Source organism: Rhizobacter sp. P2_D12, from assembly GCF_056404395.1.
The window spans coordinates 1-55,728 of the sequence record NZ_JBFUEB010000015.1; the positions used below are offsets into that span (position 1 = coordinate 1).

Sequence of the window (55,728 nt, forward strand, 5' to 3'; positions counted from 1 at the left end):
ATCGATGACGGCCGGCGGCAGATCCGCTTCTATGGCCAGTTGCTGGAGCTGTCGCGCTACGAGTACGGCCTGCTGAAGACGCTGGTGTCGCGGCCGGGCCATGTGTTCTCGCGCGACACGCTGCTCGAGCGCGTGTGGGACGACGCCACCGAGAGCCTGGACCGCACCGTCGATGCGCACGTGAAGACGCTGCGCGCGAAGATGAAGCTCGTCGCGCCGGGGCTGGAGCCGATCAAGACGCACCGCGGCACCGGCTACGCGCTGGCCGAGGACCTGCCGGCCAGCAAGCCGGAGAGCTGACATCTCGAAGCGAACCCGGATCTTCGTCGGCATCCTGCTCGCCTACGCCTTCGGTGTCGGCGTGCTGATGTACCGCCTGCTCGGCGACATCGACCCGCGCTACCGCGAGTCGGCCGAGGAGTCGCTGGTCGAGACCGCGCACCTGATCGCCGCGACGCTGGAGGCGTCGTCGAGCGACGGCACGCTGCGCGCCCAGACGCTGGCGCCGGTGTTCGAGTCGCTGTATGCGCGGCGCTTCAAGGCCGACATCTTCGGCTTCGAGAAGACGCGCGTCGAGCTGCGGCTGATCGTCACCGACCGCGTCGGCAAGGTGGTGTTCGACTCGACGCAGCGCCACCTCGGCGAGGACTATGCGCAGTGGCACGACGTCTGGCGCGCGCTGCAGGGCGAGTACGGCGCGCGCACCACGCCCGACATCGACAACGACAACCGCACCGCGGTGATGTACGTGGCCGCGCCGGTGCGCGCGCGCAACGGGATCATCGGCGCCGTCAGCGTCGGCAAGCCGGTGCAGAGCTTCGGCCAGTTCGTCGACGCGGCGCGGCGCAAGACGCTGCTGGTCGGCGCGACCTCGGTGGTGGCGGTGCTGCTGCTGGTGGTGATCGTCTCGGTGTGGCTGGTGCGGCCGTTCGGGCTGATCGCCGACTACGTGCGCTACGTGCGCGCGCAGCGCAGCTTCAGCCTGCCGCGGCTCGGTCGGCGCGCGCTGGGCGCGATCGGCGCGGCCTACGACGAGATGCGCGATGCGCTGGCCGGGCGCAACTACGTGGCCGACTACGTGCAGACGCTGACGCACGAGGTGAAGAGCCCGCTGTCGGCGATCCGCGGCGCGGCCGAGCTGCTGCAGGAGCCGATGCCGGACGCCGACCGCGCGCGCTTCGTCGCCAATATCGCGCGCGAGACGCACCGCATCCAGGAGCTGGTCGACCGCATGATGGAGCTGACGGCGCTCGAATCGCGGCGCAGCCTGGAGCGGCGCGCGCCGGTGGCGCTGCGGCCGCTGATGAACGAGCTGGCAGCCAGCGCGCAGGGCGCGGCGGCGGCGCGCAAGCAGGCCATCGTCGTCGAGGACGGGCCGGATGCGAGCGTCGACGGCGATGCCTTCCTGCTGCAGCGGGCGCTGTCGAACCTGCTCGACAACGCGCTCGATTTCTCGCCGGACGGCGGCACGGTGCGGTTGTCGCTGCGGCCGAACCGCCGCACGGTGGACCTGTGCGTGCACGACGACGGCCCCGGCATTCCGGACTACGCCGAGTCGAAGGTGTTCGAGAAGTTCTATTCGCTCGCGCGGCCGCATTCGCGCAAGAAGAGCACCGGGCTGGGCCTGGCTTTCGTCAGCGAGATCGCCGAGTTGCACGAGGGGCGCATCACGCTGAAGAACGCCGCGGCCGGCGGCGCGATCGCCACCCTCTCGCTGCCGTTGAACGCGTAGCCCGGCTTCACGCGCACTTCACACAGCAGCGCGTCAGCCTTCGAACCCGCTTCGCATGCGGGCCCGATTCTCCGGTCCACGCGCCCGCCCCGTGGCGCGCCCAGGAGAACACCCCATGCCCCCGCTGCGCCGCGTCCCGTTCCACCCGCTGCGTCCTCTCACCCACGTCGGTCGCGTGCTGTTGTGCATCGCGCTGTCGCTGTTCGCCGCGATCCTCACGCTGGCCTGGTCGCCGGCCCGCGCCGACGACTCCGAGGCCCCGAAGGCCGAGAGCCCCTACTTCTTCATCGACAGCGACGACCCCGGCACCGACCGCCTGCCGCTCAAGTCGACCCAGGTCGACGTGCGCATCAGCGGCGTGATCGCCGACGTCAGCGTCACCCAGCACTACCGCAACGAAGGCCAGCGCCCGATCGAGGCGCGCTACGTGTTCCCCGGCTCGACGCAGGCCGCCGTGTACGGCATGACCGTGCGCCTGGGCAACCGGCTGCTGACCGCACGCATCCGCGAGAAGCAGCAGGCGCGCATCGAGTACGACGCCGCGAAGCGCGAGGGCAAGACCAGCGCGCTGCTCGAACAGCATCGGCCCAACGTGTTCGAGATGAACGTCGCCAACATCCTGCCCGGCGACGACGTCGCGGTGGAGCTGCGCTACACCGAGCTGCTGGTGCCGACCGACGCGCAATACGGCTTCGTCTTCCCCACCGTCGTCGGGCCGCGCTACAACAGCCCGAGCGGCGCCGCGGCGCGCGAGACCTGGGCTGCCACGCCCTACCTGCGCGCCGGCGTCGAACCGAAGAGCGCGTTCGACCTGAAGCTGCGCGTCGACGCGCCGGTCGCGGTGAAGGACCTGGCCTCGCCGTCGCACGACATCCGCGTGCAGGGCGCCGACACCGCCCACGCGATGGTCACGCTGGCCGAGACCACCCGGCCCTCGAACAACCGCGACTTTCTGCTGAACTACCGCCTGGCCGGCGACCGCATCGAATCGGGCCTGATGCTCTACCGCGGCGACGACAGCAGCGGCGGCGAGAACTTCTTCCTCGCGATGGTCGAGCCGCCGAAGGCCGTGCCGCTGCAGCAGATCAATCCGCGCGACTACATCTTCGTCGTCGACATCTCGGGCTCGATGCGCGGCTACCCGCTGGACACCGCCAAGGTGCTGCTGCAGAACCTGATCGGCAGCCTGCGCCCGAGCGACACCTTCAACGTGATGCTGTTCTCCGGCAGCAACCGCATGCTGTCGCCGGAATCCGTGCCGGCCACGCGCGCCAACATCGAGCGCGCGCTGCAGACGCTGCAATCCACCACCGGCGGCGGCAGCACCGAGATCGTGCCGGCCTTGAAGCGCATCGCGGCGCTGACCAAGGCCGACGACGTCTCGCGCAGCGTGATCGTCGTGACCGACGGCTACGTCACCGTCGAGTCCGAGGTGTTCCAGCTGGTGCGCCGCAACCTGAACCAGTCGAACGTGTTCGCGTTCGGCATCGGCAGCAGCGTCAACCGCAACCTGATCGAAGGCATCGCGCGCGCCGGCCAGGGCGAAGCTTTCATCGTCACCAAGCCGGCCGAGGCTGCGGCCCAGGCCGAGCGGCTGCGCCGCCTGATCGATGCGCCGGTGCTGACGCAGGTGAAGGCGCGCTTCGAGGGCCTGGACGTGTACGACGTCGAACCGGCACAGCTGCCCGACGTGCTGGGCGGCCGACCGGTGCTGTTGCATGGCAAGTGGCGCGCCCAAGCTGGCGTGCCGGCGGCCGGCAAGCTGGTGCTGGAAGGCCGCGCGGCCGACGGCCCGTGGCGCCAGGAGCTGCTGGTCGCCGGGCATGAAGAGCAGGCCTCTGCCGCCCTGCGCCACCTGTGGGCGCGCCGGCGCATCGCGATGCTGGGCGACCAGGAGGCGCTGATGGGCGGCAATGCCGAGAAGGACGCCATCACGACGCTGGGCCTCAAGTACAGCCTGCTGACGCAGTACACCAGCTTCATCGCCGTCGACCAGGTGGTGCGCAACCCGACCCCGGAGCTCGCGCCCACCGTCGACCAGCCGTCGCCGCTGCCCGAAGGCGTGGCCGAGACGGCCCTGGGCGCCGAGGTGCCGAGCACGCCGGAGCCGGCCGCCTGGCTCGCGCTCCTGGTGGTGATCGCCGTCGCCGGCGTCGCGTTGCAGCGCCGCCGCGCGGCATGAGGCCTGCCCATGGCCACCGTGTTGTCCACCTCGCCCATCGGCCGCTGGCTGGGGCGCTTCGAGGCCATGCCGCCGGTGGCGTGGCTCGGCTTGCAGGCACTCGCGCTGTGGCCGCATGGACGCTGGGCCGCACAGCGGCTGGCCGATGGATCGGACGATCCGCTCGGGCTGGTGGCCGCCGCGGTGCTGCTGGCCTGGCTGGCCTGGCATGCCGGCGAGATGCGCGGTTCGCCGCGGCCGGCGTGGTGGATCGCGTCGGGCGTGCTGACGGCGCTGGCGACGCTGTCGCTCGCCGTCGCGCCGCCCTTGGCCGGCGCGCTGCTGGCCGTCGCGGCGTTGGCGTGCAGCTGGCGCGCGTTCGGGCCCTCGGGCCGCGCGACGCTGCCGCTCGCCGGTCTCGCAGTGCTGTCGCTGCCGGTCATCTCGTCGCTGCAGTTCTACGCCGGCTTTCCGCTGCGGCTGGTGACCGCGCAGTGCAGCACCTGGCTGCTGCAGCTGGCCGGCCTGGCGGCCGGGCGCAGCGGCACCGCGATGCAGGTCGAGGGGCGGTTGATCATCGTCGACGCGCCCTGCTCGGGCGTGCAGATGGTGTGGATGGCCTACTTCTGCGCCTGTGCGGTGGCCGCCTTCGCCGGCTTGCGCGAGCGCAGCTTCGTCCGGCGCCTGCCGTGGGTGGGCGCGGCGGTGCTGGGCGGCAACGTGCTGCGCAACACCGCGCTGGTGGCGCTGGAGGCACGCGGGCCGGTCGCCGAATGGCTGCACCAAGGCATCGGCCTGGGTGTGCTGGCGCTGGTGTGCGCCGGGGTCGTGATGCTGATGCGGGAGGCCGATGATGCTGAAGCGAAATGACCGCGACGGCCTGCGGCACAAGCTGGCGTTCGCGCTGCTGCTCATCGTCTGCGCGACGGTGCCGGCCTGGACCGCGCCGCGCGAGCGCTCGAACGACTCCGCCGCCGCCGCCGAGTGGCCGCGCGACTGGGACGGCCGCACGCTGCGCCCGCTGGCGCTCAGCCCGGTCGAGCAGCGCTTCGCCGCGCACTTCCCGGGCCGCATCGCGCGGCTGACCGACGGCACCCAGGTGCTGGTGCTGCGCGACGTGCAGGCCCCGACCCGCATGCTGCACCCGGCCGCCGACTGCTACCGCGGGCTCGGCTACCGCATCGAGAACGCGCAGCTGGAGCGCGACAACGCCGCGCGCCTGTGGCGCTGCTTCGTCGCCGAGCGCGACGGCCGGCGCACCCGCGTCTGCGAGCGCATCGTCGACGCGCAGGGCCGGGCGTTCACCGATGCGTCGAGCTGGTTCTGGGCCGCACAGCTCGGGCAGAGCACCGGGCCGTGGCAGGCCGTGACGCTGGCGAGGTCGCTGTGAGGCGCTGGGGTTTGACGCTGGGGCTCGTGCTGGCGGGACTGCTGCTCGCGGCCTTGGGCAGCGCGTTCGCCATGCTGCGGCTGCTGCGGCCGGTCGACGGCGAGTGGGCCGAGACGTTGCACCTCGGCCCGTGGCAGCGCCAGGTCAGCGTGCCGGCGCTGATCCGGCTCGCGACCCACCCGGTGATGCTGCGCGTGCTCGAGGACCGCGCGCTGCGCACGCCGTTCGGTCGCGTGCGACTCGCGGCGGACGGGCCCGACGGGTGGCGCGGCGAATGCGCGCCGTGCGCGCTGCGCGGCATCGGCGTGCCGGGCGATCCGGTGCGGCTGAAGCGCATCGGCTTCACGCTGTCGCGCGACGCCGACATGAACCTGCACGGCCGGTTCGCGCTCGGCGAAGAAGCACGCGCCGTGCGGGGCCGCTGGCGCGCGGTGCTGACACCGCAGCAGCTGCTGATCGAGGCGAGCGCGGACGACACGCCGGTCGCCGACGCCTTTGCGCTGTTCGCCGCGTCCATCCCCGAGCTGCCCCGGGCGCAGATCGACGGCCGCCTGCGCTTCGACCTGGACCTGCGGCTGCCGGCGCGCACGCTGCGCTTTCGCCCGCAGGTCGACGGCTTGCGCGTTGCCGGGCTCGGCACCGAGGTGCTGATGAATGCCGTGCCCAGCTGCGCCGGCAGCGTACCGGTGCCGGCGAGCGGTTTCGGCACCTGGCTGCCGCGCGCGGTGATCGCGGCCGAGGACCAGCGCTTCTTCGAGCACACCGGCTACGACGCCGACGAGATCGCGAGCGCGATGTCGTTCGAGCCGCAGCGCGGTGCCAGCACGCTGTCGCAGCAGGTCGCGCGCCTGGTCTACACCGGCGGGGCACACGGCCACGTGCGCAAGCTGCGCGAGCTGCTGTACGCGGTCGAGCTCGACCGCACGCTGGGCAAGGCGCGCGTGATGCACCTCTACCTGTCGCTGGTGCCGTGGGGCGAAGGCCGCTGCGGCGCGCATGCCGCGGCCTGGCACCTGCTGCACAAGCGCGCCGACCGGCTGACGCCGGCCGAGGCGGCCTGGCTCGCGAGCCTGCTGCACAACCCGGATCTCGAACTGGCGCGCTGGTCGGCCAGCGGTGCGGTCAACGGGCCGCGGCTGCGCTGGGTGATGTCGCAGCTGCGCCCGCTGCCGAAGCCGCCGGCGCGGGCGGCTGCCAACACCGCGGCCGGGGCTACAGCCGGCCCGGTGCAGCAGGCGTTGACGCTGGCGCTGGCCCGTTGAGCCACGCCCGGGCGAGGCCGGCGACGTCGTCGGTCTGCGCCGCTTGCCACACCATCTCCGGAGGCACGACGCGCGTGCCCGGTGGGCTGTGCGGCAGCTGGGCCGCGATCTGCGCGGCCAGTTGCGCCACCTTCTGCGCGCGCACCGGCCGGTCGCGCTGCGGCACCATCAGTTGCAGTTGCGACAGCATCCAATGCGCCAGCCGCTGCGCCGGGTGGGCGGCGCGCTCGTGGGCCGGGGCCTGCGCCGAGCGGATGAACACCAGGTGCTCGAAGCCGAGCGCCGCCACCGCATGCTCGTCCAGGTTGGCGAGGCCGCGCTTCAACGCATCGGGCAGGCTGGCCATCGTGTGCGGCATCACCACCAGCAGGTGGCGCACGCCGCGCGCATGCCATTGCGTGGCCAGCGTGGCCAGTTGTCCGGGCTCCGGGCGGTAGAACGAGACCTCGCGGCCGTTCGCGTGGCGCTCGCGGTCGAACACGATCACGCCGACCGCATCGTCGCCCGCCGGCAGGGCATCGCTGCCGTTCCACAGCAGGGTCTGCAGGCCGCGCAGCGCGGTGCGCGTGGGCTGCGTCACCAGCACGTTGACGGGGGCGAAGGTGCGCGCGGCCAGCAGCTGTTCGAGCAGCGCCGAGCCGAGCGGCCCGCCACCCCCGGCGACCAGCACGCGGTGCAGGCGGGCGTTCGAGCGCGGCACGGATGCATGGCCGGCGCGCAGGGCTTCATCGATCAGCGACATGGCTTGCAGTATCGCGCCCGCATGCCATCATGCGGCTCATCCCTGCCTTCAGGAGACTGCCATGCGCCCCACCCGCCTCGTGCCGCTGTCGCCCCTGTTGCTGCTGGCCTGCCTCGGCCCGGCCGTGCAGGCGCAGACCGCGCCGCCGATCAAGCCCGGTCTGTGGCAGGTGCAGAGCGAGCGCCTGGTCAACGGCCAGAAGGCGCCGGATCCGTCGCAGCGCATGAAGGACATGCCGCCCGAGGTGCGCGCCCGGCTGGAGGCCGCCATGAAGGAACGCGGCGTCGACGCCTCGATGGGTGCCGGCGGCGCGATGAAGATCTGCCTGAGCCGCGAGTCGCTCGACCAGGGCCAGTGGCAGGGCCAGCAGCAGCGCTGCAAGACCGATTTCGGCACGCGCAGCGCGAGCAGCTGGAAGTGGCATTCGGTGTGCACCGAGCCGGCCTCGGAAACCGACGGCGAGGCGATCTTCGCGACACCCGAGAGCTACAGCGTCAAGACCTCGACGACGATGGCGATCAAGGGGCAGACGCGCACCTCGCAGATGACGATCAATGCGAAGTGGCTGGGGGCGGATTGCGGCACCTTGAAGCCGGTGACGGCACCGGCCAAGCCATGAACGAAAAACCCGCCGGGCTTGCGCCGGGCGGGTTCTTGTCGGGACGGCCGACGCTTATTTCTTGCGGTACTTGCGGAGTGCGGCGATCTGGGCAGCCAGCGCCACCAGCTCGTTCTGCGCCTTCGCCAGGTCGAGGTCGCTCTTCGCGTTCTTCAGCGCTTCCTCGGCGATCTTCTTCGCCTCGGTGGCCTTGGCCTCGTCCAGGTCCTTGCCGCGGATCGCGGTGTYGGCCAGCACGGTGACCACGCCCGGCTGCACCTCGAGGATGCCGCCGGCCACGAACACGAACTCTTCCTCGCCGGTGTCGGCGCGCTGGATGCGCACCGCGCCCGGCTTGATGCGGGTGATCAGCGGCGTGTGCCGGGGCAGGATGCCCAGCTCGCCGTTCTCACCCGGCAGCGCCACGAACTTCGCCTCGCCGGAGAAGATGGCTTCCTCGGCAGAGACGACGTCGACATGCAGGGTTGCCATGCTGTTTCCTCAGGTCACTGGATGGTCTTGGCCTTGGCGATCGCTTCGTCGATCGTGCCGACCATGTAGAAGGCCTGTTCCGGCAGGCTGTCGCACTCGCCGTTGACGATCATCTTGAAGCCGCGGATCGTTTCCTTCAGCGGCACGTACTTGCCCGGCGAGCCGGTGAAGACCTCGGCCACGTGGAACGGCTGGCTCAGGAAACGCTGGATCTTGCGCGCGCGCGCCACGGCCAGCTTGTCTTCCGGCGCCAGTTCGTCCATGCCCAGGATCGCGATGATGTCGCGCAGTTCCTTGTAGCGCTGCAGCGTGCCCTGCACCTGGCGGGCCACGGTGTAGTGCTCTTCGCCGACCACGTTCGGGTCGAGCTGGCGGCTGGTCGAGTCCAGCGGGTCGACCGCGGGGTAGATGCCGAGCGACGCGATGTCGCGCGACAGCACCACGGTGGAGTCCAGGTGGGCGAAGGTGGTGGCCGGCGACGGGTCGGTCAGGTCGTCCGCAGGGACGTACACGGCCTGGATCGACGTGATCGAGCCGACCTTGGTCGACGTGATGCGCTCTTGCAGGCGGCCCATTTCCTCGGCCAGCGTCGGCTGGTAGCCCACGGCGGACGGCATGCGGCCCAGCAGTGCCGACACCTCGGTACCGGCCAGCGTGTAGCGGTAGATGTTGTCGACGAAGAACAGCACGTCGCGGCCTTCGTCGCGGAACGACTCGGCGATCGTGAGGCCGGTCAGCGCGACGCGCAGGCGGTTGCCCGGCGGCTCGTTCATCTGGCCGTAGACCATCGCGACCTTCGACTCGGGCAGGTTCTCCAGGTTCACGACGCCGGAGTCGGCCATCTCGTGATAGAAGTCGTTGCCCTCGCGGGTGCGCTCGCCGACACCGGCGAACACCGACAGGCCCGAGTGCGCCTTCGCGATGTTGTTGATCAGCTCCATCATGTTGACGGTCTTGCCGACGCCGGCGCCGCCGAACAGGCCGACCTTGCCGCCCTTGGCGAACGGGCACACCAGGTCGATCACCTTGATGCCGGTCTCGAGCAGGTCCTGCGACGGGCTCAGCTCGTCATAGGCCGGCGGCTTGCGGTGGATGGAGGCGGTCAGTTCCTGGCTGACTTCGCCGCGCTCGTCGATCGGCGCGCCCAGCACGTCCATGATGCGGCCGAGCGTCGCACGGCCCACCGGCACCGAGATCGCCTTGCCGGTGTTGCGCACGGTCAGGCCGCGGCGCAGGCCGTCGGACGAACCCAGCGCAATCGTGCGCACCACGCCGTCGCCCAGCTGCTGCTGCACTTCGAGCGTCAGGGCCGAGCCCTCCATCTTCAGCGCGTCGTAGATCTTGGGCATGGCATTGCGGGGGAACTCCACGTCCACCACCGCACCGATGCACTGAACAATCTTGCCGTCAGCCATGTTTCTTCCTTTGAATCAATTCAGGGGTCAGACCGCCGCCGCACCGGCGACGATCTCGGACAGTTCTTTGGTGATCGCCGCCTGGCGGGTCTTGTTGTAGACCAGCTTCAGCTCGCCGATGACGCTGCCGGCGTTGTCGGTGGCGGACTTCATCGCCACCATGCGCGCCGATTGCTCGGAGGCCATGTTCTCGGCCACCGCCTGGTACACCAGCGCTTCGGTGTAGCGCACCAGCAGCTCGTTGATGACCGTCGGCGCATCCGGCTCGTACAGGTAGTCCCAGCCATGGGTGCCCTTGTCGACCACCAGGCTGTCGGCCGCGAGCGGCAGCAGCTGCTGCACCACCGGCTCCTGCTTCATCGTGTTGATGAAGCGGGTGTAGCAGAGGTACACCGCCTTCAGCTTGCCTTCGGCATAGGCGTCGAACAGCACCTTGACCGGCCCGATCAGCTTGTCGAGATGCGGCTTGTCGCCCAGCTGCGTGGCCTGCGACACCACCTTGACGCCGACGCGGTTCAGGAAGCCCAGGCCCTTGTTGCCGATGGCGACCGCCTCGGACTTCAGGCCCTGCGTTTCCAGCTCGCGCAGCTTGCCGGTGACGGCGCGCAGCACGTTGGTGTTCAGGCCGCCGCACAGGCCCTTGTCGGTGGTCACGACGACGAAGCCGACCGTCTTCGCATCGTCGTTGCCGACCATGAACGGGTGCTTGTACTCGGGCGTGGCCGTCGACAGGTTGGCCGCCAGGTTGCGGATCTTCTCGGCGTACGGACGCGCATGGCGCATGCGGTCCTGCGCCTTGCGCATCTTGGAGGCGGCGACCATCTCCATGGCCTTGGTGATCTTCTTGGTGTTCTCCACCGATTTGATCTTGCCGCGTATTTCCTTGCCTGCTGCCATGACGGAGCTCCTTCTGGCGGCGGATTAGGCGAACGACTTCTTGAAGGCGGCGACGGCAGTGGACAGCTCGGCTTCGGCTTCCTTGTCCAGTTGCTTGCTGTCTTCGATCTTCTTCAGCAGCGCAGCGTGGCTCGACTTCAGGAACTGGTGCAGGCCCGACTCGAATGCCAGGATCTTCTTGACGTCGACGTCGTCCATGAAGCCCTTGTTCACCGCGAACAGCGTCGCGCCCATCAGGCTGATCGGCAGCGGCGAGTACTGGGCCTGCTTCAGCAGTTCGGTGACGCGGGCACCGCGGTCGAGCTGCTTGCGGGTGGMKTCGTCCAGGTCSGAKGCGAACTGCGCGAACGCAGCCAGCTCRCGGTACTGSGCCAGGTCGGTACGGATGCCGCCCGACTGGCCCTTGATCACCTTGGTCTGGGCGGCCGAGCCGACGCGCGACACCGAGATACCGGCGTTGATCGCGGGGCGGATGCCGGCGTTGAACAGCGAGGTCTCGAGGAAGATCTGGCCGTCGGTGATCGAGATCACGTTGGTCGGAACGAAGGCGGACACGTCGCCGGCTTGCGTCTCGATGATCGGCAGCGCGGTCAGCGAGCCGGTCTTGCCCTTGACTTCACCCTTGGTGAAGGCTTCGACGTAGTCGGCGTTGACGCGGGCAGCGCGCTCGAGCAGGCGGCTGTGCAGGTAGAACACGTCGCCCGGGTAGGCTTCGCGGCCCGGCGGGCGGCGCAGCAGCAGCGAGACCTGGCGGTACGCGACGGCCTGCTTCGACAGGTCGTCATAGACGATCAGCGCATCCTGGCCGCGGTCGCGGAAGTACTCGCCCATCGTGCAGCCCGAGTAGGCCGACACGTACTGCATCGCGGCCGATTCGGCGGCCGACGCGGCGACGACGATGGTGTAGTCCATCGCGCCGGCGGCCTCGAGCGAGCGCACCACGTTCTTGATCGACGAAGCCTTCTGGCCGATCGCGACGTAGATGCAGGTCATGTTCTGACCCTTCTGGTTGATGATCGCGTCGATCGCCACCGCGGTCTTGCCGGTCTGGCGGTCGCCGATGATCAGCTCGCGCTGGCCACGGCCGATCGGCACCATCGAGTCGATCGACTTCAGGCCGGTCTGCATCGGCTGGTCGACCGACTTGCGGGCGATCACGCCCGGGGCGATCTTCTCGATCGGCGCCGACAGCTTGGCGTTGACCGGGCCCTTGCCGTCGATCGGCTGGCCCAGCGCGTTGACGACGCGGCCGATGAGCTCGGGGCCCACCGGCACTTCCAGGATGCGGCCGGTGCACTTGACCGTGTCGCCTTCGGAGATGTGCTCGTACTCGCCCAGGATCACCGAGCCGACCGAGTCGCGCTCGAGGTTCAGCGCGAGGCCGAAGGTCGGCTGGCCGTCCTTGGCGGCCGGGAATTCGAGCATTTCGCCCTGCATCACGTCCGACAGGCCGTGGATGCGGCAGATGCCGTCGGTCACCGAGACCACGGTGCCCTGGTTGCGGATGTCGGTCGAACCGGCCAGGCCCTCGATGCGGCTCTTGATCAGTTCGGAAATTTCAGCGGGATTCAGTTGCATTGCTTTCTCCGGTCCGCGGCACGCTGGCCTGCAGGTTGGAATGCTGTCGTCTGCGGCGCCCTTGCGGGTCAGGCCGTCAACGCCACCTTCATTTGTTCGAGACGGGCCTTGACCGAGGTGTCGAGCACCTCGTCGCCGACCACCACGCGCACGCCGCCGATCAGTTCGGGCTCGACCTGGACGCTGGCATCGAGCTTGCGGCCGAAGCGCTTCTCGAGCGACGCGACAACCGCAGCGAGCTGGCCCGCATCCATCGGGAACGCGCTGTAGACCGTGGCCTCCGACACGCCCGAGCGCTGGCTGGCCAGCGCATGGAACTGCAGCGCCACCTCGGGCAGCGCAGCCAGCCGGCCGTTCTCGATCATGGCGCGCAGCAGGTTGCGCAGGTGCTCCGACAGCGGCGTCTTGACCACCGCCGAGATCACGTCGAACACCTGCTCGGCGCTGGTCTTCGGGTTGTCGGCGAACTGGCGCATCTGCACGTCGGCGGCGACCGCGGCCACCGCGTCGAGCTGCCCGGTCACCTGCGCGAGGTCGCCGTTGCCGGAGGCCTTGAACAGGGCTTCCGCATACGGGCGGGCGATGGTTGCGATCTCGGCCATGGTCAGAGTTCCGTCTTCAGGCGGTTCAACAGGTCGGCGTGGACGCCGGCGTTGACTTCCTTGCGAAGGATCTGCTCGGCGCCCTTGACGGCCAGGCCGGCGACCTGCTCGCGCAGGGCCTCGCGGGCCTTCACCGATTCCTGTGCGGCCTCGGCCTTCGCGGCGGCGACGATCTTCGCGGCTTCCTCGCTGGCGCGGGTCTTGGCCTCTTCGACCATCGCCTGGGCCAGGCGCTCGGCATCGGCAAGGCGCTGCGCGGTCTCGTTGCGCGCGGTGGCGAGCTGTTCCTCGACGCGGCGGTTGGCGGCGCTCAGGTCGGCCTTGGCCTTGTCGGCGGCGGACAGGCCGTCGGCGATCTTCTGCGCACGTTCGTCGAGCGCCTTCACGATGGGCGGCCACACGAATTTCATCGTGAACCCGACCAGGATCAGGAACACGATCATCTGCGCGATCAGCGTAGCGTTGATGCTCACGTTGTTGCCTCTGGAACGAAAGAGAGGGAGGTTTCCGGGGGGCCGGAACAGCTTACTTCGGCAGGTTGGCGATCTGGGCCAGGAACGGGTTGGCGGTGGCGAACCACAGCGCGATACCGGTGCCGATGATGAAGGCCGCGTCGATCAGGCCGGCCAGCAGGAACATCTTGGTCTGCAGTTCGTTCATCAGCTCGGGCTGGCGGGCGGCCGACTCGAGGTACTTGCTGCCCATGATGCCGATGCCGATGCAGGCGCCGACGGCACCCAGACCGATGATGAGGCCGGCGGCGAGGGCAACAAAGCTAATGACTTCCATGGTGACTCCTTTTTGGGGTTTGCGAGAGAACGAACGAAAAAACGGGGAACGCGGATCAGTGGTGGTCGTGTGCCTGGCCCACGTAGACGAGGGTCAGCATCATGAACACGAAGGCCTGCAGCGTGATGATCAGGATGTGGAAGATGGTCCACACCGAGCCGGCGATGATGTGGCCGAGGAACAGCGCGATGCCGGTGCCGGTGAAGGCGAAGGCCCCGCCCATCAGCGCGATCAGCATGAAGATCAGTTCGCCGGCGTACATGTTGCCGAACAACCGCATGCCGTGCGAGACGGTCTTCGCGACGAACTCGATCACCTGCATCGCGAAGTTGACCGGGTACAGGAACCACTTGTCGCCGAACGGGGCCGAGAACAGCTCGTGCACCCAGCCACCGGCGCCCTTGATCTTGACGTTGTAGAACAGGCAGACCAGCAACACGCCGAGCGACAGGCCCATCGTGATCGACAGGTCGGCGGTCGGCACGACGCGCAGGTACGGCAGGCCGACGGTGTGCGAGTTGAGCCACGGCAGCAGGTCGACCGGCAGCATGTCCATCGCATTGAGCAGGAAGATCCAGACGAACACCGTCAGCGCGAGCGGCGCGACCATCTTGCGGCTCTGCGCGTTGTGGACGATGCCCTTGGCCTGGCTGTCGACCATCTCGACCAGGATCTCGACGGCGGCCTGGAAGCGGCCCGGGCGGCCCGAGGTCGCCTTGCGTGCGGCCAGCCACAGCAGCCAGCAGCCGATCGTGCCGAGCACGATGGTGAAGAAGACGGAATCGAGGTTGATCACCGAGAAGTCGACGACCCCTTCCTGGTGCTTGTTCTGCAGATGGTGCAGGTGGTGAATGATGTATTCACCGGCGCTTGGGGCGTGCTCTTGGCCTTCGGTCGTCATTCGTGAAACCCTGTATCCATCAGCGGCGGCGCCACAACAGCGCCAGCCAGTTCACTTTCATGCACACCACCATCGTGACCAGCAGCACCGGCCAACTGAGGTTGGGCACAACTTTTGCTGCAATCACCAGCATCGCGATGGCAACTGCAATCTTCAACATTTCCCAGAACATGAACCCGACGGCCGCAGCCACCGGGCTTCCTGCTCCCCGCGTCATTCCCCTGGCCAGCAAGGCCGCCGGAAGAACCACCGCCGCCCCGCCGTACAACGCCGACCAGGCAGCTCCCGAACCCGCGGTGACGGCCGCGATGACCGTGCACAGCACGCCTGCCAGCGCCTGGACCGCCACCACCTTCCAGGGCGACACCTGGGGGATGCTTGCTCGCAAGGCCTGGGCTTCTTCTCGCGTCAGGGTCTTGAAAGCACGGTCGTCGGTTGCATCTTCATCCGACTGACCCTGCCTGGCTCCAGCGTGGGGCGTATTCATTGCTGGAGCTTCATGGCAGGAATCGAATCGAGAGCGGCAAAGCCTCGGGATTATAGGGGCAAGCACGGGGCTTCCCTGACACACGGGGACACGCACGCGAGGGAACTGTGCCGGCTCAGGGGAGTTCGAGGTAGCGCCGGGCCAGGTCCCTGAAGGATTGCACCGATCGGGCGGGGTCGAACGGCGGGCCCAGTTCGTCGCCCAGCAGGCGGCCGACCTCGGGGGCGATCCGCAGCGCCTCGCGGGCATCCAGGAACAATAGCCGGCAGCGCCGCGCCAGCACGTCCTCGACGGTGCGCGCCATTTCCGAGCGCACCGCGAAGCGCACCATCGCCTCGGTCAGGCCGCCGTCGCCATCGCGCCACAGCCAGCGGTCGGCGCCGGGCAGCGCGCGCACGGCCGGCAGGTCGGTGCCGTAGCGGGCCTCGCCGGGGCTTGCGGTCAGCGAAACAGCCGCCTGCACCGGCGCCCCCACCAGCGGCAGCCGCACCGTGACGCCGGCCGGCCGCGCCGCCAGCAGCCCGGCTTCGAAGCAGCGCGCCAGCACGTCCTCGGCCATCGCGCGGTAGGTCGTCCACTTGCCGCCCGTCACGGTGACCAGGCCGGAGCGCCCGACCAGCACCGTGTGCTCGCGCGACAAGGCCTTGGTGTTTCCGCCATCGTCTTCCGGCGGCTTGACCAGCGGACGCAGGCCCACCCACACCGAGCGCACGTCGGCCCGCGTCGGCGCCCGGCTCAGGTAGCGGCCCGATTCGCGCAGGATGAACTCGACCTCGTCGTGGAAGGGTGCCGGCTCGGGCGCCAGGTCGTGCCGTGGCGTATCGGTGGTTCCGAGCAGCGTCTTGCCCAGCCACGGCACCGCGAACAGCACGCGGCCGTCGGCGGTCTTGGGGATCAGCATCGCGTGGTCGCCGGGCAGGAAGCTGCGGTCGACGACCAGGTGCACGCCCTGGCTGGGCGCGACCATCGGCGCGCGGCTCGGTGCATCGGGCTCACGGTCGAGGTCGCGGATCGCGTCGACCCAGACGCCGGCGGCGTTGACGATGCAGGCGGCGTGCAGGCTGAAGCGCTCGCCGCTCTCGCTGTCGTGGGCCAGCAGGCCCTTGACGCGGCCGCCCTCGCGCAGCAGCCCGTCGACGCGGCAGTGGTTGACGACGCAGGCACCGCGCTCGACGGCGGTGCGCGCCAGCGTGACCGCCAGCCGGGCGTCGTCGAACTGGCCGTCCCAGTACTTGACGCCGCCGTGCAGGCCGTCGGGCCGCACGCCGGGCAGCAGCGCGCGTGTCTGCGCGGTCGACAGAAGCTGCGTATCGCCCAGCCCGCGCCGGCCCGCCAGCGCGTCGTAGAGCTTCAGGCCGATGCCGTAGAACCAGCGCTCCCACCAGCGGTAGCCGGGCATCACGAAGGCGAGCGGCTGCGCCAGGTGCGGCGCGTTCGCGAGCAGCGTCGCGCGCTCGTGCAGCGCCTCGCGCACCAGCGCGACGTTGCCCTGCGCCAGGTAGCGCACGCCGCCATGGACCAGCTTGGTCGCGCGCGACGAGGTGCCCTTGGCGAAGTCCTCGGCCTCGAGCAGCACGACACGCAAGCCGCGCGCCGCCGCGTCGAGCGCGACGCCGAGCCCGGTCGCGCCGCCGCCGATCACCGCCAGGTCCCAGGGCGATGGATCGCGCAGCCGCGCGAGCTGCTCGTTGCGGTCCATCAGCCGCCGCCGGGCCGCCCCAAGGCGGCTGAGCGCCCCCTCGGGGGGCAGGAATGACGTGACGTGGGGGCCGTCATCCTCTCAGCCGAAGAGGGTGGCGGGGAGTCCGGGGACGGCGACCCGGAACGCCAGCACGCGGCCGGCCAGAGGCTGATTCGCCAACTCATCGGCCGGCCGCTTCTCGCGCGAGGTCGTCACGTACAGCGTCTTCAGGTCGGCACCGCCGAAGCACGGCATGGTCGCGCAGCGCACCGGCAGCTTCAGCTCGTCCAGCACCTCGCCCGACGGCGACAGGCGCAACAGGCGCTGGCCCTCGAACATCGCGGCCCAGTAGGCGCCCTCGCTGTCGACCGCCGCGCCGTCGGGGCGACCGCCGTAGGTGGCGAGGTCCTGGTCCGGCTGCTTCAGCGGGAAGCGCGCGAACACGCGGCGCGGTCCGGGCCGGCCGGTGGCGCCGTCGAAGTCCATCGCGAACACCGTGTGCGAGGTGGTGTCGCTCCAGTACATCGTGCGGCCGTCCGGGCTCCAGGCCAGGCCGTTCGACACCGTCACGTCATCGGCGACGCGCTGCAGCGCGCCGTCGCTGAAGCAGTACAAGGCCGCCAGCGCCGGCTTGCGCGGCTCGTAGATCGTGCCGACCCAGAAGCGGCCCTGCGGGTCGCACTTGCCGTCGTTGAAGCGTTCGAGCGCGGGGTCGTACGGCGCGGCCGCGAGCGGCGTGCGTTCGCCTGTCTTCGTGTCGAAGCGCCACAGCCCGTCGCGCATCGCGAGCAGCATGCCGCCGTCGCGCATCGGCGCGCAGCTCGCGACGTCGGTCGGCAAGGCCCAGCGGTCGTGCCGGCCGCTCGCCGGATCGAAGCGGTTCAGCGCGAAGCCCGGGATGTCGCACCAGTACAGCGCCTGCTCCACCGGGTGCCACAGCGGCGATTCGCCGAGCACCGAGCCCGGTGCCGGCACCGCGTCGAAGGCGGGGTCCATCACAGGGGCGAAACGTCGATCTTCATCCACGCCTCGAAGCTCTCGCCCGGCTGCAGCGTGCGCAGCCCGTGCGCTGCCGGGTCGGCCATGTGGATCGCATTGCTGACGTGGCTGACCGGCTCGACGCAGTAATACGGCTTCTCGGACGGCGTGTAGACCACCAGGTAGGGCAGCGACGAGGTCACCTGCATCGAGAACTTCTCGTCGCGGATGCGCGCCGGGCCGGTCCAGCCTTCGAAGCAATTGTCGAAGCCGAGGTGCGACACGTCGCCGTCGATGCCCGGCTGCGGGTGCTTGCGCACCGGCAGCTGCGTCGCATCCGAATCCCAGCGGTCGGACAGGTCGATGTGCAGCCGGCTGCGCTCGCGGCGGTGGAAGTACGGGTGCCAGCCGATGCCCGCCGGCTGCGCGGCGTCATGGGTGTTGGTCAGCACCATCTGCAGGCCGCATTGCGACGCGGTCAGGCTGAAGTACTGCCGGGCCTCGAACGGGAACGGCCAGTGCTCGTCCGGCACGTGCACGTAGCGCAGCACCAGCTCGGTGGCGCCGGTCGACACCACCTCCCACGGGCGCTTCCACGCGACGCCGTGCACCGAGTGCGGGCTGTCGTCGAAGTTGGCGGCGGTGGTGTAGTCCTTGCCCTTCCAGCGGAAGCGCCGGTAGCCGAGGCGGTTCGAGTACGGCACCATCGGGAAGCTGGCGGACAGGCGCGGCGACTCGAGCGCGCCCGGCTCGGTCGAGCGCAGGATCGGTTGATCGCGGTGCCACAGGCCGGCGATGCTGCCGCCCAGGTCGGGGCGGATGGCCAGGCGCAGGGCGCCCGCGTGCAGTTCATAGCTGTTGTTCGACGATCCAGTCATTGGCCTTCCCGGCAAGGGGTGGAAAAACACGGTGCGCCATGCTACGCCCGTACCGCGATGAAACCGGCCGCGAGCGGCGATCTTTGGGGGTGGTCAATAGGCCGCCGAGGGCTGCGTGCCACCAGCCAGCGTGTGCACGTGCTCGGTGTCGCGCGTGCGCAGCGCGGTGATCGACGCCTGCGCGCCGCGCATCATCAGGCCCAGGTCGGACGAGATCGCGACGAAGTCGAAGCCGGTCGCCCGGTACTGCGCCACCACCTCGGGCGTGCTGCCGACGGTGCCCACCGGTTTGCCGGCCGCCTTGCAGCGCTGCACCGCCTGCGACATCAGGTCGAGCACCGCGGGATGCATCGGGTTGCCGACATGGCCCATTGCCGCCGACAGGTCGGCCGGCCCGAGGAACACCGCATCGACGCCCGGCACCGCGACGATGGCCTCGAGCTGCGCGATCGCCGCCGGCGTCTCCAGCTGCACGATCGCGCCGACGTGCTGGTTGGCCGTCTTCACGTGGTTGGCAAGGGTGCCGAAGCGCGAGCCGCGGTTGACGCCGGCGATGCCGCGCACGCCCTCGGGTGGGTAGCGGGTGGCGGCAATCGCGCGCCGCGCCTCGTCGGCGTCCTGCACGAACGGGAACATCAGCGTCGTCGCGCCGGCGTCGAGCACGCGCTTGACGACGACGGTGTCGTTCCACGGCACGCGCACCACCGGCAGCATCTTGGTCGACGCCACCGCCTGCAGCAGGTGCACCAGGTCCATCAGGTCGACCGGCGAATGCTCCATGTCGAGCACGCCCCAGTCGAAGCCGGCGCAGCCCATCGCCTCGGCGACGATCGGGCTGCCCGACGAAATCCAGGTGCCGATCGGCGGATGCGCGCCGGACGAACCGAGAAGCTGTCGGAATGCATTCATGCGGGCCTTCCTTCCGGAGTGTCAGTAGGTCGAGCTCTGCCAGTCCAGCGACGCCTTCAGGTAGTGCGCGCCGGGGATCGGGTTGTAGTAGTAGGGCGGCACCTCCTCGAAGCCGAGCGAGGCGTACAGCCCGCGGGCCGACTCCATGTCGTCCAGCGTGTCGAGCAGCATCGACGAATAGCCGGCACGGCGCGCCTCGTCGATCAGCGCCTGCGCCAGCACGCGGCCGAGCCCGAAGCGGCGGAACGCCGGCCGCACGAACAGCCGCTTCATCTCGCAGGCATTGGCATAGTCAGCATCCGGCAGCGCCCGAAAGGCGCCGCAGCCGGCCACCGCGCCGTCGACCACCGCCAGCAGCAGGCGACCCGACGGGTCGGCGTACTCGCCCGGCAGTTGGGCCAGTTCGCGCTCGAAATCCTGGAACGCCAGGTCGATGCCCAGGCTGTCGCCATATTCACGCACGATCTCGCGCGTCGCGTCGATCAACTCGGGCGAGTCGGGCACCAGCAGCTGGATGACGGGGGTATCCATCGGAGACCGAGTTTAGGCCTTGTCAGTTCTGCAGGCTCCAGACCCAGCCGGCACCCGCCGCGCAGGCCAGCAGCAGCACCGCCGCCAGCAGCCGCGTCGCGGCGCTGTCGCGCGAGGCCGGGGCATCCGCCGGCAGCAGCTTGTCGCCGCGCAACATCGCGCCGGTCAGGTTGTGGCCCTTGCGCAGCAGGTAGAACAGGATCGCGGCGATGTGCAATGCCACCAGCGTGTAGATCAGCCACTGGCCCCAGGTCTTGTGCCACGAGGTCAGCAGGCTGCTGGTGGCACCGCTCACATACTTGATCAGCGGGCCGGTGGTCGAGATCTCGTCATCGGCGACCAGCCCGCTGGCGACCTGGGCCACCAGCAGCGCCAGCAGCGCGAACACCGACAGCGCGCCGGTCGGGCTGTGCCCCACCTCCAGCCATTCGTCGCGCCCGGCCCGGCCGCGCAGGTGGCGCAGCAGCGTGGCCGGCGCGTAGATGAAGCTCGCGAAGCGCGACCAGCGCCCGCCGACGAAGCCCCACAGCAGCCGGAACGCCAGCAGGATCAGCACCATCAGCCCGAAGCGCAGGTGCCATTCCATCGCATTGCCACCGATCTTCGCGCTGGCCACCGAGCCGACGATGCAGATCACGAGCAGCCAGTGGAACAGGCGGGTCGGCAGGTCCCAGACGCGGACGCTGCGGGGGGCGAACGGTGACTCCATGGCGGGCACGGCCCCGGGGGCCGGTGGTGGCGATGCCTCGAAAGATAACCGACTCGGGTGACGCGGGGGCTGGCTACACTCGGCGGCGGTCCGGCTCCTTCCTCCTTGCTGTCCATGCTCGATGACACCCCGCCGGGCTTGCCCCGCCTGTCCCCGCTGCCCTACCTGCAGGCCGTCGTGCGGTGGCTGCGCACGGCCGAGCCCGAGGTCTGGCACTGGGCCTCGTCGGCGCAGGCGCGCGACGAGCATGCCGAGGCGATCCGCAGCGACCTGCTGAAGGGAAGCTACCGGCTCGATGCCGATGCCCACCCCGCCCTGCACGCGCATTGCGCAGCCGCGGCGCAGCGCCTGGGCCTCGCGGTGCCGGTGACGCTGTACCAGGGCCCGGACACCGGCGGCACGATGAATGCCGGCCTGTATTTCCTGCCGGCCGAGGCGCACATCGTCCTTACCGGCCCGCTGCTGGAGCGGCTGAAGGGCCCCGAGCTGGAAGCGGTGCTGGGACACGAGCTGTCGCACCACCTGCTGTGGTCGCGCGACAACGGCGACTTCCACACCGCCGACCGCATCCTGTCCGGCACCGAGGCCGACCCGCGGGCGGCGCCCAGCCACCTGCAGACGGCGCGCCTGTACCGCCTCTACACCGAGGTCTTCGCCGACCGCGGCGGCGCGGTCGCGAGCGGCGGGCTCGACGCGGCGGTGGTCGCGCTGGTCAAGACGCAGACCGGGCTGGCCGAGGTCAGCGCCGCCAGTTACCTGCGCCAGGCCGACGAGATCTGCGCGGCCGACGCCGCCCCGTCGCGGTCGCACAGCCACCCCGAGGTGTTCGTGCGTGCCCGCGCGCTGCGGCTGTGGTGCGAAGGCGATGCGCAGGCCGATGCCTGGCTCGCCGGCGCGCTGGAGGGCGGCCTGTCGATCGATGCGCTGGACCTGCCCGGCCAGCAGCAGTTGACCGCGCTGACGCGCCGCCTGGTCGGCGAGCTGCTGCGCCCGGCCTGGCTGCGCTCGGATGGCATGCTGGCGCACGCGCGGCGCTTCTTCCCCGATTTCCAGCCGGCGGACGCCGCCGATGCATCGCTGGCGGACGACATCGCCGCGCTGCCCGGCATCCATGCCTACGTCGCCGCCGTGCTGCTCGACTTCAGCGTCTGCGACCGCGAGCTCGACGACGTGCCGATGGCCGCCGCGCTGGCGCTGTCGGCCCGGCTCGGTACCGACGCCGCGTACGAGAAGCTCGCGCTGAAATCGCTGCGGCTGACGAAGCGCCAGCTCAACAAGCAGCGCCAGGAGGCCGCCGCGCTGCTGCAGCGCACCGGAGAGCGCCATGTCTGAGCCGGCCGCGCTGCACGCCCTGCTCGACACCGGAGCAGCCCATGGCGGGTTGCAGACCGACGATGTGCTGGCACTGGTGCTGCCGCTGCTGCGCGAGGTGGCCACGCTGCACGAGCAGGAGCGCGTCGCGGCGCTCGGTGGCGTGCACGCGCTGCGGCAGGACCTGGCCGGCACGCTGGTGCTGGCCCGCCCGCAGGGGCAGGCGCCGCAGCACAACCCGGGCGCGGTCGCCGCGCTGCAGGCACCGCCCGCGTCGGTGCTGCGCGTGGTCGGCGAGACCCGGCTGACGCAGGATGCAGAGCACGGCACCGAGCTGCAGGACCTGTCGGTGCAGGGCGACCCCGCGGCAACGCCGACGCGCCCGGTCTACCTGCCCGACTACCACGCGTGGGAACAGAAGCTCGGCCACCACGACGCGCTGAGCGACATCCTGTGCCTGGGCCAGGTGCTGGCCAGCCTGACGCTCGGCCTCGACTTCTGCCGCGACGACGAGCTGCGCCGCTTTGCCGAGCACCGCGAGAACCTGTTCGCGCTGCAGGAACGGCTGCACCCGGTGGTGGCCGGCGTGATCGTCGAGATGACGGCGCTCGACAGGCACCAGCGCAGCCGCGACCTGCCGTCGGTGATCCGCCGGCTCGAGAGCTACCGCGAGCAGCCGCAGGACCTGGCGCTGTCGCGCCTCGCGCCGCAGGAGGACGGCGTGGTGGCGCGCCGCCGCGCGGTGCAGACCCACCTGCGCGACCGGCTGTTCGACCTGTCGCGGCGCAACCGGCTGCTGCATTTCCGGCCGACGCAATCCAGCGTCAACCTGACGGTGGCCAGCGTGCCGCTGGTGGTCGACCTGAAGAGCATCCGCCTCGACCGGCTGTGCACCTGGGGCGGCACGTTCGCCGACGAGGTGCTGCAGGGCGGGCGCGTGGCGCTGGCGGGCTGGCTGCGCTTCGAGGACCAGCCCTACCTGCCGGGCGCGCTCGACCGCATCATCCAGGAGTCGCGCCGCGACCGCGCCGACTACGGCTTCTCGCAGCTCTCGCTGGTGCTGGCCTTCCTGCGCTGGCACGACCTGAAGGAAGCACGCGACGAGCGCATCGTCTCGCCGCTGCTGCTGTTGCCGGTCGACCTGGCGCGCAAGAAGGGCGTGCGCGACCAGTACCTGCTGCAGACCGACAGCACCGAGGCCGAGGTCAACCCGGTGCTGCGCCAGCAACTGCGCCAGCTGTACGGCATCGTGCTGCCCGAGACGGTCGACCTGAAGCAGCAGCCGCTGGCCGACTTTCATGCGCAGCTGCAGGCGCAGATCGCCGCCACCGAGCCGGGCGTGCAGCTGCGGCTGGTGCAGGAGCCGGCGATCGAGCTGATCCACCAGCGCGCCAAGCAGAGGCTGGAGCAGTTCCGCCGCCGCCAGGGGCCGCGCGCGCCGGTGGTGGCGCCCGCCGCCGCCACCGACCACAGCTACGCCGCCGACGACTTCCGCCCGCTCGGGCTGAAGCTGTTCCACGAACGCGTGCTGCCCTCGCCGCTGCCGCTGCGCGAGGCGGTGGGCGCGCAGCCGGTGCCGCGCCGGCCGCAGATGGCGCCCGACCAGGCCGAGGCGACCACCTTCGCGCTGCGCGAGGCGGCCGCCAACCCGTACCGCTGGGACCTGGACCTCTGCAGCGTCACGCTCGGCAACTTCAACTACCGCAAGATGTCGCTGGTGCGCGACTACAACGCGCTGATCGAAGCCGACCTGCCGAACCCGGCCTTCGACCGGGTGTTCTCGCTGCAGCCGCGCGCGCTCGAGGCCGAGGCGCCGGCCGCGTTGCCGCCGGGCGAGCACTGGGCCGTCGTCAGCGCCGATGCGACGCAGACCGCCGCGGTCGCGCTGGCGCGCCGCGGCACCAGCTACATCATCCAGGGGCCGCCGGGCACCGGCAAGTCGCAGACCATCACCAACCTGATCGCCGACCACGTCGGGCGCGGCAAGCGGGTGCTGTTCGTCTGCGAGAAGCGGGCCGCGATCGACGTGGTGTTCCATCGCCTGCGCCAGCAGGGGCTGGACGAGCTGTGCTGCATGATCCACGACTCGCAGGCCGACAAGAAGGCCTTCGTGCTGAACCTGAAGCAGACCTACGAGCACTGGCTCGCGTCGGCCGACGGGCTGGATGCGCTGGCGCAGCAACGCCAGGGCCTGGTGGCCGGCATCGAGCAGGACCTGCAGGCGCTGCAGCGCTTCGACGCCGCGATGCGTGCCAGCCCGGAGCACGTCGGCCGCAGCGTGCGCGAGCTGGTGGAGCGGCTGGTCACGCTGCACGGCCACGAGAGCGCGCTCGCGCCGCGCCAGCGCGAGGCGCTGCCGCCCTTCGCCGCCTGGCAGCGCCATGCCGACCTGGCCCGGCGCCTGCAGCAGACCTTGCTGGAGACGAGCGGCGAGCCGTCGTTCGCGCGCCACGTGTTCGCCCACCTGGCCCCGGCCGTCGTGCGGCATGAGCGCCCGCTGGCGCAGCTGGACCTGCTGTGCGACCGCGCCGAAGCGCTGCTCGACCGCTGCGGCGACGCGCTGGCCGCCGCGTGGCCGGAAGCACCCGCCTTGCACGCCGATGAACTGCAGGTCGTCACCGCGCAGGCCGCCCGGCTCTGTGCGTTGCGGCAGGCCCATGAGGCCGCCTTCGGCCGCACCCAGGCCTGGCGCGACAAGCCCTCGCCGCAAGAGACCCTCCAATGGCTGGACCAGGCGCGCCGCCAGGAGGCCTCGTTGCTGCGCTGGCTGCAGCCCTCGTGGTGGCGCCTGTCCAAGACCGTCGCGCAGCGCGGTGCGCAGGCCGGGCGGGCACCCAGCCAGGTGCTGGCCGAGCTGCAGGCCGAGCACGAGGCCGCGGCCGCGCTGCAGGCCGAGCGCCAGCGGCTGCAGGCCACCGCCGGCAGCGTCGACAACCCGCGCCTGCAGGCCTTCCAGCGCTGGATGCTCGAGCACCCCGGCAACGATGCGCTGGCGAGCTTGCAACCCGATGCCGAGGCCTTGCACGCGCTGCTGCTGCAACTGCTGGCCGACCCGCACGCGCAGGCACTCGAGGCGCTGGGCCCGCTGGTGCGCGACCTGCGCGAGCACGCCGACGCGCTGCCCGACCTGCTGCCGCTGCTGCAGGAGCTGGCCGATGCCGAGCCCCGGGTGGCCGCCACGCTGCGCACGCTGGACCTGCCGGTCGACGCCCTCGAGCACGCGGTCGCGCTGGAAAGCCTGGAGCGCGTCTACCGCGGCGAACGCTGGCTGCCGCGCTTCGACGGCGCGGCGCTGGCCCGCCACGCCGGCCGGCTCGGCGAATCGCAGCACCGCCTGCTGTCGCTGAACGCGCAGGTGCTGCGCGCCGGCGTGCGGCGCCGTTTCCTGCAGAACGTGCAGCGCGCCGGGTTGTCGGCGGCCCAGCTCGACGCCGAAGGCAAGCGCTTCAAGAAGGCCTACAACGCCGGCCGGCGCGAGCTGGAGCACGAGTTCGGCAAGACCATGCGCTTCAAGTCGATCCGCGAGCTGGCCAGCGCCGACAGCGGCGAGGTGGTGCGCGACATGAAGCCGGTGTGGCTGATGAGCCCGCTGTCGGTGTCCGACACGCTGCCGCTGGCGGCCGACCTGTTCGACGTGGTCATCTTCGACGAGGCGAGCCAGATCCCGGTCGAGGAGGCGGTGCCGGCGCTGTACCGCGCGCCGCAGGTGATCGTGGTCGGCGACGAGATGCAGCTGCCGCCGACCAGCTTCTTCGCATCGGCGCGCAATGATGACGAAGGGGACGGCGGCGCGCTCGCGGTCGAAGAGGAAGGCGAGCGCTTCGCGGTCGTGCTGGATGCCGACAGCCTGCTGAACCAGGGCGCGCGCAACCTGCCGGCCACGCTGCTGGCCTGGCACTACCGCAGCCGCTACGAATCGTTGATCGGCTTCTCGAACGCGGCCTTCTACGCCGGCAACCTGTTCACCATCCCCGACCGCGGCGTGCCGGCCGACGGGCTGCCGCCGATCGCGGTGGAAAGCCGCGCGCTGACGCCCGGGGCGGTCGCGGCCGGCGCCGATGCGCTGCTGTCGCGCGCGATCAGCTTCCACGCCGTCTCCGATGCGGTCTACCTGCAGCGCCGCAACGAGGGCGAGGCGCGCTACATCGCGCAGCTGGTGCGCGAGCTGCTGCAGCGCGGCACCGGGCACAGCATCGGCCTGGTCGCCTTCTCGGAGGCCCAGCAGGGCGCGATCGAGTCGGCGCTGGAGGCGCTGGCCACCGAAGACCCGGCCTTCGGCGCGCGCCTGGAGGCGGAAAGCGTGCGCGAGGAGGACGACCAGTTCTGCGGCCTCTTCATCAAGAACCTGGAGAACGTGCAGGGCGACGAGCGCGACATCATCGTGCTGAGCATCTGCTACGGCCGCGGGCCGGACGGGCGCATGCTGATGAACTTCGGCCCGATCAACCAGCGCGGCGGCGAGAAACGACTGAACGTGATCTTCAGCCGCGCGCGCCAGCACATGGCGGTGGTCAGCAGCATCCAGCACGAGGCCATCACCAACGACTACAACGAGGGCGCGGCGGCGCTGAAGCACTTCCTGCGCTATGCGGCGCTGGCCTCGCGCGGCGACCGGGTGTCGGCACAGCGCGTGCTGGAAGGCCTGAACCCGATGGGGCGCACGGCGCTGGGTGGCCAGGCGCACCCGGAGCAGGTGGTCGCGCAGCTGGCAGCGGCGCTGCGGGCACGCGGCCATGCGGTGGACGAGCGGGTCGGCCAATCGCGTTTCCGCTGCGACCTGGCGATCCGCGTCGAGGGGCAGGACCACTACGCGCTGGCGGTGCTGGTCGACACCGCGCAGCACTATGCGAACCCGGACCTGCTGGAGCGCTACGTGTCGCGGCCGCGCATCCTCGACGGCTTCGGCTGGCGCGCGGTCCAGGTGCTGGCACGCGACTGGCTGCACCAGCCGGCGGCGGTGCTCGACGCGATCGAGCGGGCGCTGCGGCATCCGCCGGAACCCGCGGCCGATGAGCCGGAGGCCGTGGCGGTACCGGCCGAGGGTCTGGCCGAAGAGGCGGCCGGCGCAACGCCGGTCGTGGTCGCGCCTCCCGAGCCACCGGCCCCGCCCGCCTTGCCCGGCCGCCGCTTCGAGTTCGTCGAGGGCGGTTCGGCCAAGTTCTGGCAGGTCGCCTGCAGCGGGAGCGAGGTCACCGTGGTCTTCGGCCGCCTGGGCACCGGCGGGCAGACCCAGGTCAAGGCCATGGCGAGCCCGCAGCGCGCACAGCAGGAGATGGACAAGCTGGTCGCCGAGAAACTGAAGAAGGGCTACGTCGAGGTCGCTGTTACAAAATGATCGGCGCAGCATGTCGATTCCGAACCGGCAGGGACGTCGTGGAGATGAAGCCACCGCTTCCCACCCAACCCAGGAGACCTCCATGCGATTCATGATCATGATCAAGGCCGACAAGAACTCCGAAGCCGGCGTGATGCCGGACACGAAGCTGCTCGAGCAGATGGGCCGCTTCAACGAGGAACTGGTGAAGGCCGGCGTGATGCAGGCCGGCGAAGGCCTGCAGCCGAGCAGCAAGGGCGCGCGCGTGCGCTTCCAGGGCAAGGAACGCAGCGTGATCGACGGCCCGTTCGCCGAGACCAAGGAGCTGGTGGCCGGCTTCTGGATCTGGAAGGTCAAGTCGCTCGACGAGGCCATCGCCTGGGTCAAGCGCTGCCCGAACCCGATGCCGGGCGATTCGGAGATCGAGATCCGCCAGATCTTCGAGGCCGAGGACTTCGGCGCCGAGTTCACGCCCGAGCTGCGCGCGCAGGAAGAGAGCCTGCGTTCGCAGATCGACGCGCAGCAGGCCAGGCCGGTGAACCCGGTGCCGCCCGCCACCGGCGGCACGCCTTACCTGGTGATCAAGGGCGCCGCCGACGCGATCGCCTGGTACCAGAAGACCTTCGGCGCCGAGATCGTGATGCGCATGGACGCGCCGGACGGCAACCCGATGCACGCCGAGCTGAAGGTGGGCACGGCGCAGTTCATGCTGACCGAGGAACAGCCGCAGCACGGCGCGCTGAGTCCGAAGACGCTGGGCGGCTCGCCCTGCTCGGCGCTGCTGTACGTGCCCGACGTCGACGCGGTGGTCGCCAAGGCCGTCGCGGCCGGCTCGACCATCACGATGCCGGTGGCGGACCAGTTCTGGGGCGACCGCAGCGGCCACTTCATCGATCCGTTCGGCCACCAGTGGTTCATCTCGACGCACAAGGAAGACCTGACGCCGGCGCAGATCGACGAGCGCGTGCAGAAGCTGTTTGCGCAAGGCGGCGGCAGCTGCTGAGAAGCCCCGCGGCACATCGGGAGATCGTGCCTCGGGTCCAATCCGGGGCATGAAGATCGATTTCGTTTCCGACGTGTCCTGCCCGTGGTGTGCCATCGGCCTGAAGTCGCTCGAGGAGGGCATCGCCCGCCTCGGCGGCGAGGTGAAGGTGGACCTGCACTTCCAGCCCTTCGAACTGAATCCCGGCATGGCGTCCGAGGGCCAGGACATCGGCGAGCACCTGAAGCAGAAGTACGGCGCCAGCGCCGAGCAGCGCGCGAGCAGCGGCGAGGCCATCCGCCAACGCGGCGAGGCGCTGGGCTTCACCTTCCGGATGGACCTGCGCGGTCGCATCTACAACACCTTCGACGCCCACCGTCTGCTGCACTGGGCCGGGCTGGAAGGCAAGCAGCTGGCGCTGAAGCATGCGCTGTTCAAGGCCTACTTCACCGACGGGCAAGACCCGAGCTCGCACGAGCTGCTGGTGAAGGTGGCGGGCGAGGTCGGGCTGGATGCGAACCGGGCGCGCGAGGTGCTGGCGTCGGGCGCGTATGCCGACGAAGTGCGCGAGCGCGAAGAGTTCTACCGCCAGCACGGCATCCAGGCGGTGCCGTCGGTGATCATCAACGACCGCCACCTGATCCAGGGCGGGCAGCCGCCCGAGGTGTTCGAGCGGGCCTTGCGCGAGATCGCCGCGGCGGCGTGATCAGCGGCGCGGCCAGCGCACCGTCACGCGCAAGCCGCGGCCATCGGGACCATCGGCCAACTCGACCGTCGCGCCATGGCGGTCGGCCACCGACTTGACGATGGCCAGGCCGAGCCCGCTGCCCGGCTGCGCCTGGTCGGGCACGCGGAAGAAGCGGTCGAACACCCGCTCGCGCCAATCGGGCGCGATGCCCGGGCCGGCATCCTCGACCACCAGCGACGCATCCGCGCCCACCCGCACCGTCACCGTCGAGCCCGCGGGCGAGTACTTGACCGCGTTCTCGACCAGGTTGTCGACCAGCGAGGTCACGCCCTCGCGTTCGGCCACGATCTCGCAGCGCTCGGCGGCCGCGAACTCCAGCTCGACGCCGCGCTGCGTCGCCAGCCCCGACAGCGCCGCCAGCCGGTCCTGCACCAGCTCGTCGAGCGACAGCCGCGCGGCCTCGGTGCGGCCGCTGTCGCTGCGCATCAGCCCCAGCAGCTGCGCCACCAGCCGGCTCGCCCGTTCGCCGCTGCGCACCAGGCCGTCCAGCAACTCGGCATCGCGCGCATCCCCACGGTGCGCCTGCAGCGCCTCGACGTTGATGCGCATCGCCGCCAGCGGCGTGCGCAGCTCGTGCGCCGCATCAGCAATGAAGCTGCGCTCGCGCGCCAGGCTGGCCGCCACGCGCGCGAGCAGCGTGTTCACCGCATCGGCCACCGGCCGCAGCTCGCGCCAGGCGCTGCCGAAGCGCAGCGGCGCCAGGTCGGCCGGGCTGCGCGCCTCGATCTCCTGCGAGAAGCGCCGCCACGGCCGCAGCGCGAGCCGCACCGACCACCAGGCCGGCAGCACCAGGAAGGGCAGGCTGATCAGCAGCGGCAGGATCAGGATGCCACGCTCGCCGAGCGCGAACAGGATCGACACCGCATGGCCGGAACGGATCAGCGTGACGCGCGCCTGCGACTGCGCCGACTGCTGCGTGTACGTGCGCCACGGCGTGCCGGCGATCGTCAGCTTCTCGAGCCGGCGCCGCTGCACCGCGGGCACCACGCCGGGCGCGCCGGGCGAGGCATACAGCAGCCGGTCACCAAGCCAGACGTTCATCGACATGCGCAGCGCCGGGTCGTCCTCTTCGTGGTTCTCGCGGCGCTGGAACACGTCGAGCTTGCGCAGCACGTCCTGCAGCTGCTCGGGCCGGTCGGACAGGCTGTCGACCAGCGCGAGGATCATGTCGGCCCGCGGGCCCATGTGACCCGGCTCGAAGATCTCGTCGTAGCGCGCGGTGTCCCAGACGAAGTAGGCCATCGCCGCCGACCACAGCAGCAGCACCGTCAGCATCTGGGCCAGCACCAGCCGGCTGACCAGCGAGCTGCGCAGACGCTTCCACAGCGCGACGGGCGTCATGCGCCGCCCTGGGCCGGCGCGCTGCGGTCGATCACGTAGCCGACGCCGCGCACGGTGCGGATGTAGCCCGGCCCGATCTTGCGGCGCAGGTTGGACATGTGCACGTCGAGCACGTTGCTGCCGTTGTCGAGTCCGCCGGGCAGCACCTGCTCTTCGAGCACGCGGCGCGTCAGCACGCGGTCGGCGCGCTTCATCAGCAGGCACAGCAGCTCGAACTCGCTGCGCGACAGCTCGACCGCACGGGCGTCGACCGTCACGCGCATCGTCGCCTCGTGCAGCGCGAGCTGGCGGATCTCGAGCGTGTCGTTGACCAGGCCGAAACTGCGCCGCGCCAGCGCGCGCACGCGCGACAGCAGCTCGGCCAGCGCGAAGGGCTTGACCAGGTAGTCGTCGGCGCCGCTGTCCAGGCCGGCCAGCCGGTCTTCGAGCGCATCGCGCGCCGTCAGGATCAGCACCGGCATCGGCATGCGCTCGCGGCGCAGGCGCGCCAGCAGCGCCAGGCCGTCGCCGTCGGGCAGGCCCAGGTCGAGCAGCACCAGGTCGCAGGCCTGGGTGTCGATCGCGTGCAGCGCGTCGCCCAGCCGACGCACCCAGGTGACCTGCAGGGCCTGGTCCTCGAGCGCGATGCGCACGCCGTTGCCCAGTTCGAGGTCGTCTTCGATCAGCAGGATCTTCATGGCATGGCTCATGGACACCGATTGGAGACGCCGAACCTGAAGGTCGGGTGAAGGGCAGGGCCTTCACCCGACCTTCATGAAGGATTCAGGTTCGCTTCAGGCGGGCTGCCGACACTGCCATCATCCCAACCGAGAGACACTCCCATGTTCACCGATTCCATCGCCTTCCGAAAGACCCGAATGATCCTGCGCCAACGCCTCTTCCATCCGATGATCCCCACGCTGCTGACCGGCGCGCTGGCGCTGCTGAGCGCCTCGCTGGCCCTGGCGGACGAACCGGCCGCGCCGGCCGACGACAGCTGGCAGTTCACCGTCGGCCTGGGCGTCGGCAGCATCCCCAAGTACCCCGGCAGCGCCGAACACAAGGTGCGTGCCTTCCCGGTGCTGGCCGCCAACCAGGGCCGCTACTTCATCGGCGGCGTGCCCGGCGCCGGCGTGCCGGCGGGCGTCGGCGCCTTCATCATCACCGACCCGCACTGGCGCGTCGGCCTGGGCATCGGCGGCAACCTCGAGAAGCCGCGCAAGGAATCCGATTCCGACCGGCTGCGCGGCCTGGGCGACATCGACGGCACCGCGCTCGGTGCGGTGTTCGCGAGCTACACCGACGCCTGGTTCACCGCGCGCGCCAACGTGGTCGGCGACATCGGCGGCAAGCACCAGGGCGGGCGGCTGTCGTTCGACGTCGAGGGCAAGTACAGCCCGGCCGAGGGCCTGGTGCTGTCGGCCGGCCCGGGGGTGACCTGGGCCAGCCGCAGCGCGATGCAGACCTACTTCGGCATCGACGAGCAACAGGCGGCGCGGTCGGGCCGCGCGCTGTACACGCCGCGCTCGGGCATCGAATCGGTGGGCTTCACCGTCGGCGCCGATTACCAGATCGACAAGCAGTGGGGCGTGGGCACGCGCGTGTCGACGCGCAGCCTGCAGCGCGACGCGGCCGACAGCCCGATCACCGAGAAGAAGGCGCAGAACAGCGTCGTGGTGTTCACGGCCTACCGGTTCTGAAGTCGCGAAGGCGCGGGATCAGCGCAGCTTCACCCACTGCCCGTTGACGTTCACCAGCTTGCACGGACCGGTGTAGGCCTTGCGGTCGGCCTCGCAGGCGGCCATCGCCTGCGTCGCGGCCTCGCGCAGCGACGACTGGCCGGAGCGCCAGCCGAAGGCGCCGCTGTCGGAGGCCGCGAAGGCCTTGTGGTTGGCCTGGCCCAGGTACTCTTCGGTGAAGGCCTTCAGCGCGGCCGGGCCGGCGATGCGGTCGGTGGCCTGTTCGGCGGCCGGGTCGAACTGCTCGACGGCAGGCGTCTGGGCTGCGCGCACCCGCTTGGTGTACGAACGGTACGAGAACATCGAACCGACCAGCACCAGCGCCATCAGCACGGCCATGGCCATGGCAACCGCGCCGTTGCCCTGGCGCGGCTGCGGCCCGTAGTCGTTGTCGCCTTCGGTGCCGGACCAGAACATCATCACCAGGCTGCCGACGTTGCCGGCATACGGCACCAGCAGCGCGAGCGACCACCAGCCGCTGCGGTTCAGGTCGTGCAGGCGCAGCGCGCTGACGCGCATCGCCCACACCAGGAACACGACGAACATCAGCACGAACGGCACCAGCACGCCCATCGAGCCGAAGGCCGGCATGACGATCGCGGCACCGATGCCGGCCAGCGCGATGCCCACCATGCTCAGCATGCCGGCATTGAAGTAGGCGAGGCGGCCCATGCGCCCCTCGAAACTCAGGCTCCACAGCGGCGGCAACTCGTCGGTCGGCTCGAAGCCCGTGCCGCCGACGTCGGACTTGGGCGGCGCGAAACGGCCGCCATTGCGGGCCGCGAGCCGTTCGGCCCGGGCGCGGTCGAGTTCTTCCTGCTTGTTGGCCTGCGCCCGCGGGATGTCGGTGGCGCAGTTGCGGCACAGCGTCCGCATCGACTGGCGCTCGCCGCAGTTGGGGCAAGTGACCTGCTCTTCGAGCAGCGACAGCGCCGGAGTGGCCGGTGCCACCGGCGCGGGCGCCGGTGCCGGGACGGCCGTCGGCTTGGGGGTGGGCAGGCCGTCCATCGGCTCGACCTGCACCTGCATGCCCATCTTGCGCAGCCTCTGCACGTAACGGTCGGCATCGTCGTGCCCGAGGGAGCGCTTCAGCACGGTGCGCCCCCCGGCAAACACGTTCTCCAATCGGTCGCCTTCGAGCTGGAACGCGCGGCCGAACGCGCGCTTGACCTCGTCCAGGCTGAACCCGCTCAGCAATTCGCCGGCGAACACCAGCCGCACCTGTGCACTGCCTTCCATCGCTTCCCCCAGGGCATTGCCCTCACCTCGTTTGGGGCGAAAGCATACGTTCTTCCGATGGATCCGAAACAGTCTGATACAGCTGCGGCGGGGCGAAGTCGGTGCAGGTTGTCACGGGACACATGGAAACGGAGGGGGATATGGCCATCCAGCACAAGTCATTGGCTGTTTCTTGCGAATACAGCTCATGATGCGTAAATTAAATTAACAGACCATACTCTGTTTATCAAAAATACAGTGCGAGGCCTGTATGAGTGAGTTCACCGTCCGCACGTCGGACCAATTGCCCACCTTGCTTCAGGCGTTTCGCAAGGAAGCCGGCCTGACGCAAAGCGAGACGGCATTGCGCCTGGGCGTGACCCAGCAGACCTATTCCGCGCTGGAGCGCAACGCCGAGAAGGTGGGGGCTGCACGGCTGCTGAAGCTGCTCGGCATCCTGGGCGTCGAGCTCGTGCTGAGCAAGCCGTCGCCGCCAATGGGACCCACCGATCCGCACAAGCCGGCCTGGTGATCCAATGGGACGCCGATCACACGCCCGCTCGCTGGGGCTTTGGATGAATGGAGCCTTTGTCGGCACCTGGAGCCTGGCACCGAACGCGCCGGACACGCTGCAGTACGACCCGGGTTGGGTGCGCTCGGAGCAAGGCCGCCCCCTGTCCCTGTCGCTGCCCTTCACCCCCGGCAACACGGCGCACCGCGGTGCCAAGGTCCGCGCCTGGTTCGAGAACCTGCTGCCGGACAGCAAGGACATCCGCGAGCGCATCGCACGACGGTACAGGACCGGCACCATTGACGCTTTCGACCTGCTGGCGCAGATCGGCCGGGACTGCGTGGGCGCGCTGGAGATCCTGCCGATCGACCAGGCATCGGCAGGCCTGTCGCCTTTGCAGGCGACCCCGCTGACCGATGCCCAAGTTGCCGAGGTGCTGCGCGGCACCACGATGCCCGGAACGCTGGGCCTCGTCACCGGCGATGACGACTTCCGCATCTGCATCGCCGGCGCACAGGAGAAGACAGCGCTGCTCCACCTGGACGGACGCTGGTGCCTGCCCCGCGGTGCCACGCCGACGACGCACATCGTCAAGCTGCCGCTGGGACTGATCGGCGGCATGAAGATCGACATGCGCGACTCGGTCGAGAACGAGTGGCTCTGCTCGTTGATCCTGAAGGCGTTCGGCCTGCCGGTGGCGTCGTGCCAACCGATGCAGTTCGACGGGATGAAGGCCTTGGTGGTCGAGCGCTTCGACCGCGCCTGGTGGACCAGCCCGGCCGGCGACCAGCGGGTCATCCGGCTGCCGCAGGAAGACATGTGCCAGGCCACCGGCGTGCCCCCGGATGCCAAGTACGAGGCCGACGGCGGGCCTGGCGTGGACCGCATCATGGACGTGCTGGAGGGCTCGATGGCCCACGCGCAGGACCGCAGGACCCTCTTCCAGGCCCAGCTGCTGTTCTGGATGCTGTGCGCCACCGATGGGCATGCGAAGAACTTCAGCCTGTTCCTGCGCCCGGGCGGACGCTACCAGCTCACGCCGCTGTACGACGTGCTGTCCGCGTACCCGGTGCTGGGCGAGGGGCCGTCGAAGATTTCGCCCTTCAAGGCGAAGATGGCCATGGCCGTGCGCTCGAAGAACGCGCACTGGAAGATGCGAGACATCCATCGCCGCCATTGGCTGGCGCTGGGTGCGCGCCATGGGGTGCTCACCGAGGATGGGCGACCGGTGGAGTTCGTTGTCGATGAGCTGGTGGCGCGGACACCGCAGGTGGTGGCCACCGCGCGAAAACAGCTACCGGCGACCTTCCCCCCGTCCCTGGCCGACAGCATCCTCGAAGGACTGCTGGATGCAGCGAACAAGCTCGCAGAGCAGGGCTGAGCCGGAAAAGCAAAAGCCCCGGACAGCGAACTGTTCGGGGCTTGCGAAGACTTGGTGGCCAAGGGCGGAATCGAACCACCGACACGCGGATTTTCAATCCGCTGCTCTACCAACTGAGCTACTTGGCCGTGAGCCAGCGAGTATAGCAGCTGAAATTCACATCCCGCCGCTGCGCTTGTTGCGCGACAGGTCGACGCCCAGCTGCTTCAGCTTGCGGTACAGGTGCGTGCGCTCCAGCCCGGTCTTCTCGGCCACGCGCGTCATGCTGCCGTTCTCCTTGGCGAGGTGGAACTCGAAGTAGCTCTTCTCGAAAGCATCGCGCGCCTCGCGCAGCGGCCGGTCGAGCTCGAAGCTCTGCTCCGATTGCGGGCCCGCCGGCACCGGCTCCAGCGGCACGGCGTGCGCGAGCGGCATCGATTCGATCGCCATGCCGTACTCGATGCGCGGCAAGGGCGGCGGCGGAGGTGGCGGGGACGCCGCCGCGCGGCTGGCCGGCTTGACCAGCGCCTGTTCCACCGCGCGCAGCAGCTTCTGCAGCGTGATCGGCTTCTCGAGGAAGGCCGCGGCGCCCACCTTGGTCGCCTCGACCGCGGTGTCGATGGTGCCGTGGCCCGACATCATGATCACCGGCATCGTCAGCAACGCCGTCGTGCCCCATTCCTTCAACAGCGTGATGCCGTCGACGTCGGGCATCCAGATGTCGAGCAGCACCAGGTCGGGCCGCACGCGCTCGCGGCACGCACGCGCCTGCGCCGCGTTCTCGGCCAGTTCGACCTGGTGGCCTTCGTCGGTCAGGATCTCCGACAGCAGGGCGCGGATGCCCAGTTCGTCGTCTACAACAAGAATGGTGGCCATGAACCCTCAGTGCACCCGGCTCTCGGCCGCGGCCGCTTCAGCGGTGCCGACCGGTGCGAATTTTGAAAATGATAGCGAAACTTGGGCACCGATCACTGCTTCTCCCTGCCCGGTGGCTGCATTGAGGTTGGCCAGCCGGATGCGCGCACCGTGTTCGTCGGCAATCTTCTTCACCACCGCCAGTCCCAGGCCCGTGCCCTTGCTCTTGGTGGTGACGTAGGGTTCGAAGGCCCGCTTCAGCACCTTGTCGGCGAACCCAGGCCCATTGTCGACCACCTGCAGCCGCACGGCGCGCACGTCGCCCTGCTCGGTGCGCGCCAGCTCGGTACTCACCTGCACGTGGCCGTCGGGCCGTTCGGCCACCGCGTCGAACGCGTTCTGCACCAGGTTGTGGATGACCTGCCGCAGCTGCGTCGTGTCGCCGATGATGGGCGGCAGGCCGGGCGCCAGCTCGGCATGCAGGTGGCCGGTCTCCTGCGCGGTCGCGTACAGCGCCAGCACCTCCACCACCAGTGCGTTCAGGTCCAGCGGCAGCGGCCGTGCGGCCGGCAGCCGCGCATAGTCGCGGAACTCGTTGACCAGCGTCTTCATCGCCTGCACCTGGTTGACGATGGTGCCCACCGAGCGCACCAGCATCGCCTGGTCCAGCCCCTCCAGCTTCGACTCGAGCTTGTGCTGCAGCCGCTCGGCCGACAGCTGGATCGGCGTCAGCGGGTTCTTGATCTCGTGCGCCAGGCGCCGCGCCACCTCGCTCCAGGCCTCGGCGCGCTGGGCCGACACGACGTCGCTGATGTCGTCGAACACCATCAGCCGGCCCTCGTGCGGCATCGACGCGCCGCGCACCAGCAGCGTCACCTTGTCGCGCTCGGGCGCGGTCTGCAGGTCGAACGCGTCCTGCCAGTGGTCGCGCTCGCCGGCCTCGGGGCTGCTGCGGTGCAGCTCGAAGCGCTGCAGCACCGCCTGGCCGAACGCCTCCAGCCCCGGCACCTCGGCCAGCGTGCGGCCCCGGTAGGCCGACAACGGCAGGCGCAGGATGCGCGTCGCGCCCGGGTTGACGGTGTCGATGCGGCCCTCGCGGTCGAACACGATCACGCCGGCGGTCAGGTTGTCGAGGATGGTCTGCAGGTTGGTGCGCGCCGCCTCCAGCTGCGCCAGGCTGCGCTGCACCAGCGAGCGCGCATCGGACAGCTGCTCGGTCATGTCGGCGAACGAGCGCGTCAGCCCGCTCAGCTCGTCGCGCGACGACACCACCTGCTTGCGCGTCAGGTCGCCGCGCGCCACCTGGCGCACGCCCTCGGCCAGCACCAGCAGCGGCCGCGCCAGCTGGTTGCCCAGCGTGACGGCCAGCAGCAGCGCACCGAACACCGCCAGGATCAGCGTCAGCGTCAGCGTGCCGATGTACATGCGCCGCAGCCCGTCGCGCGCCAGCGAGCGCTGCTGGTACTCGCGGTAGGCAGCCTGCACCGCCAGGGCGTTGCTGACCACCGCGCTCGGCAGCAGCTGCGTCACGAGCAGGAACCGGTCTTGCCCGTCGAGCGCGAAGTTCGAGCTCGGCATGTAGGCCAGCGCCCGGATGCGCGCCGTGCCCGAGTTGGCCGCGGTGTCCTCGTCCAGCCCCTCGAGCTGGCTCACGACGCGCGTGCTGCGCGCCTGGCGCAGTTGGGCCGGGGTCGGCCGGTCGGGCGCCAGCGTGCCGGCCGCATTGGTGCCGGCCGTCAGCTGCACCTGGCCGTTCGGCCCGAGCAGCGTGACGTCCTGGGCCGACAGCTGCTCGCGCAGGCGCTCCAGCTGCAGCGGCTGCACCCCTTGCGCGGCATCGCTCAGGCGCTCGGCGGCCAGGCGCGTCTTGGTGGCCAGGTCGTTGACCTGCGCGTCCAGCGTGCCGCGCCCGAGGTTCAGGCCGGCATCGAGCGCGCCCTCGACCTTGACGTCGAACCAGGTCTCGATGCTGCGCGAGACGAACTGGTAGGACACGGTGTAGATCAGCAGGCCCGGCACCACGCCCACCATCGCGAAGATCGCCGCCAGCCGCAGCAGCAGCCGGCTGCCGAACTTGCCGCGCCGCACGCGCAGCAGCAGCCGCACCGACGCGATGCCGATCACCAGCATCAGCAGCGCCGCGACGACCAGGTTGACCCAGAACAGCCAGACGTAGTGCCGCTCGTACAGCCCGCGGCTGTTGGTGGCGATGGAGAGCAGGAACACCAGCACCAGGCCGGCCCCGGTGACGGCGACCAGCGAAACGATCCATGCCCAGCGTGAAGCCTTGGTCATGTCAGCGGTGAACCCACGACAGCAACGTAGCGATAGCCCTCAAAAGCGCCCTCAGAAGCGCTTGGCGCGCTCGACCTTCAGCGTCCAGTCGGCCTGGCCGCCGATGCCGATCTGCATCGGCCTGGGGAGCTGGCTGGTGTCGAGCCGGTAGCTGAACTCGACATAGTGTTGAGCATCCTCTTCGATCTGCGCCGGCTCGGCCAGGCGCCAGTTGACGACGCGACGCAGCGAAGCGAGCGCATCGAAGAGATTGTCGTAGCTCTGGTGCAGCCCGCCGAACGTGACGCGGTATTTCCGCGTCAGCGGCTGGAAGGCCAGGCGCCAGGTGCGGGTGGCCGCGGCGACCTGCTTGTCGCGCCAGTACCAGCGGCTGCGGTAGACCTCGGCGTCGGCGACGAAGTAGATCGGCACGCCCTTCAACAGCGCGTCTTCCACCACCCGCGGCAGCTCGAACTGCGCCGAAAAGCTCAGCAACAGCCCGTCATCGCCGCGCACCAGCTCGAAACTCTCCAGCTCCAGCGGTTCGGCCCGCAGCGGCGCATGCAGCGCGAACAGCAGCGCGGCGATGACCCAGGCGGCCAGGCGCCACGGGGAGCAGGGAAAAAACGCGGGAGAGCGCAGCACGGGTGCGTTCTAGGTTTTGGTCAGCAGTGCGTAGAAGAAGCCGTCGGCCCGCGCACCCTTGTGGGATGCCGGGCCTTCCGGTGGATTGTCGGCGAGTGGCAGCAGGTGACCGGGCGATGGCCGGTCGGAAGCCAGGGCCGCACCGGTTTCGCGTTGCAAAAAAGCGTCGATTGCCTGCTGGCCCTCGGCCTGGAACACCGAGCAGGTGCAGTAGAGCAGCCGCCCGCCCGGCTTGAGCAGCGGCCACAGCGCGTCCAGCAGCTGCGCCTGCAGCGCCGCCAGCGCCGGGATGTCGGACGGCCGGCGCAGCCAGCGCACGTCCGGATGGCGGCGCACGATGCCCGAGGCGCTGCAGGGGGCATCCAGCAGGATGGCGTCGAACGGACGGCCATCCCACCAGGCGGCGACCTGGCGCGCGTCGGCCGCCACCAGCGTCGCGCGCTGGCCGACCCGCCCGAGCGTGTCCTGCACGCGGGCCAGCCGGGCCGGGTCGCTGTCGAGTGCGACGACATCCAGGTCGCCGAGCTCGAGCAGGTGCGCAGTCTTGCCGCCCGGCGCGGCGCAGGCGTCGAGCACCCGTGCCCCGGGCGGCAGGCCGGGGCCGAGCAGCAGCGGCGCCGCCCGTTGCGCCGCGGCGTCCTGCACCGAGACGTCGCCGGCGGCGAAGCCGGGCAGCTTCTGCACCGGCAGCGCATGCGCCAGCACCACGGCATGCGGGCCCGCGACCCAGCCCTGCAAGCCGGCGTCGGCCAGCCGCTCGACATACGCCGCCGGCGTGCCGCGACGCGCATTGACACGCAGCGTCATCGGCGGATGCTCGTTGTTCGCGGCCAGCAGCGCCTGCCAATGGTCGGGCCAGTCGGCCTGCAGCCGCTCGATCCACCAGCGCGGGTGGTTGAAGCGCGCCACCGGGTCGGCCAGTGCGGTGGCCAGCTGTGCATCGCTTTCGCGCAGGAAGCGTCGCAGCACCGCATTGACGAACGGCGCGCTGGCCCGGGCGCGCTGCTTGGCGGCCTCGACCGCCTGGTTCACCAGCGTGTGCGGCGCATAGCTGGCACCGGCGCCRGTGCTCGGCTGCATCAGTGCCAGCGCGCTCAGCAGCAGCGCGTCGACGAACGGCGGCGGCGGCTTGGGCGCGAGCTGCTGGCGCAGCGCCTGCGCGATGCCGAGCAGGCGCATCACCTCGAACGCGAGGGCCTGGGTGCCGGGTCGCGCCTCGGCCGGGCAGCGCACCAGCGCCTCGGTGAGCGAGCGGCCGTCGCGCACCGCCTGCACCGCGGTGGCGACGTGGACGAGCAGTTGAGAAAGCGGGAGAGAAGAAGGAGATGGGGTCACGCCCGACAGTCTACGGGCCGGAGCCGGCACAATCGGAGCCCGAGCCAACGACCTCGCAGCACACAAGAAAGGCCGCCATGCCGACCGCGACACCCCCGAGCGACGCCGAACTCGCCGCCCTGCCCGCCTCCGAGCGCATCCGCTACCGCCTGGTCGGTGCCGACTGCCGCTACCACGCGAACGACAACATCTCGGCCCACATCCGCGACGGCGAGGTCGATGAGCTGCGCGCCGAGGTCGAGGCGAAGATGCAGGAGGTGCTGAAGGCGCTGGTGATCGACACCGAGAGCGACCACAACACCAACGAGACCGCACGGCGCGTCGCGAAGATGTTCCTGACCGAGGTGTTCCGCGGCCGCTACGTGCCGATGCCGGCGGTCACCGAGTTCCCCAACGTCGAGCGGCTCAACGAGCTGATGATCGTCGGCCCGGTCACCGTGCGAAGCGCCTGTTCGCACCACCTGTGCCCGATCATGGGCCGGGTCTGGATCGGCATCCTGCCGAACGAGCATTCGAACCTGATCGGCCTGTCGAAGTACGCCCGCATCTGCGACTGGATCATGAGCCGCCCGCAGATCCAGGAAGAGGCGGTCACGATGCTGGCCAACGAATTGCAAAGCCGCGTCAAGCCCGACGGCCTGGCCATCGTGATGGAGGCCGACCATTTCTGCATGCACTGGCGCGGCGTGAAGGACGACCAGTCGATGATGACCAACAGCGTGATGCGCGGCGCCTTCCTGAAGGACGCGAGCCTGCGCCGCGAGTTCCTGTCCCTGCTCAGCAAGAAGACCTGAAAGGAGCACCCCATGCTCGTGCGCCTGATGTACGCCAGCCGTGCCGCCGACTCGATGGACGCCGAGACGCTGGCCGCCATCATGAAGAAGTCGCGCGCCCACAACCCGCAGGTCGGCGTGACCGGCGTGCTGTGCTTTTCCAGCGGCATCTTCCTGCAGGTGCTCGAAGGCGGGCGGCTGCCGGTGAACCTGCTGTACAACCGCATCGCGAGCGACCCGCGCCACCGCGACGTGGCGCTGCTGCGCTACGAAGAGATCAGCGAGCGTCGCTTTGCCGGCTGGGCCATGGGCCAGGTGATGATGAACATGCTGAACCCGGCGCTGCTGCTCAAGTACTCGGAGAAGGCGGTGCTCGACCCCTACGCGGTGTCGGGCGACGTGTCGATGGCGCTGTTCGACGAGCTGGTCGCCACCGCGTCGGTCATGTGCCAGAACTGAACTCGGCCGGCAGCTCGATGTAGTGCCGCGCCAGCTCGGGCGGCAGCGGCGAATCGAGCAGCAGCCCGGCCAGGCGCAGCGCATCGGCCGCGCCGTCCGACAGCCGGTTCATCGGGCTCGCGGCCAGCGCCGCCTCGAGCCAGGCGCGCACCAGCACCGGCCGCAGCATCCACGGCAGCCCCTGCACCACGCCCAGGGCCTGCGCCACCTCGTCGGCATCCGGCAGCTCGGGCGCCGGCACGATCGCGCCGCGCACCCAGCGCTTCATCACCGCCTGGTACCAGGCGGTGCCGGTTTCCAGCTCGCCGTCGGGCACCAGGCGCGACAGGAAGGCGGTGAAGCGCGCCACCTGCATCAGCGCCGATTCGGGCAGGTCGGCCAGGTCGTTGCTGGCGCTGGCGTTCGGGCTCGGCGGGCGCGCCTCGCCCAGGCGGTGCCGCAGCGCGAGCCAGTGCAGCCGGTCGATCGGGCGCACCTGGCCGTCGGCGGCCATCACGCGGCGCGCCGCCTCGACCACGTCCTGCCGGTCATGCAGGGGCGCGCGGGCGATGCGCGCCAGCAGCAGCTCGATCCACGGCAGCCGGGCCGCCCGGCTCAGCTTCTTGACCTCGTCGCGCAGCGCGTCGGCGGTGCTCAGGCCGCGGGTCTCGTCGCGCCAGGCGCGGCGTTCGCGCTGGCTGCCGGGGGTGGCGATCAGCGCCAGCAGCACGGCACGCAGCTCGCCGGGCCCGTGGACACGCCCGAGGCGGTCGATGGCCTCGCGCTCATCGTCGTCGGATAGCGGCCGCGGCTGCGGCAGCGTGGCAGGGGTTTCGGACGTGGCAGACATGGGCACAGCATAGGCGATGGGCGCCACCATGGCGGTGACCGGCGGTGACCGCACCGGCTCGTCGGATTCGACCGCCGGCAGCGTCGGGGCCTCGAGCGGCAGCATGCCGCGGCCGTAGACGCGGCGCACGCGCTCGCGCAGCGGCGGGTGGGTCGCCAGCCAGCCGGCCGGCGCCTGCAGCAGCTGGCCGGCCAGCAGGTGCACCTGCACGCGGTGCAGCGCCGCCTCGCGCGAATCGACCTGGTGCCAGATCTTGCGCAGCGTGCCGCCCAGGCCATCGCGGCTGCGCGTGAACTGCACCGCACTGGCATCGGCCAGCAGCTCGCGCTGGCGCGATACCGCCGCCTGCAGCACCCGGCCGGCGAGCCAGCCCAGGCTGCCGGCGCCGAGGAAGACCGGGCCGATCACCACGCCGGGGAACGCGTGGCGGTCGTTCTCGTCGGTCTCCATCAGCCGGCGCCCGTAGCCGTGCACCAGCGACAGCCCCCACACCAGCGCCAGCAGCACCATGTGCAGCCGCAGGTCGCCGTTGTGGATGTGGCCGAACTCGTGCGCGACCAGGCCCTGCAGCTCGTCGCGCGTCAGCCGTTGCAGCGCGCCGCGCGTCACCGCGATCACCGACTCGCCGGCCGACCAGCCGGCCGCGAACGCGTTGATCGCGTCCTCGTGCTCCAGCAGGAAGACGCGCGGGCGCGGCAGGCCGGTGGCGAGCGTCATCTCGTCGACGATGTTCAGCAGCCGGCGTTCGGTGACGTCGCGCGGATCGAGCAGCTCGCGCCCGCCGGCCCATTCGGCCACGTGGGCGCCACCGCCGCTGCGCAGCCGGGCGGTCTCGACCCAGCAGCCGCCGAGCACGAACAGCAGCACGACGGCGCTGTTGGTCTCGAAGAACAGCGGCGGCAGGTCGGACAGCGCGACGCCGCGCCACACCAGGCTGGCGAGGCCCCACCACAGCGCGAGCAGTGCCGCGTTGACCGCCAGCACCAGCGCCAGCAGCAGCAGCGCGAACAGCGCCAGCAGGCGCAGCGTGGCCTGCCGCGTCTCCTGCTGCTGGTCGCGAAAGCGCACGGCGGCGCCGGACTACAGCTGCACGCGCACCGGGGCGCGCTCGGCCTCGCTGGTGGTGGACTGCAGCATCGCGGCCTCGCGGAAGCCGAACAGCGCGGCCAGCAGGCGGGTCGGGAACTGCTGCGCGGCGACGTTGTAGTCGAAGGCCGCGTCGTTGAAGAGCTGGCGCGAGAACGCCACCTTGTTCTCGGTGCTGGTCAGTTCCTCGGCCAGCTCGCGCAGGCTCTGGTCGGCCTTCAGCTCGGGGTAGGCCTCGACCAGCGCCATCAGCCGGCCCATCGCCGAGCCGAGCACGTCCTCGGCCATCGACAGGCTGGTGACGGGGCCGGCGCTGCCGGGGCGCGCACGCGCCAGGTCGGCGGCGGCCTTGGCCTGGTTGCGCGCGGCGATCACCGCCTCGAGGGTGTCGCGCTCGTGGGCGACGTACTTGCGTGCGACCTCGACCAGGTTGGGGATCAGGTCGTAGCGGCGCTTGAGCTGCACGTCGATCTGCGCGAACGCGTTGCCGATGACGTTGCGCAGCCGCACCAGCCGGTTGTAGGCGCCGACGGCCCAGAAGACCAGGACGGCGAGGATGATCCAGGCGGTGATTTGGGTGGTGCTCATAAGGTGGCGCAAGGCGCTGGTTGATCGCCTGCACTCTACGCCACGCCTGGCCATATCTGACTCTCTGATCTCGATCTCGACCCTCCTGTTGCGTAGTAACCTGCAACGATCCCCCACAAGCACGCCATGTCATCCAATTCCATCCGTGTCGGCGCCGAACTCTTCAACGCTGCTCGCGAAGAGGGCTCCCCCATGCCTCGGTCGGCTGCGCAGCAGATCGAGCATTGGGCGCGGATCGGCGCAGCCCTGGAGGCATGCAACCTCACGGTGAACCAGGTTGCCTTGCTCCTGAAAGAGCGGTCCGATGGGGTCGACCCACCGGGAGATTCCGAGCTTTGGGCATTCAAGCGGCAGCAGCAGCAAACTGATCTCCAGAACGCCCGGGCGGGCCTCGTCAGCCAAGAGCGTTTGAGCTGGTTCTCCGGCGGAAAAGCCCGCCATCTCAAGTTGGCCGACTCGCCCTACTGAGGCGCGGCATGGCGACGCAGCCAGAACTTCCGGCAGGTGAGGAACCCTTGACGCGGACACCGTGGACCGGCTCTTGTCCAACATGAGCACGAGCTGGGCGGCAAACTCCAGCGCATCTACACGCTGGCGCGCAGCCAAGTGGGCAAACGGCTGCTCGCCGGGCACCAGATCGAACTGCTGGACGCCAACGACGGCTTGATTGCCGACGGGTCGGCGCCTACTCCTGGACGGGCGGATGCTTCAGCGAATGGGCGACTTCGGCCAGCGCCTCGCGGGCCTGCTCGGCATCGCGCGCGAGGCCCAGTTCGCCGCGCTCGTAGGCCATCGCCAGCGCTTGGTGCGCGGGCGGGTACTCCAAAGCCGCGGCCTCGCGATACAAGGCAAGGGCCCGCGCCTCGTCGCGCGGCATGCCGCTGCCTTCGCGGGCCGCATTGGCCAGCAGGAACAGCGCCTGCGGGTCATGGCCTTGCGCCGCCCGCGCCAGCCACCGCGCGGCCGTGCCATCATCCCCTGCGCGCCGCGCGATCAAGGCGCGCTGCAGTGCGGCGCCCGCATGTCCCTGCGCGGCGGCCTGCTCGAAATCGCGCGCCGCGGCCGCCTCGTCGTGCTGCGACCCCGGCTGCAGGCGCAGGCGCCCGAGCTGGTAGGCCGCCTGCACGTCGCCCTGCTGCTGCGCCGCCAGCAGCCAGTGCTGCGCTTCACCGCTGCGCGCCGGCCCGTCGGCCAGCAAGGCCATCCCGAAGGCCCGCTGCGCATCCGCCGCGCCGCCCTGCGCGCGGTAGCGCAGCTGCAGCAAGGCCTGCGGATCGCGCCCCGCGCCGGCACGCACCGCCAGCTGCTCGGTCGACACCGTCACGGCCTCGTCGCGGGCGCTGCGGGCGCTGACGCCCACCGCCAGCGCCGCGCTCGTGGCGGCCAGCGCCACCAGCGCCCAGACGGTGTGTTCGAGCAGCCGCGCCATCACTGGGCCAGGTCGATCGCGTAGACCGACAGGCTCTTGCCGCTGCCGTCATCGGCCTGCTGCAGCGTGATGCCCGGCAGGCCGGCCGCCTGGGCCAGCGCCAGCTGCCCCGCCGCCGACTTGAAGGTCACCGGGCCCGCCGTCGTCACCTTCGTGAAGTGCCAGCTGCGGTGCGAGCCGTTGGTGGCGCGCGTCAGGTTCTTCGCGGTCTTGATGTAGGCGATCAGCACGTCGCGGTTGGCGTCCGGCGATGCGTAGATCGTCTTGCTGCCGTCCAGCCCCGGGAAGCTGCCGCCGCCGCTCGCGCGGTAGTTGTTGGTCGCGACGACGAACTCGGCCGCCGGGTCGATGGCCGCGCCCTTGTACGTCAGGTTCTTGATGCGGCTGCCGACGGCCTGCGTCACGTCGATCTCGTACTGCATGTCGGCCGACGTGAACATGTCGAAGTTGTAGCCCGGGTAGGTGCTGACCAGCTCCTGCGCCGTCGCCAGCGCCGGGTTGATGGTGTTGAAGCGCTTGGCCGCGGTCTCGAGCCAGTTCTTGACGTCCGCACCGGTCACCTTCACCGCGTAGATGGTGTTCGGGTACAGGTACAGGTCGGCGGCGTTGTTGATCGCCAGCGGCCCCGACGCCACGTCGGTGAAGTCGCTGCCGCCGCCGAAGCCGGACTTGAACGGTGCACTGACCGACAGCACCGGCAGGTTCTTGTACTGCGGCAGGTTGGCCTGGATGTAGCTCGCGACGTAGTCGGCCTGGGCCTGGTTGACGATCTCGATCGCGCCCGGCTCGCCGACGTCGGCGAAGTAGCTCGTCATCCGGAAATCGGTCGTGCCGACCGGCGTCTTCACGTAGGTGATCGTCGCCTGGTGCTCGGCCTCGACCAGCGGGGCCACCGTCGCGTCCACCGCCACGTAGGTCTTGTCGGCGTTCTGCGTCGAACGCGCCTGCACGGTGGCGGCCTTGGTCGTGTCGACCGTCCACTTGCTGCCGTCGTGCTTCAGGTTCAGGCCGATCACGCCCAGGTGCTTGCCCCAGAAGTTGGCCATCACGGTCGGCACGCCGTTGACCGTGCCCTTGGCCTTGTCGACGCCGGTCTGGTTGAACTGGCCCACGGTGCTGTTGGCATCCGGGAAGATCTGGTGCGAATGGCCGATCAGCATCGCATCGACGCCGGCCACGTTCGACAGGTGCCAGCTGCCGTTCTCCATCGTCGGCGAGTAGGCCGAGCTGTCGAGCCCGCCGTGCGAGATCACGACGATCAGCTCGGCGCCCTTGGCCTTCATCTCGGGCACGAACTTCTCCGCCGTTTCCTTCACGCCCTCGGTGTACACCTTGCCATCCAACCAGCGCTTGTCCCAGGCCAGGATGGTGGGCGGCGCGAAGCCGATGAAGCCGACCTTGACCGGCACGCTGACGTCCGTGCCGTCCGGGGCCTTGGCCTTCAGCGTCTTCGTGACGATGGTGTACGGGTTGAACAGCGGCTGCTTGCTCTTGACGCTGTAGACGTTGGCCAGCACCTGCGGGAAGGCCGGGCCGGCGCACTTGGCCTGCGCCGCGACGGCCGGCATGCCGTCGACGTCGAACTTGCTGCCGGTCACCTGGGCCAGGTAGGGCAGGCCGTAGTTGAACTCGTGGTTGCCGATGCCGCCGACGTCGTAGCCGGACGCGTTCATCGCCTTGTAGATCGCCAACGTGTCGGTGCAGGCAGCGGGCTTCACCAGCGCCTGGTAGTCGGACAGCGCCGTGCCCTGGATGGTGTCGCCGTTGTCGACCAGCATCGTGTTGGCGAACTCGGCGCGCGCCGCCTTGATCAGCGTCGAGGTGCGTTCGAAGCCGAGCGTCGTGTCGGCGGCCAGCTTGAAATAGTCGTAGCTGCGCACGTTGGTGTGCAGGTCGGTGGTCTCCAGCAGCGCGAGCTGCGCGGTGGTGCCGGCCGCGACGGCCGGGGCCGGCGCGGGCGCGTCGTCGTCGCTGCCGCCACAGGCCAGCAAGCCGGTTCCCAGCACGATGACGCCCGCACCCCAACCCATCCCTCGATTGAACCGCATCTTGACTCCTGTAGGTGTGATCGCCTCGTGGGCGAAGCGGGGAGTGTCGCGACGGCATGTGGCAACTCTGTGAAACGGCACCGTGGTCCGACGCTTCGATGCAGGCCGAAGCATCTTCCGGGCCCGCGGCACGAAGATCCATCCCACCGTCACCGGAACCTGCCATGCCGTCCAACGAACTCCTCTTCCTGCTGGTCTTCGCCGCCTTCGTCTTCACCCTCGCCGGCTTCGTCAAGGGCGTGATCGGCCTCGGGCTGCCGACCATCTCGATGGGACTGCTCAGCATCGTGATGCCGCCGGCGCAGGCCGCGGCGCTGCTGGTGGTGCCGTCGTTCGTCACCAACATCTGGCAGATCGCCGGGCCGGGTTTCGCGGCGCTGCTGCGCCGGCTCGCGACGCTGCTGGCCGGCGTGTGTGCCGGCGTCGCGCTCGGCACCGGCTGGCTGAGCGCCGGCCACGCACCAAGCTGGGCCGGCCTGGCCCTGGGGCTGTCGCTGCTGGCCTATGCAAGCCTCGGGCTGCTGGCGGTGCGGCTGCACGTGCCGGCGCGGCTGGAGCCGTGGCTGTCGCCGCTGGTCGGCGTCTCGACCGGGCTCGTCACCGCGGCCACCGGCGTGTTCGTGATCCCCTGCGTGCCCTACCTGCAGGCGCTCGGCCTGGCGAAGGAAGAGCTGGTGCGTGCCCTCGGCATCTCGTTCCTGGTCTCGACCATCGCGCTGGCCGCGAGCCTGCAGCACGGCGGCGCGCTCGACATGCGGGCCGCCACCAGTTCGCTGCTCGCGCTGCTGCCGGCGCTGCTCGGCATGGGCCTGGGGCAGCAATTGCGGCGCGCGGTGCAGCCGGACACCTTCAAGCGCATCTTCCTTGCCGGGCTGTGGCTGCTGGGGGCTTACCTGAGCCTGCGCGCCTTGTGGGCATGAGAGGATGCCCCGATGAGCAGCCCGGAACCCCGCTTCACCCGCATCGCCGCGATGATCGGCGACCCGACCCGGGCGCGCATGCTGGCCGCGTTGATGGGCGGCCAGTACCTCGCGGCCGGCGAACTGGCCGAAACCGCCGGCGTCACCGCGCAGACCGCCAGCGCGCACCTCACGCAGCTGGTCGACAACGAGCTGGTCGTCGTGCGCACGCAGGGCCGGCACCGCTACTTCCGGCTCGCCGACGCCGACATCGGCCACGCGCTCGAAGCGCTGTCGCTGGTGGCCGAGCGCGCCGCCGGTTCGGAGAAATGGAACCATGGCGCCTACAAGCCGCTGAAGGCCGCGCGCACCTGCTACAGCCACCTGGCCGGCGAGCTGGGCGTCGCGTGGTTCGAGGGCTTGCTGGCCCGCGGCACGCTGGTGCCGCGCGACGGCCAATTCGTGCTGAGCGACGTCGGCCGCCACGAACTGCAGACCTTGGGCATCGCGTTGCCGCCGAGCGGCGCCAAGCGCTATGCCTATGCCTGCCTGGATTGGTCAGAGCGCCGCGACCACCTGGCCGGCGGGCTGGCGGTCAGCCTGCTCGACCACGCGATGGACCAGGGTTGGCTGCGCCGCGTGGCGGGCTCGCGCGCGCTGACGCTGACGCCCGAAGGCCGGCGCGCGCTCGCGCCCTGGCTGCAGCAGCCGCCGCGACAGCCTCAGCTGGAGAACTCGGTGTCCGCGAACGGCATCGAGCCGTGACGCCGCCACGCGCCGTAGCCGCGGGCGCGCAGCGCGCAGGCCGGGCACTGGCCGCAGCCGTAGCCCCACTCGTGGCGCTGGCTGCGCTCGCCGAGATAGCAGGTGTGGGTGTGCTCGACGACCAGCTGGGTCAGCGGCTCGCCGCCGAGTTCGTCGGTCAGCGCCCAGGTCTGCGCCTTGTCCAGCCACATCAGCGGCGTCTCGATCGTCATCGGCGTGTCCATGCCCAGGCTCAGCGCGACCTGCTGCGCCTTCAGCGTGTTGTCGCGGCAATCGGGGTAGCCTGAAAAGTCGGTCTCGCACATGCCGCCCACCAGCACGCTGAGCCCGCGCCGGTAGGCGATCGCCGCGGCGAACGTGAAGAACAGCAGGTTGCGCCCCGGCACGAAGGTGTTCGGCAGGCCGCTCGCGTTCATCTCGATCGCGCGCGCCTTGGTGAGCGCGGTGTCGGAGATCTGGCCCAGCAGCTGCAGGTCGAGCAGGTGGTCGTCGCCCAGCTTGCCGGCCCAGCGGCGGAACTGCGCATGCAGCTGCGCGCGCACGTTGAGCCGGCACTCGAGCTCGACGACGTGGCGCTGGCCGTAGTCGAAGCCGATGGTCTCGACGTGGGCATAGCTTTCGAGCGCCCACGCGAGGCAGGCGGTGGAATCCTGGCCGCCGGAGAACAGCACCAGGGCCGAACGCGGATCGCTCATGTGCGGATTTCTCCCTGGCCCAGCACGACCCATTTCATCGAGGTCAGGCCTTCCAGCCCGACCGGCCCGCGTGCATGGAACTTGTCGGTGCTGATGCCGATCTCGGCGCCCAGCCCGTACTCGAAACCATCGGCGAAACGCGTGCTGGCGTTGACCATCACGCTGGCCGAATCGACCTCGCGCAGGAAGCGCATCGCATGGCCGTGGTGCTCGGTGAGGATCGCATCGGTGTGGTGCGAGCCGTGGCGGTTGATGTGGGCGATGGCTTCGTCGAGGTCGGCCACCACCTTCACGCTGATGACCGCCGCGAGGTATTCCTCGTCCCAATCCTGCTCGGTCGCCGCGACCAGCGTCGCGCCGGCCACCGGCTGCAGCAGCGCCAGCGCCGCCGGGTCGCAGCGCATCTCGACGCCCTTGGCGGCAAACAGCGCGCCCAGGCGCGGCAGGAAGGCCGGCGCGACGTCGCGGTGCACCAGCAGCGACTCGGCCGCATTGCAGGGGCTGTATTTCTGCGTCTTGGCGTTGTCGGTCACGCGCAAGGCCAGTTCCAGATCGACCTGCGCGTCGACGTAGACGTGGCAATTGCCGTCCAGGTGCTTGATCACCGGCACCCGGGCCTCGCGGCTGATGCGCTCGATCAGGCCCTTGCCGCCGCGCGGGATGATCACGTCGACCGCCTGCGGCGACGCGATCAGGTGGCCGACGGCGGCGCGGTCGGTGGTCTGCACGAGCTGCACCGCGTCGACCGGCAGGCCGGCCTCGTCGAGCGCGGCCTGCACCAGCTTCCACAGCGCGAGGTTGGACTGGAGGGCCTCCGAGCCGCCACGCAGGATGCAGGCGTTGCCGCTCTTGATCGCAAGCGAGGCCGCCTCGATGGTGACGTTGGGCCGGCTCTCGTAGATCATGCCGAACACGCCCAGCGGCACGCGCATCTGGCCGACGCTGATGCCGCTCGGGCGGCGGCGCAGGCCGGTGATCTCGCCGATCGGGTCGGGCATCGCGGCGATCTGTTCGCAGCCTTCGGCGACGGTGGCCAGCACCTTCGGGGTCAGCTTCAGGCGGTCGACCATCGGGGCGGCCAGGCCGGCGGCCTGGGCGGCAGCGATGTCGACCTGGTTGGCCTGGGCCAGCGCATCGCCGCCCTCGCGCAGCCGGCGTGCCAGCGCCAGCAGCGCGGCGTTCTTCGCGGCGGTGGAGGCCGCCGCCATCCGGCCGCTGGCCGCCCGCGCCGCCGCGCCCATGTGGGCGATGGTCGCCTGGAGGTCGTTCGAAGTCATCCGGGCATTGTCGCAAACCGCATGCCAGTGCGGGGCCCGACGTGGATATCCCGGCCGGATCAGGCCAGTTCGGCCGAACGGTGGCAGGCCGCCAGCTGGCCCGGCGCCACCTCGGCCAGCACCGGCACCTCGACCCGGCAGCGCTCGATCGCATGCGGGCAGCGCTTGTGGAAGGCACAGCCGCTCGGCGGGTTCAGCGGCGACGGCAGCTCGCCGCTCAGCACCGTCTTCTGCGCGCGCGAGGCCGCGTCGATGCGCGGCGTGCTGGCCAGCAGCGCCCGCGTGTACGGGTGGCGCGGCGCGGCGAACAGCTGCCGCTTGGGCGCCTGCTCGACCACCTTGCCGAGGTACATCACCATCACGTCGTCGGCGATCAGCTCCACCACCGCCAGGTTGTGCGAGATGAAGACGTAGGCCACCTTCGTCTCGTCCTGCAGGTCCATCAGCAGGTTCAGCACCTGGGCCTGGATCGACACGTCGAGCGCCGACACCGGTTCGTCGGCGACGACGATGCGCGGCGACAGCATCAGCGCGCGCGCGATCGCGATGCGCTGGCGCTGCCCGCCGGAGAACATGTGCGGGTAGCGCTGGTGGAACTCGGGCCGCAGGCCGACGCGGGCCATCATCGCGCGCGCCCGCTCGGCGCGTTCGGCGGCCGACAGCGGCGTGTTGATGAGCAGCGGTTCCTCGAGCGCGCGGCCGATCGTCTTGCGCGGGTTCAGGCTCGCGAACGGGTTCTGGAACACCATCTGCACCTCGCGGCGCAGCGCCTTGCGGGCCGCCGCACCGGCGGTGGCGACGTCGACGCCGGCCAGCACCAGGTGGCCGGCCGTGGGCGCCTCGATCATCGTGACCTGGCGTGCCAGCGTGCTCTTGCCGCAGCCGGATTCGCCGACCACGGCCAGCGTCCGGCCGGCCTTGACCTCGAAGGACACGCCGTCGAGCGCACGCGCGAGCGCCTTCGGCTTCATGAAGCCCTGGGACACCGGGTAGTGCTTGGCCAGTCCGCTCGCCTGGAGCACCACGGTGTCGGGGGATCCCGGATTGCGGCCTTCGGCCTCCATCCGGGCGACGGGTGCGGTCATGCGGGCACCTCGGAATGAAGCGGGAAGTAGCAGCGGGCCTGGGCACCTTCGGGGCCGGACAGCGCGGGCCGCTCGGCGCGGCACCTGTCCTGCACGTACGGGCAGCGCGGCGACAGCAGGCAGCCCTGCGGCCGGTCGAACGCGCCCGGCACCACGCCCGGCATCGAGCTGAGCCGGCGCCGGCCGATGTTGTGCTCCGGCAGCGCCGACAGCAGCGCCTCGGTGTACGGGTGGCGCGGCGCCTCGAAGATCTGCGGCACCAGCGCGGTCTCGACCACCTCGCCGGCATACATCACCTGCACCCGCTGCGCGACCTCGGCCACGACGCCCAGGTCGTGCGTGATCAGCATCAGCGCCATGCCGCGCTCGCGCTGCAGCTTCAGCAGCAGCGCCAGCATCTGCGCCTGGATCGTCACGTCGAGCGCGGTCGTCGGTTCGTCGGCGATCAAGAGCCGCGGGTTGCAGGCGATCGCCATCGCCACCATCACGCGCTGGCTCATGCCGCCCGACAGCTGGTGCGGGAAGGCATCGAGCCGGCGCTCGGCATCGGGGATCTCGACGTCGCGCAGCAGCTGCAGCGCGCGTGCGCGCAAGGCCTTCTTCGAGCCGCCCTCGTGGATGCGCAGCGTCTCGATCAGCTGGTACGCGACGGTGAAGCAGGGGTTCAGGCTGCTCATCGGATCCTGGAAGATCATCGCGATGTCGCGCCCGAGCATCTGGCGGCGCTGTTTCAGCGGCATGGCCAGCAGGTCCTGCCCGTCGAAGCGCAAGGCCTGGGCGCTGACGCGGCCCGGCTCCTCGACCAGGCCCATCAGCGCGAGCGCGGTGACGCTCTTGCCCGAGCCCGATTCGCCGACGATGCCCACCACCTCGCCCGCATCGATGCGCAGGCTCACGCCGTCGACCGCCTTGAACGGCGACGCGGCCGGGCCGAACTCGACCCGCAGTTGATCCACTTCCAGCAAGGCCATCGGGCTTATCTCTTGAGCTTCGGGTCGAGCGCGTCGCGCAGCCCGTCGCCCATCAGGTTGAAGGCCAGCACCGACACCAGGATCGCCAGGCCCGGCAGCGTCACCACCCACCAGGCGCTCTGGATGAATTCGAGCGCGCTGGCCAGCATCGAGCCCCATTCCGGCGTCGGCGGCTGTGCCCCCAGGCCGAGGAAGCCCAGGGCTGCGGCATCGAGGATCGCGGTCGAGAAGCCGAGCGTCGCCTGCACGATCAGCGGCGCGGCGCAGTTGGGCAGCACCGTGTCGAACATCAGCCGCGGCGTGCCGGCACCGGCCAGCCGCGACGCGGCGACATAGTCCTTGCCGAGCTCGCCGATCACCGCGGCGCGCGTCAGGCGCACGAAGTGCGGCAGCATCACGATGGCGATCGCGTACATCGCGTTCATCAGCCCGGGGCCGAGGATGGCCACCACCGACACCGCCAGCAGCAGGCTGGGCAGTGCCAGCATGATGTCCATCAGCCGCATGATGGTGAACTCGACCCCGCCGCGGAAGAAGCCGGCCAGCAGGCCCAGCACCACGCCGATGCTCAGCGACAGGCCCACCGACACCAGGCCGATCAGCAGCGACAGCCGGGTGCCGTGGATCAGCCGCGACAGCACGTCGCGCCCGACCGGGTCGGTGCCGAGGAGGAAGCGATGGCCGTTGACCGGCTGCCACGACGGCGCCTGCAGCGTCGCATCGCGGTACTGCTCGCTCGGCGAATACGGCGCGATCACGTCGGCCAGCAGCGCGCACAGCAGCAGTGCGACCACGATCACGAGGCCGATGATGGCGCCGCGGTTGCGGCGGAAATCGCGCCACAGCTCGGCCAGCGGCGACGGCGGCGTGCTGCCGGCGGGGGCTTGCGGGAGGCTGGCTTCACTCATTCGGGTTCGGTCTCAGTGGTGCCGGATGCGTGGGTTGATCACGCCATAGAGCAGGTCGACCAGCAGGTTGACGCCGATGATCACGGTGGCCGACATCAGGATGCCGCCCTGCACCGCCGGGTAGTCGCGGCGGTGGATGGCCTCGACCAGCCACTTGCCGATGCCGGGCCACGAGAAGATGGTCTCGGTGAGGATGGCGCCGGCCAGCATCGTGCCGACCTGCAGCCCGATCGTCGTCACCACCGGGATCAGCGCGTTGCGCAGCGCATGGATGGCGACGACGCGCCAGGTCGAAGCGCCCTTGGCGCGCGCGGTGCGCACGTAGTCCTCGCGCAGCACCTCGAGCATCGACGAGCGCGTCATGCGCGCGATCACCGCGAGCGGGATGGTGCCCAGCGCCACCGCCGGCAGGATCAGGTGCGACAGCGCGCTGCGGAACGCGCCCTTGTCGTCGGACAGCAGCGAATCGACCAGCATGAAGCCGGTGACCGGCGGGATGTCGAACTGGATCGCGATGCGCCCGGACACCGGCGTCCAGCCGAGCGTCACCGAGAAGAACAGGATCAGCAGCAGGCCCCACCAGAAGATCGGCATCGAGTAGCCGGTCAGCGACGCGCCCATCACGGTGTAGTCGTAGACGGTGTTGCGCTTCATCGCCGCCAGGATGCCGGCCGGCAGGCCGATCGCGAGCGCAAGGAACAGCGCCACCATCGACAGCTCGATGGTGGCCGGGAACAGCGTCAGGAACTCGCGGAACACCGGCTCGTGCGTGATGGTCGACAGCCCCAGGTCACCGTGCAGTGCGCGCCAGACGTAGTCCAGGTATTGCTGCCACAGCGGGCGGTCGAGGCCGAACTCGTGCACCAGGCGCTGGTAGCGCTCGGGCGTCATGCCGCGCTCGCCGGACAGGGCTTCGACCGGGTCGCCCGGCAGCAGGCGGATCAGCGAGAACACCAGCAGCGTGATGCCGAGGAAGGTCGGCAGCACGAGCGACAGGCGCTTGGCAATGAAGGAAATCATTCAGATGGTGGCCAGGACGGGAGCGGGCCGGGCGCCGGGCCGCCAAGAGCCACGAAGAGGCTCACTTCGTGGACCTTGCCGGCCGAGGGGTCGTCACTTCGCGAGATCGACCTTGGTGAAGTAGTGGTGCGCGGTCGCATCCATCTTGTAGCCAATCACTTCCTTGCGCACCGGGTCGAAGCGCACCGAGTGGGCGATCGGGATCCACGGGGCCTCTTCATGGACGATCTCCTGGGCCTTGCCGTACAGCGCAGCGCGGTCGGACTGCTTCGTGACGGCCTTGGCCTTCTGCACCAGCTCCTCGAAGCCCTTGTCGCACCAGCGCGCGACGTTGCCGCCGCCCTTCACCGCCGAGCAGCCGAGCAGCGGCACGAAGAAGTTGTCGGGGTCGCCGTTGTCGCCCGACCAGCCGAACATCATCGCGTGCTGCTCGCCGGTCTTGCTGCGCTTGCGGTACTCGCCCCACTCGAAGGTGATCAGCTTGGTCTTGACGCCGATCTTCTCCCAGTCGGCCTGGATCAGCTCGGCCATGCGCTTGCCGTCCGGGTTGTA

At 70.2% G+C, this 55,728-nt stretch carries 53 protein-coding genes, 1 tRNA gene and 1 pseudogene (1 of these 55 only partly in view); 20 read left to right on the forward strand and 35 right to left on the reverse strand.

Translation table 11 applies throughout. The features are described from left to right. From AC1DYN_RS07025 to AC1DYN_RS07050, 6 genes are all read left to right on the forward strand, one after another. On the forward strand, positions 1-300 hold a 300-nt coding region (locus AC1DYN_RS07025), incomplete at its 5' end, for a winged helix-turn-helix domain-containing protein (RefSeq protein ID WP_477958408.1). Between the two features lies 1 nt (position 301). Beyond that, positions 302-1,732 (forward strand): two-component system sensor histidine kinase CreC, encoded by a 1,431-nt coding sequence (gene creC, locus AC1DYN_RS07030; RefSeq protein WP_477958481.1) that lies wholly within the window; start codon positions 302-304, stop codon positions 1,730-1,732. Between the two features lie 115 nt (positions 1,733-1,847). Then, the gene (locus tag AC1DYN_RS07035) at positions 1,848-3,914 is read left to right on the forward strand and encodes a VIT and vWA domain-containing protein (RefSeq protein ID WP_477958409.1); all 2,067 of its coding nucleotides are present in this window, start codon (positions 1,848-1,850) and stop codon (positions 3,912-3,914) included. 9 nt (positions 3,915-3,923) lie between these two features. After that, the gene (xrtQ, locus tag AC1DYN_RS07040; protein ID WP_477958410.1) at positions 3,924-4,763 is read left to right on the forward strand and encodes an exosortase Q; all 840 of its coding nucleotides are present in this window, start codon (positions 3,924-3,926) and stop codon (positions 4,761-4,763) included. After that, complete coding sequence (locus AC1DYN_RS07045) at positions 4,747-5,283, forward strand: hypothetical protein (RefSeq protein WP_477958411.1); 537 nt, start codon at positions 4,747-4,749, stop codon at positions 5,281-5,283. The genes xrtQ and AC1DYN_RS07045 overlap by 17 nt, the downstream gene beginning before the upstream one ends. Positions 5,284-5,294: 11 nt before the next feature. Continuing rightward, positions 5,295-6,545, forward strand: a complete 1,251-nt coding sequence (locus tag AC1DYN_RS07050) for a biosynthetic peptidoglycan transglycosylase (RefSeq protein WP_477958412.1) — start codon at positions 5,295-5,297, stop codon at positions 6,543-6,545. On the opposite strand, the gene AC1DYN_RS07055 is transcribed toward AC1DYN_RS07050, so the two are convergent. Continuing rightward, entirely contained in the window at positions 6,496-7,287 is a 792-nt protein-coding gene (locus AC1DYN_RS07055; RefSeq protein ID WP_477958413.1) for a Rossmann-fold NAD(P)-binding domain-containing protein, read from the reverse strand. The two genes, AC1DYN_RS07050 and AC1DYN_RS07055, sit on opposite strands and share 50 nt — an antisense overlap. Before the next feature lie 61 nt (positions 7,288-7,348). On the opposite strand from AC1DYN_RS07055, the gene AC1DYN_RS07060 reads away from it, so the two are divergent. Further along, complete coding sequence (locus AC1DYN_RS07060; RefSeq protein WP_477958414.1) at positions 7,349-7,906, forward strand: DUF3617 domain-containing protein; 558 nt, start codon at positions 7,349-7,351, stop codon at positions 7,904-7,906. A 54-nt stretch (positions 7,907-7,960) separates the two neighbouring features. Here the strand turns inward: AC1DYN_RS07060 and AC1DYN_RS07065 are convergent, their stop codons facing one another. The 15 genes from AC1DYN_RS07065 to AC1DYN_RS07135 form a co-directional block, all read right to left on the reverse strand. Beyond that, positions 7,961-8,377: a F0F1 ATP synthase subunit epsilon gene (locus AC1DYN_RS07065; RefSeq protein WP_477958415.1), complete on the reverse strand. Its 417-nt coding sequence runs from the start codon at positions 8,375-8,377 to the stop codon at positions 7,961-7,963. A 14-nt stretch (positions 8,378-8,391) separates the two neighbouring features. Then, complete coding sequence (gene atpD, locus AC1DYN_RS07070) at positions 8,392-9,792, reverse strand: F0F1 ATP synthase subunit beta (RefSeq protein ID WP_477958416.1); 1,401 nt, start codon at positions 9,790-9,792, stop codon at positions 8,392-8,394. Between the two features lie 27 nt (positions 9,793-9,819). Next, positions 9,820-10,689 (reverse strand): F0F1 ATP synthase subunit gamma, encoded by an 870-nt coding sequence (gene atpG / locus AC1DYN_RS07075; protein WP_477958417.1) that lies wholly within the window; start codon positions 10,687-10,689, stop codon positions 9,820-9,822. 24 nt (positions 10,690-10,713) lie between these two features. Next, positions 10,714-12,267, reverse strand: coding sequence for a F0F1 ATP synthase subunit alpha (gene atpA / locus AC1DYN_RS07080; RefSeq protein ID WP_477958418.1), 1,554 nt, complete (start codon positions 12,265-12,267; stop codon positions 10,714-10,716). A 68-nt stretch (positions 12,268-12,335) separates the two neighbouring features. Further along, positions 12,336-12,869 carry a F0F1 ATP synthase subunit delta gene (locus tag AC1DYN_RS07085; protein WP_477958419.1) on the reverse strand — a complete coding sequence of 178 codons (534 nt, stop codon included), beginning with the start codon at positions 12,867-12,869 and terminating at the stop codon, positions 12,336-12,338. A gap of 2 nt (positions 12,870-12,871) precedes the next feature. Next, positions 12,872-13,342, reverse strand: a complete 471-nt coding sequence (locus AC1DYN_RS07090; protein WP_477958420.1) for a F0F1 ATP synthase subunit B — start codon at positions 13,340-13,342, stop codon at positions 12,872-12,874. A 52-nt stretch (positions 13,343-13,394) separates the two neighbouring features. Beyond that, a complete protein-coding gene (atpE, locus tag AC1DYN_RS07095; protein WP_047487532.1) occupies positions 13,395-13,658 on the reverse strand; it encodes a F0F1 ATP synthase subunit C in 264 nt (87 codons plus the stop codon). 55 nt (positions 13,659-13,713) lie between these two features. Beyond that, positions 13,714-14,559, reverse strand: coding sequence for a F0F1 ATP synthase subunit A (gene atpB / locus AC1DYN_RS07100; protein ID WP_477958421.1), 846 nt, complete (start codon positions 14,557-14,559; stop codon positions 13,714-13,716). A 19-nt stretch (positions 14,560-14,578) separates the two neighbouring features. Further along, positions 14,579-15,046: an ATP synthase subunit I gene (locus tag AC1DYN_RS07105; protein ID WP_477958422.1), complete on the reverse strand. Its 468-nt coding sequence runs from the start codon at positions 15,044-15,046 to the stop codon at positions 14,579-14,581. Between the two features lie 115 nt (positions 15,047-15,161). After that, positions 15,162-16,745, reverse strand: coding sequence for a glycerol-3-phosphate dehydrogenase/oxidase (locus AC1DYN_RS07110; RefSeq protein WP_477958423.1), 1,584 nt, complete (start codon positions 16,743-16,745; stop codon positions 15,162-15,164). A gap of 81 nt (positions 16,746-16,826) precedes the next feature. Beyond that, positions 16,827-17,723, reverse strand: coding sequence for an SMP-30/gluconolactonase/LRE family protein (locus AC1DYN_RS07115; protein WP_477958424.1), 897 nt, complete (start codon positions 17,721-17,723; stop codon positions 16,827-16,829). After that, positions 17,723-18,583, reverse strand: a complete 861-nt coding sequence (locus tag AC1DYN_RS07120) for an aldose 1-epimerase (protein ID WP_477958425.1) — start codon at positions 18,581-18,583, stop codon at positions 17,723-17,725. Before AC1DYN_RS07120 ends, AC1DYN_RS07115 begins: the two co-directional genes overlap by 1 nt. A 93-nt stretch (positions 18,584-18,676) precedes the next feature. After that, positions 18,677-19,492 carry an HpcH/HpaI aldolase family protein gene (locus AC1DYN_RS07125; RefSeq protein WP_477958426.1) on the reverse strand — a complete coding sequence of 272 codons (816 nt, stop codon included), beginning with the start codon at positions 19,490-19,492 and terminating at the stop codon, positions 18,677-18,679. Positions 19,493-19,513: 21 nt separating this feature from the next. Further along, a complete protein-coding gene (locus AC1DYN_RS07130; RefSeq protein ID WP_477958427.1) occupies positions 19,514-20,023 on the reverse strand; it encodes a GNAT family N-acetyltransferase in 510 nt (169 codons plus the stop codon). Between the two features lie 22 nt (positions 20,024-20,045). Continuing rightward, positions 20,046-20,732: a cytochrome b/b6 domain-containing protein gene (locus AC1DYN_RS07135; protein ID WP_477958428.1), complete on the reverse strand. Its 687-nt coding sequence runs from the start codon at positions 20,730-20,732 to the stop codon at positions 20,046-20,048. A gap of 138 nt (positions 20,733-20,870) precedes the next feature. On the opposite strand from AC1DYN_RS07135, the gene AC1DYN_RS07140 reads away from it, so the two are divergent. From AC1DYN_RS07140 to AC1DYN_RS07160, 5 genes and pseudogenes are all read left to right on the forward strand, one after another. Beyond that, positions 20,871-22,064 (forward strand): M48 family metalloprotease, encoded by a 1,194-nt coding sequence (locus AC1DYN_RS07140; RefSeq protein WP_477958429.1) that lies wholly within the window; start codon positions 20,871-20,873, stop codon positions 22,062-22,064. Next, positions 22,057-27,378: an AAA domain-containing protein gene (locus tag AC1DYN_RS07145; protein WP_477958430.1), complete on the forward strand. Its 5,322-nt coding sequence runs from the start codon at positions 22,057-22,059 to the stop codon at positions 27,376-27,378. The genes AC1DYN_RS07140 and AC1DYN_RS07145 overlap by 8 nt, the downstream gene beginning before the upstream one ends. Before the next feature lie 82 nt (positions 27,379-27,460). Continuing rightward, positions 27,461-27,880, forward strand: a pseudogene (locus AC1DYN_RS07150) (YciI family protein); the annotation flags it as partial. Between the two features lie 54 nt (positions 27,881-27,934). Beyond that, a complete protein-coding gene (locus AC1DYN_RS07155) occupies positions 27,935-28,360 on the forward strand; it encodes a VOC family protein (protein WP_477958482.1) in 426 nt (141 codons plus the stop codon). Positions 28,361-28,409: 49 nt separating this feature from the next. Beyond that, positions 28,410-29,045 (forward strand): DsbA family oxidoreductase, encoded by a 636-nt coding sequence (locus AC1DYN_RS07160; protein WP_477958431.1) that lies wholly within the window; start codon positions 28,410-28,412, stop codon positions 29,043-29,045. On the opposite strand, the gene AC1DYN_RS07165 is transcribed toward AC1DYN_RS07160, so the two are convergent. Next, entirely contained in the window at positions 29,046-30,428 is a 1,383-nt protein-coding gene (locus tag AC1DYN_RS07165) for an ATP-binding protein (RefSeq protein WP_477958432.1), read from the reverse strand. Next, on the reverse strand, positions 30,425-31,105 hold the full coding sequence (locus tag AC1DYN_RS07170; RefSeq protein ID WP_477958433.1) for a response regulator: 681 nt from the start codon (positions 31,103-31,105) through the stop codon (positions 30,425-30,427). Before AC1DYN_RS07170 ends, AC1DYN_RS07165 begins: the two co-directional genes overlap by 4 nt. Positions 31,106-31,249: 144 nt before the next feature. Here AC1DYN_RS07170 and AC1DYN_RS07175 point away from each other — a divergent pair, with 144 nt between their 5' ends. After that, a complete protein-coding gene (locus AC1DYN_RS07175) occupies positions 31,250-32,107 on the forward strand; it encodes a MipA/OmpV family protein (protein ID WP_477958434.1) in 858 nt (285 codons plus the stop codon). A gap of 18 nt (positions 32,108-32,125) precedes the next feature. On the opposite strand, the gene AC1DYN_RS07180 is transcribed toward AC1DYN_RS07175, so the two are convergent. Next, positions 32,126-33,385, reverse strand: coding sequence for a DUF805 domain-containing protein (locus tag AC1DYN_RS07180; RefSeq protein WP_477958435.1), 1,260 nt, complete (start codon positions 33,383-33,385; stop codon positions 32,126-32,128). A 250-nt stretch (positions 33,386-33,635) separates the two neighbouring features. On the opposite strand from AC1DYN_RS07180, the gene AC1DYN_RS07185 reads away from it, so the two are divergent. Both AC1DYN_RS07185 and AC1DYN_RS07190 read left to right on the forward strand, forming a co-directional pair. After that, positions 33,636-33,896 carry a helix-turn-helix domain-containing protein gene (locus AC1DYN_RS07185; protein ID WP_477958436.1) on the forward strand — a complete coding sequence of 87 codons (261 nt, stop codon included), beginning with the start codon at positions 33,636-33,638 and terminating at the stop codon, positions 33,894-33,896. Between the two features lie 4 nt (positions 33,897-33,900). Then, the gene (locus AC1DYN_RS07190) at positions 33,901-35,256 is read left to right on the forward strand and encodes a type II toxin-antitoxin system HipA family toxin (protein WP_477958437.1); all 1,356 of its coding nucleotides are present in this window, start codon (positions 33,901-33,903) and stop codon (positions 35,254-35,256) included. A gap of 52 nt (positions 35,257-35,308) precedes the next feature. Here AC1DYN_RS07190 and AC1DYN_RS07195 read toward each other — a convergent pair. From AC1DYN_RS07195 to rsmB, 5 genes are all read right to left on the reverse strand, one after another. Next, positions 35,309-35,384 (reverse strand) — tRNA-Phe (locus AC1DYN_RS07195). 28 nt (positions 35,385-35,412) lie between these two features. Continuing rightward, entirely contained in the window at positions 35,413-36,111 is a 699-nt protein-coding gene (locus AC1DYN_RS07200) for a response regulator (protein ID WP_477958438.1), read from the reverse strand. Between the two features lie 6 nt (positions 36,112-36,117). Further along, on the reverse strand, positions 36,118-38,385 hold the full coding sequence (locus tag AC1DYN_RS07205) for a sensor histidine kinase (protein WP_477958439.1): 2,268 nt from the start codon (positions 38,383-38,385) through the stop codon (positions 36,118-36,120). A 51-nt stretch (positions 38,386-38,436) separates the two neighbouring features. After that, positions 38,437-39,009 carry a DUF4390 domain-containing protein gene (locus tag AC1DYN_RS07210; RefSeq protein WP_477958440.1) on the reverse strand — a complete coding sequence of 191 codons (573 nt, stop codon included), beginning with the start codon at positions 39,007-39,009 and terminating at the stop codon, positions 38,437-38,439. Positions 39,010-39,018: 9 nt separating this feature from the next. Next, positions 39,019-40,344 (reverse strand): 16S rRNA (cytosine(967)-C(5))-methyltransferase RsmB, encoded by a 1,326-nt coding sequence (rsmB, locus tag AC1DYN_RS07215; RefSeq protein ID WP_477958441.1) that lies wholly within the window; start codon positions 40,342-40,344, stop codon positions 39,019-39,021. A 77-nt stretch (positions 40,345-40,421) separates the two neighbouring features. On the opposite strand from rsmB, the gene folE reads away from it, so the two are divergent. Both folE and AC1DYN_RS07225 read left to right on the forward strand, forming a co-directional pair. Beyond that, on the forward strand, positions 40,422-41,138 hold the full coding sequence (folE, locus tag AC1DYN_RS07220; protein ID WP_477958442.1) for a GTP cyclohydrolase I: 717 nt from the start codon (positions 40,422-40,424) through the stop codon (positions 41,136-41,138). Between the two features lie 12 nt (positions 41,139-41,150). Next, the gene (locus AC1DYN_RS07225; RefSeq protein ID WP_477958443.1) at positions 41,151-41,576 is read left to right on the forward strand and encodes a BLUF domain-containing protein; all 426 of its coding nucleotides are present in this window, start codon (positions 41,151-41,153) and stop codon (positions 41,574-41,576) included. On the opposite strand, the gene AC1DYN_RS07230 is transcribed toward AC1DYN_RS07225, so the two are convergent. Together AC1DYN_RS07230 and AC1DYN_RS07235 are read right to left on the reverse strand one after the other, a co-directional pair. Beyond that, complete coding sequence (locus tag AC1DYN_RS07230; RefSeq protein WP_477958444.1) at positions 41,560-43,473, reverse strand: M48 family metalloprotease; 1,914 nt, start codon at positions 43,471-43,473, stop codon at positions 41,560-41,562. The two genes, AC1DYN_RS07225 and AC1DYN_RS07230, sit on opposite strands and share 17 nt — an antisense overlap. Before the next feature lie 12 nt (positions 43,474-43,485). Then, on the reverse strand, positions 43,486-44,079 hold the full coding sequence (locus tag AC1DYN_RS07235) for a LemA family protein (RefSeq protein ID WP_477958445.1): 594 nt from the start codon (positions 44,077-44,079) through the stop codon (positions 43,486-43,488). 126 nt (positions 44,080-44,205) lie between these two features. On the opposite strand from AC1DYN_RS07235, the gene AC1DYN_RS07240 reads away from it, so the two are divergent. Continuing rightward, positions 44,206-44,547 (forward strand): TA system antitoxin ParD family protein, encoded by a 342-nt coding sequence (locus AC1DYN_RS07240; RefSeq protein WP_477958446.1) that lies wholly within the window; start codon positions 44,206-44,208, stop codon positions 44,545-44,547. A 217-nt stretch (positions 44,548-44,764) separates the two neighbouring features. Here AC1DYN_RS07240 and AC1DYN_RS07245 read toward each other — a convergent pair whose 3' ends face one another. Both AC1DYN_RS07245 and AC1DYN_RS07250 read right to left on the reverse strand, forming a co-directional pair. Further along, positions 44,765-45,508 (reverse strand): tetratricopeptide repeat protein, encoded by a 744-nt coding sequence (locus AC1DYN_RS07245; protein ID WP_477958447.1) that lies wholly within the window; start codon positions 45,506-45,508, stop codon positions 44,765-44,767. Then, positions 45,508-47,556, reverse strand: a complete 2,049-nt coding sequence (locus tag AC1DYN_RS07250; protein WP_477958448.1) for a bifunctional 2',3'-cyclic-nucleotide 2'-phosphodiesterase/3'-nucleotidase — start codon at positions 47,554-47,556, stop codon at positions 45,508-45,510. The genes AC1DYN_RS07245 and AC1DYN_RS07250 overlap by 1 nt, the downstream gene beginning before the upstream one ends. A gap of 164 nt (positions 47,557-47,720) precedes the next feature. On the opposite strand from AC1DYN_RS07250, the gene AC1DYN_RS07255 reads away from it, so the two are divergent. Further along, positions 47,721-48,476, forward strand: coding sequence for a sulfite exporter TauE/SafE family protein (locus AC1DYN_RS07255; RefSeq protein WP_477958449.1), 756 nt, complete (start codon positions 47,721-47,723; stop codon positions 48,474-48,476). 12 nt (positions 48,477-48,488) lie between these two features. Then, a complete protein-coding gene (locus AC1DYN_RS07260; RefSeq protein ID WP_477958450.1) occupies positions 48,489-49,220 on the forward strand; it encodes an ArsR/SmtB family transcription factor in 732 nt (243 codons plus the stop codon). Here the strand turns inward: AC1DYN_RS07260 and queC are convergent. The 7 genes from queC to AC1DYN_RS07295 form a co-directional block, all read right to left on the reverse strand. Further along, a complete protein-coding gene (gene queC, locus AC1DYN_RS07265) occupies positions 49,178-49,915 on the reverse strand; it encodes a 7-cyano-7-deazaguanine synthase QueC (RefSeq protein WP_477958451.1) in 738 nt (245 codons plus the stop codon). The genes AC1DYN_RS07260 and queC overlap by 43 nt on opposite strands. Then, positions 49,912-51,192, reverse strand: a complete 1,281-nt coding sequence (locus tag AC1DYN_RS07270; protein ID WP_477958452.1) for a glutamate-5-semialdehyde dehydrogenase — start codon at positions 51,190-51,192, stop codon at positions 49,912-49,914. Before AC1DYN_RS07270 ends, queC begins: the two co-directional genes overlap by 4 nt. 59 nt (positions 51,193-51,251) lie before the next feature. Further along, a complete protein-coding gene (locus AC1DYN_RS07275) occupies positions 51,252-52,256 on the reverse strand; it encodes a dipeptide ABC transporter ATP-binding protein (RefSeq protein WP_477958483.1) in 1,005 nt (334 codons plus the stop codon). Positions 52,257-52,273: 17 nt separating this feature from the next. Then, complete coding sequence (locus tag AC1DYN_RS07280) at positions 52,274-53,248, reverse strand: ABC transporter ATP-binding protein (protein WP_477958453.1); 975 nt, start codon at positions 53,246-53,248, stop codon at positions 52,274-52,276. Positions 53,249-53,253: 5 nt separating this feature from the next. Then, complete coding sequence (locus tag AC1DYN_RS07285) at positions 53,254-54,156, reverse strand: ABC transporter permease subunit (RefSeq protein WP_477958454.1); 903 nt, start codon at positions 54,154-54,156, stop codon at positions 53,254-53,256. 12 nt (positions 54,157-54,168) lie between these two features. After that, positions 54,169-55,176, reverse strand: a complete 1,008-nt coding sequence (locus tag AC1DYN_RS07290) for an ABC transporter permease subunit (protein ID WP_477958455.1) — start codon at positions 55,174-55,176, stop codon at positions 54,169-54,171. 93 nt (positions 55,177-55,269) lie between these two features. Next, positions 55,270-55,728, reverse strand: partial view of an ABC transporter substrate-binding protein gene (locus tag AC1DYN_RS07295; RefSeq protein ID WP_477958456.1) — the end only. 1,149 nt of this gene lie beyond the right edge of the window; the window shows 459 of its 1,608 coding nt (coding positions 1,150-1,608); its start codon lies beyond the right edge, outside the window; the stop codon is at positions 55,270-55,272.

Bases quoted from the DNA above. Each gene is read 5' to 3' on its own strand.
- AC1DYN_RS07035 (WP_477958409.1), top strand. From the start codon at position 1,848: ATGCCCCCGCTGCGCCGCGTCCCGTTCCACCCGCTGCGTCCTCTCACC.
- xrtQ (WP_477958410.1), top strand. From the start codon at position 3,924: ATGGCCACCGTGTTGTCCACCTCGCCCATCGGCCGCTGGCTGGGGCGC.
- AC1DYN_RS07045 (WP_477958411.1), top strand. From the start codon at position 4,747: ATGCTGAAGCGAAATGACCGCGACGGCCTGCGGCACAAGCTGGCGTTC.
- AC1DYN_RS07055 (WP_477958413.1), bottom strand. From the start codon at position 7,287: ATGTCGCTGATCGATGAAGCCCTGCGCGCCGGCCATGCATCCGTGCCG.
- AC1DYN_RS07060 (WP_477958414.1), top strand. From the start codon at position 7,349: ATGCGCCCCACCCGCCTCGTGCCGCTGTCGCCCCTGTTGCTGCTGGCC.
- atpD (WP_477958416.1), bottom strand. From the start codon at position 9,792: ATGGCTGACGGCAAGATTGTTCAGTGCATCGGTGCGGTGGTGGACGTG.
- atpG (WP_477958417.1), bottom strand. From the start codon at position 10,689: ATGGCAGCAGGCAAGGAAATACGCGGCAAGATCAAATCGGTGGAGAAC.
- AC1DYN_RS07085 (WP_477958419.1), bottom strand. From the start codon at position 12,869: ATGGCCGAGATCGCAACCATCGCCCGCCCGTATGCGGAAGCCCTGTTC.
- atpE (WP_047487532.1), bottom strand. From the start codon at position 13,658: ATGGAAGTCATTAGCTTTGTTGCCCTCGCCGCCGGCCTCATCATCGGT.
- atpB (WP_477958421.1), bottom strand. From the start codon at position 14,559: ATGACGACCGAAGGCCAAGAGCACGCCCCAAGCGCCGGTGAATACATC.
- AC1DYN_RS07105 (WP_477958422.1), bottom strand. From the start codon at position 15,046: ATGAATACGCCCCACGCTGGAGCCAGGCAGGGTCAGTCGGATGAAGAT.
- AC1DYN_RS07110 (WP_477958423.1), bottom strand. From the start codon at position 16,745: ATGGACCGCAACGAGCAGCTCGCGCGGCTGCGCGATCCATCGCCCTGG.
- AC1DYN_RS07115 (WP_477958424.1), bottom strand. From the start codon at position 17,723: ATGGACCCCGCCTTCGACGCGGTGCCGGCACCGGGCTCGGTGCTCGGC.
- AC1DYN_RS07120 (WP_477958425.1), bottom strand. From the start codon at position 18,583: ATGACTGGATCGTCGAACAACAGCTATGAACTGCACGCGGGCGCCCTG.
- AC1DYN_RS07125 (WP_477958426.1), bottom strand. From the start codon at position 19,492: ATGAATGCATTCCGACAGCTTCTCGGTTCGTCCGGCGCGCATCCGCCG.
- AC1DYN_RS07130 (WP_477958427.1), bottom strand. From the start codon at position 20,023: ATGGATACCCCCGTCATCCAGCTGCTGGTGCCCGACTCGCCCGAGTTG.
- AC1DYN_RS07135 (WP_477958428.1), bottom strand. From the start codon at position 20,732: ATGGAGTCACCGTTCGCCCCCCGCAGCGTCCGCGTCTGGGACCTGCCG.
- AC1DYN_RS07145 (WP_477958430.1), top strand. From the start codon at position 22,057: ATGTCTGAGCCGGCCGCGCTGCACGCCCTGCTCGACACCGGAGCAGCC.
- AC1DYN_RS07160 (WP_477958431.1), top strand. From the start codon at position 28,410: ATGAAGATCGATTTCGTTTCCGACGTGTCCTGCCCGTGGTGTGCCATC.
- AC1DYN_RS07165 (WP_477958432.1), bottom strand. From the start codon at position 30,428: ATGACGCCCGTCGCGCTGTGGAAGCGTCTGCGCAGCTCGCTGGTCAGC.
- AC1DYN_RS07170 (WP_477958433.1), bottom strand. From the start codon at position 31,105: ATGAAGATCCTGCTGATCGAAGACGACCTCGAACTGGGCAACGGCGTG.
- AC1DYN_RS07175 (WP_477958434.1), top strand. From the start codon at position 31,250: ATGTTCACCGATTCCATCGCCTTCCGAAAGACCCGAATGATCCTGCGC.
- AC1DYN_RS07180 (WP_477958435.1), bottom strand. From the start codon at position 33,385: ATGGAAGGCAGTGCACAGGTGCGGCTGGTGTTCGCCGGCGAATTGCTG.
- AC1DYN_RS07185 (WP_477958436.1), top strand. From the start codon at position 33,636: ATGAGTGAGTTCACCGTCCGCACGTCGGACCAATTGCCCACCTTGCTT.
- AC1DYN_RS07190 (WP_477958437.1), top strand. From the start codon at position 33,901: ATGGGACGCCGATCACACGCCCGCTCGCTGGGGCTTTGGATGAATGGA.
- AC1DYN_RS07200 (WP_477958438.1), bottom strand. From the start codon at position 36,111: ATGGCCACCATTCTTGTTGTAGACGACGAACTGGGCATCCGCGCCCTG.
- AC1DYN_RS07205 (WP_477958439.1), bottom strand. From the start codon at position 38,385: ATGACCAAGGCTTCACGCTGGGCATGGATCGTTTCGCTGGTCGCCGTC.
- folE (WP_477958442.1), top strand. From the start codon at position 40,422: ATGCCGACCGCGACACCCCCGAGCGACGCCGAACTCGCCGCCCTGCCC.
- AC1DYN_RS07225 (WP_477958443.1), top strand. From the start codon at position 41,151: ATGCTCGTGCGCCTGATGTACGCCAGCCGTGCCGCCGACTCGATGGAC.
- AC1DYN_RS07235 (WP_477958445.1), bottom strand. From the start codon at position 44,079: ATGAGCACCACCCAAATCACCGCCTGGATCATCCTCGCCGTCCTGGTC.
- AC1DYN_RS07240 (WP_477958446.1), top strand. From the start codon at position 44,206: ATGTCATCCAATTCCATCCGTGTCGGCGCCGAACTCTTCAACGCTGCT.
- AC1DYN_RS07245 (WP_477958447.1), bottom strand. From the start codon at position 45,508: ATGGCGCGGCTGCTCGAACACACCGTCTGGGCGCTGGTGGCGCTGGCC.
- AC1DYN_RS07250 (WP_477958448.1), bottom strand. From the start codon at position 47,556: ATGCGGTTCAATCGAGGGATGGGTTGGGGTGCGGGCGTCATCGTGCTG.
- AC1DYN_RS07255 (WP_477958449.1), top strand. From the start codon at position 47,721: ATGCCGTCCAACGAACTCCTCTTCCTGCTGGTCTTCGCCGCCTTCGTC.
- AC1DYN_RS07260 (WP_477958450.1), top strand. From the start codon at position 48,489: ATGAGCAGCCCGGAACCCCGCTTCACCCGCATCGCCGCGATGATCGGC.
- queC (WP_477958451.1), bottom strand. From the start codon at position 49,915: ATGAGCGATCCGCGTTCGGCCCTGGTGCTGTTCTCCGGCGGCCAGGAT.
- AC1DYN_RS07270 (WP_477958452.1), bottom strand. From the start codon at position 51,192: ATGACTTCGAACGACCTCCAGGCGACCATCGCCCACATGGGCGCGGCG.
- AC1DYN_RS07275 (WP_477958483.1), bottom strand. From the start codon at position 52,256: ATGGAGGCCGAAGGCCGCAATCCGGGATCCCCCGACACCGTGGTGCTC.
- AC1DYN_RS07280 (WP_477958453.1), bottom strand. From the start codon at position 53,248: ATGGCCTTGCTGGAAGTGGATCAACTGCGGGTCGAGTTCGGCCCGGCC.
- AC1DYN_RS07285 (WP_477958454.1), bottom strand. From the start codon at position 54,156: ATGAGTGAAGCCAGCCTCCCGCAAGCCCCCGCCGGCAGCACGCCGCCG.
- AC1DYN_RS07290 (WP_477958455.1), bottom strand. From the start codon at position 55,176: ATGATTTCCTTCATTGCCAAGCGCCTGTCGCTCGTGCTGCCGACCTTC.